44 protein-coding genes (1 of these 44 running past the window's edge) are annotated in these 57,671 nt (G+C 72.9%); 18 read left to right on the top strand and 26 right to left on the bottom strand.

Annotated elements, in window-relative coordinates; genetic code table 11:
- Nucleotides 1-114, top strand: the final stretch of a protein-coding gene (locus V1634_RS26265) for a glycosyltransferase (protein ID WP_331210569.1). 1,137 nt of this gene lie to the left of the window's left edge; only the last 114 of its 1,251 coding nucleotides appear in the window; its start codon lies beyond the left edge, outside the window; the stop codon is at nt 112-114.
- 135 nt (nt 115-249) lie between these two features.
- Here the strand turns inward: V1634_RS26265 and V1634_RS26260 are convergent, their stop codons facing one another.
- Complete coding sequence (locus V1634_RS26260; RefSeq protein WP_331210568.1) at nt 250-1,104, bottom strand: MBL fold metallo-hydrolase; 855 nt, start codon at nt 1,102-1,104, stop codon at nt 250-252.
- A 272-nt stretch (nt 1,105-1,376) separates the two neighbouring features.
- Between V1634_RS26260 and V1634_RS26255 the strand changes: the two genes are divergently transcribed.
- The 5 genes from V1634_RS26255 to V1634_RS26235 all read left to right on the top strand — a co-directional run bounded on the left by V1634_RS26255 (nt 1,377) and on the right by V1634_RS26235 (nt 7,740).
- A complete protein-coding gene (locus V1634_RS26255; RefSeq protein ID WP_331210567.1) occupies nt 1,377-2,363 on the top strand; it encodes a radical SAM protein in 987 nt (328 codons plus the stop codon).
- A 222-nt stretch (nt 2,364-2,585) separates the two neighbouring features.
- Nucleotides 2,586-5,084, top strand: coding sequence for a molybdopterin oxidoreductase family protein (locus V1634_RS26250; RefSeq protein ID WP_331210566.1), 2,499 nt, complete (start codon nt 2,586-2,588; stop codon nt 5,082-5,084).
- Nucleotides 5,081-5,566, top strand: a complete 486-nt coding sequence (locus V1634_RS26245) for a hypothetical protein (protein WP_331210565.1) — start codon at nt 5,081-5,083, stop codon at nt 5,564-5,566. The genes V1634_RS26250 and V1634_RS26245 overlap by 4 nt, the downstream gene beginning before the upstream one ends.
- A 149-nt stretch (nt 5,567-5,715) precedes the next feature.
- Nucleotides 5,716-6,774 (top strand): glycosyltransferase family 2 protein, encoded by a 1,059-nt coding sequence (locus V1634_RS26240; protein ID WP_331210564.1) that lies wholly within the window; start codon nt 5,716-5,718, stop codon nt 6,772-6,774.
- A gap of 252 nt (nt 6,775-7,026) precedes the next feature.
- A complete protein-coding gene (locus tag V1634_RS26235) occupies nt 7,027-7,740 on the top strand; it encodes a GAF and ANTAR domain-containing protein (protein ID WP_331210563.1) in 714 nt (237 codons plus the stop codon).
- 154 nt (nt 7,741-7,894) lie between these two features.
- Here V1634_RS26235 and V1634_RS26230 read toward each other — a convergent pair whose 3' ends face one another.
- The 4 genes from V1634_RS26230 to V1634_RS26215 all read right to left on the bottom strand — a co-directional run bounded on the left by V1634_RS26230 (nt 7,895) and on the right by V1634_RS26215 (nt 11,626).
- Complete coding sequence (locus V1634_RS26230) at nt 7,895-8,470, bottom strand: hemerythrin domain-containing protein (RefSeq protein WP_331210562.1); 576 nt, start codon at nt 8,468-8,470, stop codon at nt 7,895-7,897.
- 154 nt (nt 8,471-8,624) lie between these two features.
- Nucleotides 8,625-9,827 carry a putative manganese transporter gene (locus V1634_RS26225; protein WP_331210561.1) on the bottom strand — a complete coding sequence of 401 codons (1,203 nt, stop codon included), beginning with the start codon at nt 9,825-9,827 and terminating at the stop codon, nt 8,625-8,627.
- Between the two features lie 105 nt (nt 9,828-9,932).
- Nucleotides 9,933-10,766: a manganese catalase family protein gene (locus V1634_RS26220; protein ID WP_331210560.1), complete on the bottom strand. Its 834-nt coding sequence runs from the start codon at nt 10,764-10,766 to the stop codon at nt 9,933-9,935.
- An 83-nt stretch (nt 10,767-10,849) separates the two neighbouring features.
- Nucleotides 10,850-11,626, bottom strand: coding sequence for a sensor histidine kinase (locus V1634_RS26215; RefSeq protein WP_331210559.1), 777 nt, complete (start codon nt 11,624-11,626; stop codon nt 10,850-10,852).
- A 30-nt stretch (nt 11,627-11,656) separates the two neighbouring features.
- Here V1634_RS26215 and V1634_RS26210 point away from each other — a divergent pair, with 30 nt between their 5' ends.
- The 6 genes from V1634_RS26210 (at nt 11,657) to V1634_RS26185 (ending at nt 17,406) form a co-directional block, all read left to right on the top strand.
- Nucleotides 11,657-12,301 (top strand): response regulator transcription factor, encoded by a 645-nt coding sequence (locus tag V1634_RS26210; RefSeq protein WP_331210558.1) that lies wholly within the window; start codon nt 11,657-11,659, stop codon nt 12,299-12,301.
- Between the two features lie 158 nt (nt 12,302-12,459).
- Nucleotides 12,460-13,086 (top strand): cyclase, encoded by a 627-nt coding sequence (locus V1634_RS26205; RefSeq protein WP_331210557.1) that lies wholly within the window; start codon nt 12,460-12,462, stop codon nt 13,084-13,086.
- Nucleotides 13,083-14,261, top strand: a complete 1,179-nt coding sequence (locus V1634_RS26200) for a zinc-dependent alcohol dehydrogenase (RefSeq protein WP_331210556.1) — start codon at nt 13,083-13,085, stop codon at nt 14,259-14,261. The genes V1634_RS26205 and V1634_RS26200 overlap by 4 nt, the downstream gene beginning before the upstream one ends.
- A gap of 369 nt (nt 14,262-14,630) precedes the next feature.
- Nucleotides 14,631-15,386 (top strand): SDR family oxidoreductase, encoded by a 756-nt coding sequence (locus V1634_RS26195; protein WP_331210555.1) that lies wholly within the window; start codon nt 14,631-14,633, stop codon nt 15,384-15,386.
- A gap of 197 nt (nt 15,387-15,583) precedes the next feature.
- Nucleotides 15,584-16,480 carry an RNA polymerase sigma-70 factor gene (locus V1634_RS26190; RefSeq protein WP_331210554.1) on the top strand — a complete coding sequence of 299 codons (897 nt, stop codon included), beginning with the start codon at nt 15,584-15,586 and terminating at the stop codon, nt 16,478-16,480.
- Between the two features lie 104 nt (nt 16,481-16,584).
- The gene (locus V1634_RS26185; protein ID WP_331210553.1) at nt 16,585-17,406 is read left to right on the top strand and encodes an alpha/beta fold hydrolase; all 822 of its coding nucleotides are present in this window, start codon (nt 16,585-16,587) and stop codon (nt 17,404-17,406) included.
- A gap of 40 nt (nt 17,407-17,446) precedes the next feature.
- Here V1634_RS26185 and V1634_RS26180 read toward each other — a convergent pair whose 3' ends face one another.
- Nucleotides 17,447-18,304 carry a helix-turn-helix transcriptional regulator gene (locus V1634_RS26180; RefSeq protein WP_331210552.1) on the bottom strand — a complete coding sequence of 286 codons (858 nt, stop codon included), beginning with the start codon at nt 18,302-18,304 and terminating at the stop codon, nt 17,447-17,449.
- Nucleotides 18,305-18,473: 169 nt separating this feature from the next.
- Between V1634_RS26180 and V1634_RS26175 the strand changes: the two genes are divergently transcribed.
- Entirely contained in the window at nt 18,474-19,901 is a 1,428-nt protein-coding gene (locus V1634_RS26175; RefSeq protein ID WP_331210551.1) for an aldehyde dehydrogenase family protein, read from the top strand.
- Nucleotides 19,902-19,959: 58 nt separating this feature from the next.
- Here the strand turns inward: V1634_RS26175 and V1634_RS26170 are convergent, their stop codons facing one another.
- From V1634_RS26170 to V1634_RS26120, 11 genes are all read right to left on the bottom strand, one after another.
- Nucleotides 19,960-20,211 carry a phosphopantetheine-binding protein gene (locus V1634_RS26170; protein WP_331210550.1) on the bottom strand — a complete coding sequence of 84 codons (252 nt, stop codon included), beginning with the start codon at nt 20,209-20,211 and terminating at the stop codon, nt 19,960-19,962.
- Nucleotides 20,212-20,249: 38 nt separating this feature from the next.
- Nucleotides 20,250-23,249 (bottom strand): non-ribosomal peptide synthetase, encoded by a 3,000-nt coding sequence (locus V1634_RS26165; RefSeq protein ID WP_331210549.1) that lies wholly within the window; start codon nt 23,247-23,249, stop codon nt 20,250-20,252.
- A gap of 131 nt (nt 23,250-23,380) precedes the next feature.
- Entirely contained in the window at nt 23,381-25,039 is a 1,659-nt protein-coding gene (locus V1634_RS26160; protein ID WP_331210548.1) for a class I adenylate-forming enzyme family protein, read from the bottom strand.
- Nucleotides 25,036-30,705, bottom strand: a complete 5,670-nt coding sequence (locus V1634_RS26155) for a non-ribosomal peptide synthetase/MFS transporter (protein ID WP_331210547.1) — start codon at nt 30,703-30,705, stop codon at nt 25,036-25,038. Before V1634_RS26155 ends, V1634_RS26160 begins: the two co-directional genes overlap by 4 nt.
- Nucleotides 30,702-33,788, bottom strand: coding sequence for a condensation domain-containing protein (locus V1634_RS26150; protein WP_331210546.1), 3,087 nt, complete (start codon nt 33,786-33,788; stop codon nt 30,702-30,704). The genes V1634_RS26155 and V1634_RS26150 overlap by 4 nt, the downstream gene beginning before the upstream one ends.
- Complete coding sequence (locus V1634_RS26145; RefSeq protein WP_331210545.1) at nt 33,781-34,581, bottom strand: HAD family hydrolase; 801 nt, start codon at nt 34,579-34,581, stop codon at nt 33,781-33,783. Before V1634_RS26145 ends, V1634_RS26150 begins: the two co-directional genes overlap by 8 nt.
- Nucleotides 34,578-35,936, bottom strand: a complete 1,359-nt coding sequence (locus V1634_RS26140) for a glycosyltransferase family 2 protein (protein ID WP_331210544.1) — start codon at nt 35,934-35,936, stop codon at nt 34,578-34,580. The genes V1634_RS26145 and V1634_RS26140 overlap by 4 nt, the downstream gene beginning before the upstream one ends.
- A 1-nt stretch (nt 35,937) precedes the next feature.
- Nucleotides 35,938-37,350 (bottom strand): condensation domain-containing protein, encoded by a 1,413-nt coding sequence (locus V1634_RS26135; protein ID WP_331210543.1) that lies wholly within the window; start codon nt 37,348-37,350, stop codon nt 35,938-35,940.
- 20 nt (nt 37,351-37,370) lie between these two features.
- Complete coding sequence (locus V1634_RS26130; protein WP_331210542.1) at nt 37,371-38,432, bottom strand: putative sugar O-methyltransferase; 1,062 nt, start codon at nt 38,430-38,432, stop codon at nt 37,371-37,373.
- Nucleotides 38,413-39,123 (bottom strand): D-sedoheptulose-7-phosphate isomerase, encoded by a 711-nt coding sequence (locus V1634_RS26125; RefSeq protein ID WP_331210541.1) that lies wholly within the window; start codon nt 39,121-39,123, stop codon nt 38,413-38,415. The genes V1634_RS26130 and V1634_RS26125 overlap by 20 nt, the downstream gene beginning before the upstream one ends.
- A 552-nt stretch (nt 39,124-39,675) precedes the next feature.
- The gene (locus V1634_RS26120) at nt 39,676-41,226 is read right to left on the bottom strand and encodes a golvesin C-terminal-like domain-containing protein (RefSeq protein WP_331210540.1); all 1,551 of its coding nucleotides are present in this window, start codon (nt 41,224-41,226) and stop codon (nt 39,676-39,678) included.
- Nucleotides 41,227-41,374: 148 nt separating this feature from the next.
- On the opposite strand from V1634_RS26120, the gene V1634_RS26115 reads away from it, so the two are divergent.
- Nucleotides 41,375-42,121 (top strand): GNAT family N-acetyltransferase, encoded by a 747-nt coding sequence (locus V1634_RS26115; RefSeq protein ID WP_331210539.1) that lies wholly within the window; start codon nt 41,375-41,377, stop codon nt 42,119-42,121.
- Here the strand turns inward: V1634_RS26115 and V1634_RS35525 are convergent.
- The gene (locus V1634_RS35525) at nt 42,003-42,596 is read right to left on the bottom strand and encodes an SRPBCC family protein (protein WP_407951856.1); all 594 of its coding nucleotides are present in this window, start codon (nt 42,594-42,596) and stop codon (nt 42,003-42,005) included. The two genes, V1634_RS26115 and V1634_RS35525, sit on opposite strands and share 119 nt — an antisense overlap.
- Nucleotides 42,597-43,012: 416 nt before the next feature.
- On the opposite strand from V1634_RS35525, the gene V1634_RS26105 reads away from it, so the two are divergent.
- From V1634_RS26105 to V1634_RS26095, 3 genes are all read left to right on the top strand, one after another.
- Nucleotides 43,013-43,789, top strand: coding sequence for a copper resistance CopC family protein (locus V1634_RS26105; protein WP_331210537.1), 777 nt, complete (start codon nt 43,013-43,015; stop codon nt 43,787-43,789).
- A 158-nt stretch (nt 43,790-43,947) separates the two neighbouring features.
- Nucleotides 43,948-44,322 (top strand): cupredoxin domain-containing protein, encoded by a 375-nt coding sequence (locus V1634_RS26100; RefSeq protein ID WP_331210536.1) that lies wholly within the window; start codon nt 43,948-43,950, stop codon nt 44,320-44,322.
- 6 nt (nt 44,323-44,328) lie between these two features.
- The gene (locus V1634_RS26095; protein WP_331210535.1) at nt 44,329-45,642 is read left to right on the top strand and encodes a hypothetical protein; all 1,314 of its coding nucleotides are present in this window, start codon (nt 44,329-44,331) and stop codon (nt 45,640-45,642) included.
- A gap of 55 nt (nt 45,643-45,697) precedes the next feature.
- On the opposite strand, the gene V1634_RS26090 is transcribed toward V1634_RS26095, so the two are convergent.
- Nucleotides 45,698-46,627 (bottom strand): diacylglycerol/lipid kinase family protein, encoded by a 930-nt coding sequence (locus V1634_RS26090; protein WP_331210534.1) that lies wholly within the window; start codon nt 46,625-46,627, stop codon nt 45,698-45,700.
- 73 nt (nt 46,628-46,700) lie between these two features.
- Nucleotides 46,701-47,795, bottom strand: a complete 1,095-nt coding sequence (locus tag V1634_RS26085) for a PIN domain-containing protein (RefSeq protein ID WP_331210533.1) — start codon at nt 47,793-47,795, stop codon at nt 46,701-46,703.
- Between the two features lie 137 nt (nt 47,796-47,932).
- On the opposite strand from V1634_RS26085, the gene V1634_RS26080 reads away from it, so the two are divergent.
- Nucleotides 47,933-48,997 (top strand): serine hydrolase, encoded by a 1,065-nt coding sequence (locus V1634_RS26080; RefSeq protein WP_331210532.1) that lies wholly within the window; start codon nt 47,933-47,935, stop codon nt 48,995-48,997.
- A gap of 79 nt (nt 48,998-49,076) precedes the next feature.
- On the opposite strand, the gene V1634_RS26075 is transcribed toward V1634_RS26080, so the two are convergent.
- From V1634_RS26075 to V1634_RS26050, 6 genes are all read right to left on the bottom strand, one after another.
- Nucleotides 49,077-50,063 carry an NAD(P)-dependent alcohol dehydrogenase gene (locus V1634_RS26075; RefSeq protein ID WP_331210531.1) on the bottom strand — a complete coding sequence of 329 codons (987 nt, stop codon included), beginning with the start codon at nt 50,061-50,063 and terminating at the stop codon, nt 49,077-49,079.
- A 182-nt stretch (nt 50,064-50,245) separates the two neighbouring features.
- Entirely contained in the window at nt 50,246-50,941 is a 696-nt protein-coding gene (locus V1634_RS26070) for a TetR/AcrR family transcriptional regulator C-terminal domain-containing protein (protein WP_331210530.1), read from the bottom strand.
- Between the two features lie 112 nt (nt 50,942-51,053).
- Nucleotides 51,054-53,183: an alpha-glucuronidase gene (locus tag V1634_RS26065; protein WP_331210529.1), complete on the bottom strand. Its 2,130-nt coding sequence runs from the start codon at nt 53,181-53,183 to the stop codon at nt 51,054-51,056.
- Between the two features lie 34 nt (nt 53,184-53,217).
- On the bottom strand, nt 53,218-55,269 hold the full coding sequence (locus V1634_RS26060) for a beta-galactosidase (protein ID WP_331210528.1): 2,052 nt from the start codon (nt 55,267-55,269) through the stop codon (nt 53,218-53,220).
- Entirely contained in the window at nt 55,266-55,955 is a 690-nt protein-coding gene (locus V1634_RS26055; RefSeq protein ID WP_331210527.1) for a hypothetical protein, read from the bottom strand. Before V1634_RS26055 ends, V1634_RS26060 begins: the two co-directional genes overlap by 4 nt.
- Entirely contained in the window at nt 55,952-57,496 is a 1,545-nt protein-coding gene (locus tag V1634_RS26050) for a GH39 family glycosyl hydrolase (RefSeq protein ID WP_331210526.1), read from the bottom strand. Before V1634_RS26050 ends, V1634_RS26055 begins: the two co-directional genes overlap by 4 nt.
- Nucleotides 57,497-57,671 lie beyond the last annotated feature (175 nt).

The following is a 57,671-nucleotide window of genomic DNA, read 5'->3' as shown; positions in this document are numbered from 1 at the left end:
GCGGAACTCGACGGCCTCGGCCGCGCCGCCGACATCGCGGAAGAGGCGTTCCGGACGGGACGACCGGTGCTCCGGCGTACGTCCTCCAGCGTCGCCGACGGCGGCACCCTGTGACTCGGCCCGGACCCGTCGCAGCCGCTCCCCGCCGAGGTCGGTGCGCTCTCCGTCTCCGCACCGCCTCGACCAACCGGGAGCCGACCGAAGGGGTCGACCGGGCGTCCACGACCGGACCGTGAGGCGCTGCGATCGTCAGGGGCGGTCCGAGCGCTCCGGGGTCCCGGTCGTGCCGCCTGGGCCGGGTTCGAGCAGTGGCACGGTTTCGCCGCGGTGGATGGCCCGGACGCCCGGTTCGAGGCCCTGCCGCCGGGCGAGGTCGAGGAAGTCCCGCAGCGGGGACCGGAAGACGGGATAGTCGTCGTAGTGGATGGGCAGGGTCAGCCTCGGCCGGACGAGCTGGACCAGGTCGACGCCCTGCCGGTCGTCCATGGTGAGGAGTACGCCGAGGAGCCTGGTCCCGCCCAGGTGGATCAGCATGGCGTCGATGTCGGGAAAGCGTCGCGGGATCTCGGCCAGCGCCGCGTGGTTGAGGGTGTCCCCGGTGACGTAGAGCCGGAGGCGGCGCTGCCCGTGCTCTTCGAGATCGAGAATGCTGCCCATCACCGGGGGTAGGGCGCGGGCCAGCAGGCCCGGCCCGTGCTTGCCGGGTACCGCGGTGATCCGTACGAGGTGGTCGCCCCGACTGATCTCGTGACTCTGCCAGGTGGTCAGGGCGGTGGCCGAGCCGAATCCCCAGCGGTCCAGTCGAGCCTGGGCCTGTGGCGTCGTGATGATGGGAAGGGTCCTCGGCAGGTTCCTCCGGGCGACCCGGTCGAAGTGGTCGCCGTGCAGATGCGAGAGGACGATCCCGTCCAGGGGTGGAAGTTCCCCGATCCGCACGGCGGGGTCGGTACGCCGCCGGGTCCACAGCCCGTAGCCGAGGTAGGCGCGCTGACCGGCGTGCAGGAAGTTGGGATCGGTCAGCAGGGTGATGTCGCCAAGTCTCAGCAGGGTGGTTGCCGTACCGACGAACGTGACGGTGGCCTGCGGCCGGGGCTGGGCAACCATGGTCTCTCCTTCTCCGAATCGTGGAGGGGGATCCGTCGCGACACCGGATCGGCGGTCACCCATAGGCCCACCTCTGAACCGCAGAGCACCGTACCCAGGAGTCCGGGAAGTACACCTGCGCCAGCCGGGGATGCGGCCGCACGGCTGACCTCCGGTGCCACCCGTCGACGACTTCAACCCGGCCCGACCCCGACGGCCGGCCGCGGGACAGGTTTGGGCCACCCGGGTATCGGGCATGGGGGGACATGCCGGGCGACGATCCGCATCCACCGTTGCCGCCACATCTGCAACTCGAGATCACCTCGGCCTGCAATCTGCGCTGCGTGATGTGCCTGGTGCGCTACCGGCCACCGGTGAACAAACTCGCCGGTGCCATGCGACCGGAGCTGTTCCGCCGGGTCCTCGACGAGGTGCCCACGCTGAACCGGTTGACGCTCCAGGGGCTCGGCGAGCCCCTGCTGTCGCCGTACCTGATGGAGATGATCACGGCGGCGGTCGACCGGCGGATCACCGTCGGGTTCAACACCAACGCCACCCTGCTCAACCGCCGCCGGGCCGAGGAGCTGGTGCGGAGCCGGGTCGACTGGCTGCACGTGTCGCTCGACGGCGCCAGCGCGGCCGGGTACGCGGCGGTCCGCGAGGGTGCCGACTTCGAGGCCGTCGTGTCGAACCTCGCCGGTCTGGTCGAGGTCAAGCGGGCGGCCGGCAGCGCCACCCCGTGGATCCGGGTGGTCTTCGTCGCGATGCGCGACAACGTCGCCGAGCTGCCCGAACTGGTACGCCTGCTCGCCCGTCTCGGGGTGGACGAGTTGCACGTGCAGAACCTGTCGCACAGCTTCTCCGACACCGACCCCGCCGGGCGCTACGACGACATCCGACGGTTCACCTCCGACCAGGCGCTGTGGACCGGGGAGGACGCGGGCCGGGCCGCTGCCGTCTTCGACGACGCCCGGCGGGTGGCCCGGAAGCATGGGATCCGGCTCCGGCTGCCGTACCCCGGCGTTCCGGCCAGGACCAGTGCGGGCGACGGTCGGGGCTGCTCCTGGCCCTGGGAGGCGGCCTACGTCACCAGTACCGGCGTGGTGCAGCCGTGCTGCATGGTGATGGGGGACGACCGGGTGTCGCTCGGGCGGCTGGCCGAGCAGAGCTTCCCGCAGATCTGGTACGGCGAGCCGTACCGGCAGTTCCGCCGGCGCCTCTCGGGTGACGACCCGCCGGACGTGTGCCGGGGATGCTCGCTGTACCGGCACGCCTTCTGAGGCGGGCGCCGCGACCGCGCGCCGGCCCGCCCGCCCCGCGCCAGGACGGCCCTGCGGAGAGCGGACCATGCGGCGGCAGGGGCAGCAGCGACCGATCCGACCCGGCCGAGTCGGGCGTTCGAGGTGCGAGCGGTCGCGCTCGGTGCCAGGGTCGGAAGTGCAGGGCCGGGCTGACCCGGTGCGGTGCGATCCGACGGATCGGAGCGGGCGGAGGAGGACGCGATGGGCACCGTTGACCGGATCGCGCAACCGTGGGGGAGCCGGACGCCGTACGGGCCGGGGGAGTCGTGGCCGGTCCGGGTGGACACGTTCCTGGCCGACGGGGTACGCCCGGAGGACGTCGACCGGTGGGTGCAGTCCGCCTCGATCCTGCACTCGAACGGCGACGGCCTCGACATCGCGGTCGCCGACGGCCGGATCGTCGGGGTGCGGGGCCGGGCGGTCGACCGGGTGAACCACGGCCGGCTCGGCCCGAAGGACCTCTTCGGGTGGCAGGCCAACGCCTCCCCCGACCGGCTGACCCGACCACTGGTCCGCCGGGACGGGCGCCTGGTGGAGACCGACTGGGACACCGCGATGGGTCTGGTGGTCGACCGGACCCGGGAACTGCTCGACGAGCAGGGGGCGAGCGCGATCGGCTTCTACACCACGGGGCAGCTGTTCCTGGAGGAGTACTACACCCTCGCGTTGATCGCGCACGGCGGGATCGGCACCAACCACGTCGACGGCAACACCCGGCTCTGTACGGCCACCGCCGCCGAGGCGCTGAAGGAGTCCTTCGGCTCCGACGGCCAGCCCGGCTCGTACGCCGACATCGACCACGCCGACGTGATCGTGCTGTACGGCCACAACATGGCCGAGACCCAGACGGTGACCTGGAGCCGGGTGCTGGACCGGCTGGCCGGCCCGAATCCGCCGGCGGTGGTCTGCGTCGACCCCCGCCAGACGCCGGTGGCCCGGGCCGCCACCATGCACCTGGCGCCCCGGCCGAGCACCAACGTGGTGCTGATGAACGCGCTGCTGCACGAGATCATCGCCAACGGCTGGGTCGACCAGGAGTACGTCGCCGCGCACGCGGTCGGCTTCGAGGAACTGCGGCAACGGGTCGAGGAGTATCCGCCGGAGCGGGCGGCCCGGGTCTGCGACGTACCGGTGGAGCGGATCCGCGAGGCGGCCCGGCTGATCGGTACCGCGCAGCGGCTCCTCTCCACGGTGTTGCAGGGCTTCTACCAGTCACACCAGGCAACCGCCGCCGCCGTGCAGGTGAACAACATCCACATCGTGCGCGGCATGCTGGGCCGGCCGGGCTGCGGCCTGCTACAGATGAACGGCCAGCCGACCGCGCAGAACACCCGGGAGTGCGGCGCCGACGGCGACCTGCCGGCCTTCCGGAACTGGACCAACGAGAAGCACATCAGGGAGTTGGCCCGGATCTGGAACATCGACCCGATGCGGATCCCGCACTACTCGCCGCCGACGAACCTGATGCAGATGATGCGGTACGCCGAGGAAGGGTCGATCCGGTTCCTCTGGGTGAGCTGTACGAATCCGGCGGTGTCACTGCCGGAGCTGGCCCGGATCCGGGACATCCTCCGCCAGGAGCGGCTCTTCCTGGTGGTGCAGGACATCTTCCTCTCCGAGACCGCGCAGCTCGCCGACGTGGTGCTGCCCGCCGCGACCTGGGGCGAGAAGACCGGCACCTTCACCAACGCCGACCGGACGGTGCACCTGTCGGAGAAGGCGGTCGACCCGCCCGGCGAGGCCCGGCCCGACCTGGACATCTTCGTCGACTACGCGCGACGGCTGGATCTGCGCGACGACGACGGGCAGCCGCTGGTGCGCTGGACCGACCCGGAGGGCGCGTTCAGGGCGTGGCAGGAGTGCAGCGCCGGGCGGCCGTGCGACTACACCGGGCTGAGCTACGCCAAGCTGCGCGGCGGCACCGGGATCCAGTGGCCCTGCGACGCCGAGCACCCGGACGGTACCGAGCGCCTCTACGCCGACGGGAAGTTCTGGGCCGCACCGGACTACTGCGAGAGCTACGGCCGGGACCTGGTCACCGGGGCGCCGCTGGAGCCGACCGAGTACGCGGCGCTGAATCCCTCGGGCAAGGCGGTGATCAAGGCGGCCGAGTACCTTCCCCCGCACGAGCTGCCGAGCGAGGAGTACCCGTTCCAGCTGATCACCGGTCGTACCCTGTACCACTTCCACACCCGGACCAAGACGGCGCGGGCGCCGCAGTTGCAGGCGGCGGCGCCGGAGGTCTGGGTGGAGATGGCGGCCACCGACGCGGCGGACCAGGGCTTCGCCGAGGGCGACCTGCTGGAGGTCGCCACCCCGCGCGGTTCGGTGCGGGCCCGGCTGCGGGTCAGCGGCATCCGGCGGGACGTGCTCTTCCTCCCGTTCCACTACGGCTACTGGGACGCACCGGGCGGGGCCGGGCCGGACGGCCGGGAGCAGGGCCGGGCGGCCAACGAGTTGACGATCACCGACTGGGACCCGGTGTCGAAGCAGCCGCTGTTCAAGTCCGCGGTGGCCCGGGTGACCCGGGTCGGCGGCGGCGACGGGGCACCGGCGGCGCCGACGACCACCGGGTCCCGACCCGTGGCGGCCGGGGTCCCGGAGACGGCGGGCGGCTCCGCCGCGCTGGCCGACGAGCGGTTGCCGGAGGCTCCCCGAACGGTCGGGGCCACCGCTCCGGCGGTCGGAGGCGACCGATGAACAAGATCGATATGGTCATCCGGGAGCTGCACCGGTCGGAGAACAAACTCGCCGTCGACCTGCTGCGGATGGCGGACCGGCACAAGGCCGACCACGAGGTACACCACGTGGCACGTGACCTGTCCCGCTGGTCCCGGCAGCACGTCACCGAACTCGCCCGGGTCGGCCGCGACTACGGGCTGCGCCTCGACGAGGAGGCGCGGGACGAGTCGGGGGTGCTCGCCACGGTCGAGCAGAAGGCGTCCGAGATGCTCGGCCGGCACCGCGAGCCCGGACTGCTCCTCCTCGCCGACCTGCGCCACCTCTACCGGGACGCCTCCGGCGTCTCGCTGGACTGGGAGATCCTCGCCCAGGTCGCCCAGGCCACCCGGGACCTGGAACTGCTCGGACTCGCCAAGCGCTGCCACCCGCAGACCCTGCGGCAGGCCCGGTGGGCCAACGCGAAGCTCAAGGAGACCTCCGCGCAGGCCCTGGTGAGCTGACGGACGACCGCGACCCGGGAGCATCTGGCCGTCACCCGGATCGCTCTCCGATGGCCCGGGACGCTCTCCCGGACCGCGCGGCCAGGGGATGCGGAATCGTGAACCGGTGACCGACATCAGCGGGTCGGGGTAGGGGTACCAGCCTGATCATGTCTGATGTGACCGTGGTGGTGGCGACCCGTAACCGGCGGGAACAGCTCCTGGCATCGTTGGCCCGGCACGCGGCTCCGGTGATCGTGGTGGACAACGCCTCCACCGACGGGACTCCGGAGGCGGTGGCGAGATGCTTTCCCGAGATAGAGGTCGTCCGGCTCGACCACAACGCCGGTGCCGCGGCCCGCAACGTCGGCGTCGAGCTGGCCCGCACCGCGTACGTCGCCTTCGCCGACGACGACTCCTACTGGGCGCCCGGCGCGCTGGAGCAGGCGGCCCGACTCTTCCGGGCCCATCCCCGCGCCGGCCTGCTGACCGGGCAGGTGCGGGTCGGTCCGCAGCGGCGCCTCGATCCGGTGTCGGCGTCGATGGCCGAGCAGCCGCTCGGAACACCGCCGGACCTGCCCGGCCCGGCGGTACTCGGTTTCCTGGCCTGCGCGACCGTTCTCCGCCGCCGGGCCTTCCGCCAGGTGGGCGGCTTCAATCCCAGGTTGCACGTGTACGGCGAGGAGGCGCTGCTGGCGCTGGACCTCGCGGCGGCGGGCTGGGGACTGGCCTACGCCCCCGAACTCGTCGCGTACCACCTGCCGGGTGCCGCCGGTCGGGACCAGCGTGCGCGGCACCGTATGGAGGTGCGCAACCGGGTCCTCACCGCCGTCCTCCGGCGCCCTGTGCCGGTGGTCCTGCGCACCATCGCCGAGGCCCGGCGCACGCCGCACGGCCGGCGTGGTCTCGTCGACGCCGGCCGCGAGCTGGGCTGGGCGCTGCGACACCGTCGTCGGGTGCCCACCGACGTCGAGGCGGCACGGAACCTGCTCGACCGGCTCGACAGGGGTACGCGGCCGGGGCCGGAGGGTGCCCGCGACCGGGCCGCCGGGCGGGTGCCCGTGCCAGTCCGCAGCGACGGTGGTGGGTCGGGACGACTCGGGGTACGAGGACCGTACGCCGGCCGGCCCGATCCGGGTTCCGGGGTTTCTCGACGGGGTGGACCACCCGCCGGGCAGCAGGCGCCGTCGCAACAGCAGGGGGCGAAGGGTGACCCCGGAGCAGTCTAGCGGGGCGGCGGCCCGCCACCGGTGAACGATCCGGGCCAGATGCACCGCCGAGGATTCCGACGGGACGGCGTATGGTGGAAAATCTGTGGCCGATGCCCACTTCGAGGGATTGGCGAACCGGCGTCGAACGCACGGCCCGGCCTCCGGATCCAGCCTCCGCTGATCTGCGCAGCGGTCCACGACCGTGGGCTGCCACTGCCCCCTTGCCGCACGTGATGACGGTCGGGGCGCCGTTATCGAGGACTTCTGCGCATGTCTGACACTCCTCTGGACCCCACCGACGCGTTCGCCCAGCTCGGGCGGATCCGGCTCAACGAGATGGACCTCGACGGTGTGCTGGACCAGATCGCCCGGCTGGCCAGGCGGACCATTCCCAAGGCGGAAGAGGTGTCCGTGACGCTGTTGCGGGGCAACGAGGCACAGACCGCCGCGTTCACCAGCCGGCTCGCGCTGGCCCTTGACGAGTGGCAGTACCAGCGCGGGCACGGTCCGTGCCTGGACGCCGCCCAAGCCGGCGCCACCCTCTCCCTGCCGGACATGGCCACCGAAAGCCGCTGGCCGGACTGGGCCGCCCAGGCCAGGTCGAAGGGGGTGTCCAGTTCCCTGTCGATCGGGTTGCCGGTCCAGGAGCAGGTCTTCGGGGCGCTCAACGTCTACAGCACCGAGCCAGGGGCCTTCGACGACGACGCCGTCACCTCCGCCGAGACCTTCGCCGGCTACGCCGCCGTCGCCCTGGCCAACGCCCACCTCTACGACACCACCGCCACCCTGGCCCAGCAGATGGGGATGGCGATGCAGAGCCGAGCCGTCATCGAGCAGGCCAAGGGCATCATCATGGGCGAACGTCGCTGCACCGCCGACGAGGCGTTCGCGATCCTGACGAAGGTCTCCCAGGACTCGAATCGCAAACTCCGGGACGTCGCCGCCGCGCTCGTCGACCGCGCCTCGGGGCGTACCCAGGGGTGACAGGTTCGTCACCACGGCGGACAGGGACCGCCGCCCGGGGACGTGTCCGGGGCTTCCGGTTCGAGGCAGATCGGCAGGGCCAGCTCGAAGAGGGATCCACCCTGCCTCGACTCCTCGCCGAGATCGTGGCGCACCCGCCGTACGGCGGGACGTGTCAGTCCTGGCCGCGCTGTGACTCGCGCCAGTCGCGTACGGCGTCGCGCATCCGGTCGAAGATTGCCAGGGGTGGGCCGACCATCAGATTCGCCGAGGCGGACTCGCCGGCGTGCGGGTGCGGACGCGTCGGGGCCATCGCCTCGGCCGCACGCAGTGCCCCGGCCATCCGGCCGAGTTGGGCCGAGGAGAGGCTGCGGCGCAGCGACGGAAACTCCTCCGTCTCCTCCCGGGTCGCGTGCGCGATCACCGCTTCGGAGAATCTCACCAGCCGCCGGTCGAAGTCGGGGTGCTCGACACCGAGATCGTAGAGGGCGGCGAGTTCCTTCTTGGCCTCGTCCTCCTCGTGCCGGAGCTGCCCGGTGACGGTGTCACCCCGTTCGATCTTCCGCTGGGCGCTCGGGTGCACGACGATCTCCTCCGCGCTCTCGTGCACGGCGAGCAGACGCACCAGGTCCTGGAACAGCTCCCGCTTCTGACTTCCCTCGGCACGACCGAGCTGCCCGAACAGCGTCTTGATCTGCTTGTGCTGCTCGATCAGCAGGTCCAGGACGTCCTGCTTCACACCTGCGGTCACGTTCGTCACCCTCCTCCGGTCGACGTCAGCGCCACGGTTTCCCGGCACCGCGACTTCCATGTGTCCCGGCGCCGGGTCGCTGCCGGCAGGCCGCAGCACCTCCGGCACCCAGCCCACCGCAGCGCCGGAACCGGGGCGAGCAGCTCCGGTCCGCTCAGCCCAGCAGTACCAGGAGCGCCATTCCGACCAGGATGGCCGGAATGGTGGTGATCACCGTTGCGGTCGCGGCGGCGCGGCGGCGCAGTGCCGCGAGTGGGATCAGGGCGTCCCCGTCCTGGCTGATCGCATTGGCCACCAGGGTCGTCACCGGCAGGCCGCCGCTGACGAAGATGCCGGTGAAGACGATCTGTACGGCGCAGCCCGGCACGAGTCCGATCAGCGCCCCGACGAGCACTCCGGCGATTCCGGCGAAGGCAAGTTCGGAACCGTCGAACCCGGTGGTGCCGCTGAGAACCTGCCAACCGACGTAGGCCACCGCGACCCAGACGGTGATGAACGAGGCCTCGTGCGCGCTGTGTCGCATCGCCTCCCGCCGGCTCGACGGGGAGGCGGTGGCGACGGTGTCGTCGGCGAACCGGCCCCGTCCGGCGGCGAAGATGAGCACCGCGATCAGGGTTCCGCAGCAGCCGAGCGCGAGATAGGGGTCGACGCCGCCGAGCGCGGCCGTGAGGCGTCGCGGATCGACGGCGTGGAACACCACCGGTACCGACACCAGGAAGGCCGGCATGGTGAGTCCCCAGAACACCAGGGACATCCGGATCGGGCGTACCGGCCCGGCGCCCGGGACCATCGCCACGGCCAGGGTCGCCGAGCCCGGATAGCTGCCGAGCACCGCCGGCCGGCAGTCTGCGCCGGCCCGGGCCACGGGCCCCGGCTCCGGGACGCCGGTCGGCAGGCCGGCTCCGGCCGCGGTGGCGGCGGCGTGACGCCGGGGCAGCCACCACCTCCGGGACCGGACGGTCCGGGCCGGGTCGATGCCGAGCAGGTCGACGGCGTACCCGGTGGCCAGCCCGACGGCGAAGAGCAGAGCGTGGATTTTGATCGCGAACTCGGGGTTCGCGGCGATGACCACCCAGGACGAGTCACCCATGGTCGCCGCGAGGGCGGCCACGACGGTACCGAAGGAGACCTTGCCGCGCGCGTAGAGCGGCATCAGGATGATGGCGCCGCCGCAGCCGGGGCTGACACCCAGCAGCGCGCCGACCAGGGGACCGAGCCTCGGGCGATGGGTCAGGTGGTCGGTGACCCGGTCGCCGTACCGCCAGCGCAGCCAGCCGAAGAGCGCGACCATCACCGCGACGTAGACCCCCACCTGCATGAACGCGTCCGCCAACGGGCGGGCCAGGAATTCGATCATGGCTTCCGTCTTCCGGGTGAGGCCGCGCCGACCCGCCGCCGTGGCGACGGATCGGCGCGGCGGGACGGCGCGGCGGAACGGGACAGGCCGATGCTGTGCTGCCGGTCAGGTGGCGGACGGCGGCGTACCGTGCAGACGCGGGTCGCCCGGCGGCAGCGCGGGCGCGTCCGCGTACGAGGTCGGGTTCGCCTGATAGCTGAACTGTCCCTTGCCGTCCGGGCTGGGGCCGCTGGCCCACCGCCCCTCGGCCGCCTCCTCGCCCGCCGAGAAGTTGATGTACTGGTAGGCGAACTCGTTCTCCTGCTCGGCGTCGGGGAACGCCTCCGGGACCGGCATCTCCTCGAGGCCGTCCTCCTTGAGTTGCTCGATCGCCGCGAGCCACATGTTCTGGTGCATGGTGTCGCGGGCCAGCAGGAACCGCAGCATCTGCTTGACGCCCGGATCGTCGGTCATGTGGAACAACCGGGCGACCTGGAGCCGGCCCTGCGCCTCGGCGGTCACGTTGAGGTGGAAGTCGGCGAGCAGGTTGCCGCTGGCGGTGATGAAGGCGCCGTTCCACGGCACCCCGTTGCTGTCGGTCGGCAGCGGCCCACCGCCGGAGTGGATGAAGTGCGCCGGGTTCGACCCGGCGTAGATCGCGGACAGCATGGGGTTGTCCTCGGCCGCCGCCTCCTGGAGCGACAGTGGAGAACTGTCCAGCAGGTGGGCGATCATCGTGCAGATCATCTCGACGTGCCCCATCTCCTCGGTGCCGACGTCGAGCAGCAGGTCCTTGTACTTGCCGGGCAGTCGGCAGCTCCAGCCCTGGAAGAGGTACTGGTTGGCGACCGTCATCTCTCCCCACTTGCCGCCGAGCACCTCCTGTAGGCGCCGGGCGAAGGCGGCGTCGGGAGCATCGGGCTTGGCGTGGAACTGCAGGTCCTTGACGTGGCTGAACACGGTGTCCTCCTGTTGGAAGTGGCAGACCGTGCCCGGCTACCCGTTCCGCTGGCCCGCCGGGGTCACCGGGTGGCCCGCAGGGGTCAGCCCGTCCTGGCGCTTCCGGCGAGGCATCGTGGGGCGGGCAGGCTCACCCGGACCGCCGTTCCGTCCGTGGTGCGGTACGCCGTGATCGTGCCGCCCTCGGCGGCGACCAGGTGTCGCACGATCCACAGCCCGAGTCCGGAGACGCCGGGCGGCGGTGCGGTCCGGTCCAGCGCAGTCAGCAGGGGGCGGCAGGACCGGCCCTCGTCGGCCACGACCAGGACCAGCGCTCCGGCGCGTACCGAGGCGGAGACCCGGACGCGACCTTCCGGCGGGCCGTGACGCAGGGCGTTGTCCACCAGGTTGGCGAGGATCTGACGGATCCGGTGGGCGTGCACCAGCCGACCACCGGCACCCCGGGACAGCCGTACCGTCAGCCGGTGCGGCGGCGCCTGGGCCGCGACCGCGGTCGGCAGCACCTGGCGGAGCGGGACCGGCCGGTCGACCGGCTCGGCCAGGCTCTGCGTCACCGACATCGCCTGCCGCCACAGGACCGCCAGGTGTGCCGCCTGTTCCTGGGCCAGCGCGACCAGGCCACGTCGTTGCGCGGGGCCCAGCGCCGACGTCTCCTGGGCGAGGGCTCGGGTCAGTGAACGCAGCGATTCGATCGGTGAGCGCAGTTCGTGGCAGAACATCCGCAACAGCAGCGTCTGGCTTCCGGGAGCGGGGGAGTGGGTGGCCTCCGGCGGTGCGTCCCCGGAGCCGGCGGCCGCAGGTTCCCGGCTCCGTCGGGCCCGGATATCGGCGCGATGACCGGTCTCGGTCCGGCCGGGCATGATCGGGCCCAGATCGGGAAACGCCGCCGCGTGTCCGGATCCGCAACCCTGCGCCTCGTACTGGTCGATGACCACCCTCTCTTCGTCCGGGGCCTCGAACTGCTGCTTCCGGCCAGCACTCAGGGGCGGGCCCGGATCGTCGGCTCCACCGGTGACGCTGCCGCGGCGGCCGCCACGGTCCGCCGGTGCGTACCCGATCTGGCCCTGGTCGACCTGCACATGCCGTTACCGGGCGGGATCCGGGCCATCACCGCCATCCGGCGGACCGCACCACGGGTACGGGTCGTCGCGATCTCGGGTCTGGAGGACACCGATCTGATGGTGCAGGCCCTGCGGGCCGGCGCCGAGGGTTACCTGCCGAAGAGCAGTGAACCCGAGGAACTGCTGCCGCCGCTGATGGCGATCCTGGACGGGTGGGCGGTGCTCCCTGCCGGCCTGCTCGCCGCGCTGCTCCGCCCGGCGTACAACGGGTTACCGGTGACGGCCATCCTCGACGACGAGGAACGCCGGCTTCTGCAGCTTATTGCGAAAGGTTGTCGCACGGTGGAAATCGCCGAAGAGCTGAACTTCTCCGAACGTACGGTGAAGCGACTGACGGCGTCGCTGCTGCGGAAGCTGCGGGTGTCGAACCGGACGGAGGCCGCCGCCGTGGCCGGAAACGCCGGTCTGCTCTGACCCTGGCAGTTCCGCCTCGGACGGCACGGCCGAGGCGTTTGTCCCGTCGCCCGCCGGGTACGCCATCGCTGGGCGGCGACGGTCCCCATGGGAGTTTCGAGCCGCCGGTAGTAGGCCGGGTCGGTAACGGCCGCCGGCTTCGGGTTGGGAGGAGCGGCATGGTTGGCAGGGTCGGTGGATGGTTGGCGGTGACGGTGGCGGCCGGCGTGGGAGTGGGGCTGCTCGCGCGGCGGCGCCGGGAGTCGCTGCCGGCGCGTCAGGACGACGGCTACCGGACCGTCCGCGCGGTGACCGTCGACCGTTCGGCGGAGTCCATCGTGGAGTTCTGCGGACAGTCGGGGCAGCTCTCGGTGATGCTGGACCGGCCGGTCGAGGTGCGCGCGGGTGACGGCGGGCGGCGCCACATCGTGCCCGGCGGGCCCGGGACTGCCGAGCGGGCCGTCGAGGTCCGCGCCGACTCCGCGACCGGCCCGTTCCACTGGCACGTCGAGGACGGGCCGACGCCGCACGAGGGCCGGCTCGAACTGGTTTCCGCGCCGGGTGCCCGGGGCACCGAGGTGCGGGTCGAGCTGCGCTACCCGGAGAGCCGGGTCGGACACCAGGCGGCGGTGTTCCGGGGACGCGACCTCGACCAGGTGCTCCGTACGGTGCTGCGGCGGGCCAAGTCCCTGATCGAGGCCGGGGAGGTGGTCTCCACCATGTCCGAGCCGTCCGGCCGGGCCGGCATCACGGAGCGGACCACCCGGGTCGTCCGGGAGAAGCTGTCGGCGGGAGGGCGGGCGTGAAGGCACTGTGCTGGGAGGGTGTCGGGAAGCTGCGCGTGCGGGAGGTTCCCGACCCGACGATCCAGGGCCCGGGTGACGTGATCGTCCGGGTGCGGGCGAGCAGCGTGTGCGGCTCCGACCTGCACCTGATCAACGGCTACCTGCCGGCGATGCGCGAGGGTGACATCCTCGGCCACGAGTTCATGGGCGAGGTGGTCGAGGTCGGACCGGAAGTCGGGAAGCTCAAGGTCGGTGACCGGGTGGTCGTCGGATCGGTACTCGCCTGCGGCGGCTGCTGGTACTGCCGCACCGGCCAGTACTCGCTCTGCGACAACTCCAATCCGCAGCCGAACCTCACCGAGACACTGTGGGGGCACGCGCCGGCGGGAATCATCGGCTATTCGCACGCCGCCGGTGGTTTCGCCGGCAGCCACGCCGAGTACGTCCGGGTGCCGTTCGCCGACGTCGGCGCGTTCCCGGTCCCGGAGGGGGTCCCCGACGACGCCGTGGTGTTCGCCTCCGACGCCATGCCGACCGGCTGGATGGCCGCCGACTTCTGCGACCTCCGTGGCGGTGAGGTGGTCGCGGTCTGGGGTGCCGGCGGCGTGGGTCAGATGGCCGCCCGCTCCGCCCAACTGCTCGGTGCCGAGCGGGTGATCGTGATCGACCGGCTGCCCGAACGGCTCCGCGTGGCGCAGGAGCGGATCGGCGTGGAGACCATCGACTACAGCCGGGTCGACGTGCTCGCCGCGTTGCGGGAGCTGACCGGGGGCCGGGGGCCGGACGCCTGCATCGAGGCGGTCGGGATGGAGGCCCACGACGTCGGTCCGGGGTACCGGTACGACCGGATCAAGCAGGCCGTGCGGTTGCAGAGCGACCGGCCGACGGCGGTACGGCAGGCGATCATGGCTTGCCGCAAGGGCGGTACGGTGAGCATCGTCGGGGTCTTCGGCGGCTTCGTGGACAAGTTCCCGCTCGGGGCCGCGATGAACAAGGCGCTGGTGCTGCGGATGGGCCAGATGCACGCCCAGCGTTACATCCCGATGCTCCTGGAACGGCTGGCCAACGGTGAGATCGATCCCGGCTACCTCGCCACCCATCCGCTGCCGCTGACCGACGGCGTGCGCGGCTACGAGCTGTTCGAGAAGAAGCAGGACGGCTGCCTGCGCTCGGTGCTGCACCCGACACCGGCCTGAGCTGGCGGCCGGCCGGGGCACCGGAGACCGACGGCAGGCCGACCGGGGCTACCGCGCGACGTCGACCGATCCGCGACCGTAGGCGTCGAGCCGGTCCCACCGACCAAGGATGTCGAGCAGCTGTCGGTTGCTGCCCGCAGACTCGGACATTCCGGTCTGGACAGGGCGGCCGGGTCGCTACCGGTCGGCCGGGGCGTGATCCGGATCGGGATCGTCCGGATCGGTTCCGCGAGGTGTCGCGGAGGCTCACCGGGGGAGACCAGAAACGGCGGGTGACCGGCCGCTGTCACGAATCACCGTCCCGCCCGGTCGTTGTGGGTGACAGGGCGCCTCCGGCGCCACGGAACAGACCGAACCAGAGGAACCAAGATGAAGATCGTCGTTGTCGGCGGCAGCGGACTCATCGGCAGCAAGGTCGTGGAGCTGCTCGCCGCCCGGGACCACCAGGCGGTGGCCGCGTCCCCGAAGACCGGCGTGAACGCGGTGACCGGCGAGGGGCTGGCCGAGGCGCTCGACGGGGCCGACGTCGTGGTGGACGTGTCGAACTCGCCGTCCTTCGAGCCGGCCGCGGCGCGGGAGTTCTTCGAGACCTCCACCCGCAACCTGCTCGCGGCCGAGGCGGCGGCCGGGGTGGGCCACCACGTGGCGCTCTCGGTCGTCGGCGCGGACCGGATGCCGAACATCGGGTACATGGGGGCGAAGGTGGCGCAGGAGGGGGTGATCGCGGCGGGGCCGGTGCCGTACTCGATCGTGCGGGCGACGCAGTTCTTCGAGTTCCTCGGCGCCATCGCCGACATCGGAACCGACGGCGACACCGTACGCCTGGGACCGGTGCTCTTCCAGCCGATCGCCGCCGACGACGTGGCGGCCGCGGTGGCGGACGTCGCGCTCGGTGCCCCGGTCGGCGGCATCGTCGAGGTGGCCGGCCCCGAGCGGTCCCGCCTCGACGAGGTGATCCGGTCGGTGCTGCGCGCGCAGCAGGACCCTCGACAGGTGGTGGCCGACCCGGCCGCCGGGTACTACGGCGCCGAGGTGGCCGAGGACGCGCTGGTTCCGCTCGGTGAGGCCCGGACAGGGAGCATCCGGCTGGCGGAGCGGCGTGCGGTGGACGGGGGCGGGCGGTAGCCGTCGACGCGGCACGTTGTCTGCCCGGCCTGCGGCCGGCCCGCCACGCTGGCCGGAGGCCGGGCCCACACCGCGCTGAGCCCGCTGGGTCGGCCGCCGAACCGCCCGGGGTCCACCGATCCCCCGGTCGCCGGTCGGGCGCCGACGGTACTTTGCCACCAGCCCCCGAGCGCGTGGACGATGGCGTGGTGCAGCCCGTGACCGACGGAGAGACGGAACAGTCCGGACAGACCAACGACCTGGCGGACTTCCAGGCGATCCGGGGACGATTGTTCGGCATCGCCTACCGGATGCTCGGCAGTGTCGGGGACGCCGAGGACGTCGTGCAGGACGCCTGGCTCCGCTGGCAGGGGGCGGATCGCCGGAGCGTCCGGAACCCCGCGGCGTTCCTCACCACCACGACGACCCGGTTGGCGATCAACGCGGTGACGGCGGCCCGGGCGCGCCGGGAGACGTACGTCGGGCCGTGGCTGCCGGAGCCGGTGGACACCTCGGCCGATCCGGCGCTCGGCGCCGAGCGGGCGGAGGGGCTGGAGTTGGGGGTCCTGCTGCTGCTGGAGAAGCTCGCCCCGGCGGAGCGGGCGGCGTACGTGCTGCGGGAGGCGTTCGACTACGCCCACCGGCAGGTCGCCGAGGTGCTGGGTACGACCGAGGCGAACGCCCGGCAGCTGTCCAGCCGGGCCCGCCGGCACCTCGCCTCGGCGCGCTCGACACCCGTCGGCCGGGCCGAACACCGGCGGCTGGTCGAGGCGTTCCGGGCGGCGGCCCGGAGTGGCGACCTGGCCGCGCTGGAGCGGCTGCTCGCGGCCGACGTGATCGCCAGTTCCGACGGCGGGGGACGGGTGCACGCCTCCCGGAAGGACCTGTACGGCGTGGCCCGGGTGACGACGCTGCTCGACAACGTGCTGCGGAAGTACTGGAGCGAGTCGGTGCTCCGGACGGTGCTGGCCAACGGCACGGAGAGCCTGCTCGTGGCGGCCGCCGACGGGACCCCGGAGGCGCTGCTCGCCCTGGCGGCCACCGACCGGGGCGTCGAGCGCCTCTTCCTCGTGCTGAATCCGGACAAGCTGCGTCAGTTCGCCGCTCGGAGCTGACGGCCACGGCCGGGCGGATTCCGGCAAACCGCCCTACACCAGGCCCGACCTGTGTCTAAATCGGGTACGTCGGCGCTCGACCGATCGCGACGTACGGGGGAGTCATGGGCTTCGTCACCGCCAAGGACGGCACGGAGATCTACTACAAGGACTGGGGCTCCGGCCCGGTCGTGACCTTCTCACACGGCTGGCCGTTGAGTGCGGACGCCTGGGACGGCCAGTTGCTGTTCCTGGTGCAGCATGGTTTCCGGGTGGTCGCGCACGACCGTCGGGGGCACGGCAGGTCCGGTCAGGCCTCGACCCGCAACGACATGGACGGCTACGCCGACGACCTCGCCGCCGTACTGGAGGCGCTGGACCTGACCGACGTGACGCTGGTCGGCCACTCGACGGGCGGCGGTGAGGTGGCCCGCTACATCGGCCGGTACGGCACCGGCCGGGTCGCCAGGGCGGTGCTCATCTCCGCCGTGCCGCCGATCATGGTGCAGACTCCGGACAACCCCGAGGGGCTGCCGATCGACGTTTTCGACGAACTGCGGGCCAAGCTCTTCGCCGACCGGTCGCAGTTCTACCAGGACCTGGCGCAGATGTTCTACGGCGCGAACCGGCCCGGGGCGAAGGTCTCCAAGGGCATCCTCGACCAGTTCTGGCTCTGGAGCATGCAGGCCGGCATGAAGAACGCGTACGAGAGCATCAGGGCCTTCTCCGAGACGGACTTCCGGGACGACCTCGCCAGGTTCGACGTACCGACCCTGGTGATGCACGGCGAGGACGACCAGATCGTCCCGGTGAAGGATTCGGCCCGGAAGACCGCCCAGTTGATCGCCAACGCCCAGGAGATCTACTACCGGGGCGCGCCGCACGGGCTGACCGCCACCCTCCAGGACCAGGTCAACAACGACCTGCTCGCCTTCCTCAAGAGCTGACGCCCAGGAACCGGCCTGGGACAGTCCGGCCTGGGACAGTTCAGAACTCCTGGCCGGCGACGACCGACAGAAGTCGCAGCTTCTCCGCGCTCTCGCTGCCGGGGGTGGCGGTGAAGACCAGCAGCGACTGGGACTGGTCCGGATCGAGCAGGACCTGGCAGTGCAGCTCGAGGAGCCCGAACCGGGGATGCCGGATCCGCTTCGCCGCACAGTACGGGCCGGTGACCGGGTGCTCGCGCCACAGCTCGGCGAACTCCGGGCTGCGGCTGAGCAGCCCGTCGACGATCTCACCGGCCCGGGAGTCCCGACCGGCCCGGGTGTACGCCCGGTGCAGGTCGGCGACGAGCAGCCGGCTGTGTCCGGGATGGTCGTCCTCGGGGTGGATGCGCCGGCTGTCCGGTTCGGTGAACCAGCGGTAGTGCAGGCTGCGGGCCAACCCGGCGTGCCGGGTCTCGTCGCCGAGCAGCGCGGTGGCGAGCAGGGTCTGCCGCAACGTCTCGCCGAGGTCGCTGACCACTTGGGCGGCCGCGTCGCCGAGCCCGTCGAAGATGCGCATCATGCCCGGGTTGATGTGGTCGGCCCGGCGTACCCGCCCCGGCGTCGGATATCCGCCGAGCCGGAACAGGTGGTCCCGTTCCTCCAACGACAGGCGCAGGCCACGGGCGATCGCCGCGAGCATCTGCTCGGACGGGCGCGGGCCGCGCTGCTGCTCGATCCGGCTGTAGTAGTCGGTCGACATGTCGCTGAGCGCGGCGACCTCCTCCCGGCGCAGCCCGCCGGTACGCCGCCGCCGCTGTCCCCGGGGCAGCCCGACATCCTCCGGTTGCAGCGCCTCGCGCCGGCTCCGGAGGAACTCGGCCAGCCGGACCCGGTCCACGGCGTCCTCCTCCTCGTCCATGCCCGCCGGCCGCCCGCCGACCGTTCGACTTCGGCAACAATCCCCGGACCTGCGGGAATTCCTCCGAGGTGCCGATCGTCGCACCGTGGCGGGCGGCCGACCAGGTGACCGGGATCCACGGATCGGCTGTACCTGGCTGGGCCAGAACCCCGGGCCAAGACTCGGCACCATGACTGGACCAACACAGAGCGCACCCGGACACTGGATCGACGGCGAGTGGACCTCAGCGGAATCGCCGGAGACCATCCCGGTGCTGAACCCGGCGAACGGCGAAATGGTCGCCGAGGTGCCGGCCGGTACCGTCGCCGACCTGGACCGGGCGGTCGCCGCCGCCCGGGCCGCCTTCCCCGGCTGGGCCGCGACCCCACCCGCCGAGCGGGCCGCCGTGGTGCGGCGGATCGGCGAGGGCCTGGGTACCCGTGCCGAGGAGATCGCCGCCGCGATCACCGCCGAGATGGGTTCCCCGCTCGGCCTGTCCCGGACCGCCCAGGTCGGCTTCCCGGTCGCCGTGGCCGAGTCCTTCGCCACCCTGGCCGCCGACTTCGCCTGGACCGAGGAGATCGGCAACTCACTGATCGTGCGCGAGCCGATCGGCGTGGTCGGGGCGATCACCCCGTGGAACTTCCCGCTCCAGCAGATCGTGTCGAAGCTGGCGCCGGCCCTGGTCGCCGGGAACACCATGGTCTTCAAGCCCTCCGAGATCGCGCCGCTGACCGCGCGGATCCTCGCCGAGGTCACCGCCGGGGCGGGGCTGCCGGCCGGGGTCTTCAACGTCGTCTACGGCACCGGACCGGTCGTCGGCGAGGCGATCTCCGCCCACCCGGAGATCGACATGATCTCGTTCACCGGCTCCACCCGGGCCGGCCGGCGGATCTCCGCCGTCGCCGCCGGGACAGTAAAGCGGGTCGCGCTGGAACTCGGCGGCAAGGGCGCGAACGTGATCCTCGACGACGCCGACCTGCCGACGGCGGTTCAGGCCGGCCTGGCGATGGCGTTCACCAACGGCGGTCAGGTCTGTGGCGCCTGGCCACGGATGCTGGTACCGGCATCGCGGCAGGACGAGGCCGTGGCCCTGGCTGTCGCCGCCGCCCGAGAGTACGTCGTCGGCGAGCCGACCGACGAGGCGACCCGGATCGGCCCGATGGCCTCCGAGGCGCACCGCGAGAAGGTGCACGGCTACATCGAGCGGGGCATCGCCGACGGCGCGACGCTGGTCTTCGGCGGTACCGGCCGGCCGGAGGGGCTGGCCGAGGGCGCCTACCTCCGACCGACGATCTTCGCCGACGTCGACCCGTACTCGGTGGTCGCCCAGGAGGAGATCTTCGGTCCGGTCCTGACGATCATCCCGTACGCGGACGAGGACGAGGCGGTCGCCATCGCCAACGGCACCGTGTACGGCCTCACCGCCGGAGTCTTCGGCGAGCCCGCGCACGCCCTCGCGGTGGCCCGGCGGCTGCGCGCCGGTCAGGTCGACGTCAACGGCGGCCACTGGAACCCGCTCGCCCCGTTCGGCGGCTACAAGCAGTCCGGCAACGGCCGCGAGTTCGGCCGGGCGGGGCTGGAGGAGTTCCTGGAGACCAAGTCCATCCAGCGCTGAACCGCCGGGCCGGGCAGCCGGGCAGACCGGGTCCCGGCGGCGGTGCCGGGGTCCGCCGTCAGACCCCTCGCTGGTGCAGGTAGTCCGCCAGCGCGGGCACGGTGTCCAGCGCGGAGACGTCGTCGTCGGGCTCCACCACGACGCCGTAGCGGTGCTCGACGGCCTGGATCAGCCGCACGTGGCCGAGTGAGGTGAGGCCGAGCAGCCCGAGCGACTCGGGCTCGGCCAGGGCGTCCGCCGCACTGATCTGGCCGTCGCTGGCCTCGACGACCAGGCCGGCGAGCTCGTGGTGCAGCCCGGGAACGGTCACGTCGGCTCCTCCGGTCACCACTCCTGCTTCTCCGGTCGTCACTCCTGCTCCTCCTGTCGCAACTCCTCGACGGCACTGACCACCCCGTCGACGGTCGGGGTGTCGAAGAAGACGTCGAACGGCACCTCGACGCCGAGAGCCTGCCGGATCCGGGCGGTGATCTGCATGATCGTCAGCGAGTGGCCGCCCAGGTCGAAGAGGCTGTCGTCCGGGCCGATCTCGTCGACCCGCAACACCTCCTGCCAGATGCCGGCCACGACCCGGGTCAGGGCCACACTCTCCGCCGGGCCGGCAGCCTCGACCTCGGCGGCCGGCGGCGTGACCTGGCCGCGCTCCGGGGTCGGCAGGGCGGCCCGGTCGAGCTTGCCTCCCGGCGTACGCGGCAACCCGTCCAGCCAGCGGAGATCCCTCGGGATCATGTACCGGGGCAGCGTACCGGCGACATGCGCGCGGATCGGCGCCAGCTCGCCCGCGCCGACCAGATAGGCCACCAGCTCGCCGTCCCGGACCGCCACCGCCGCCTCGGCGACCCCTGGCGCGTCGAGCAACGCCCGCTCGACCTCGCCCAGCTCGATCCGGTGACCGCGCAGCTTGATCTGGTTGTCGGCCCGGCCGAGGAACTCGACAGTTCCGTCCGCACCGAGCCGTACCCGGTCACCGGTGCGGTAGTGCCGCCGGCCGGTACCGTCCGGCACGAACCGCTCGGCGGTGAGTTCCGGCCGCCCCCGGTAGCCCCGGGCCAGCCCGGCGCCGCCGATGCAGAGTTCACCGGGTACCCCGACCGGCACCGGACGCAGCCGGGCGTCCAGGACGTGCAGCGTGGTGTTGGCGATCGGCCCGCCGATGGTGACCCGGGACGGGTCGGCCGGTATCTCGGCGGCGGTGGACCAGATGGTGGTCTCCGTCGGGCCGTAGACGTTGACCAGACGGTCGACGAGCGGGCGCAGCCGCCGGGCGAGGGGGAGCGGCAGCGCCTCACCGCCGCTGAGCGCGGTGATCGGCGCCCCGGCCCAGCCCGCGTCGAGCAGCAGTTGCCAGCTCGACGGGGTCGCCTGCACGTGGGTGATCCCGGCGTCCCGGACGAGTCGGCCCAGCGCGCTGCCGTCCCGGGCGGTCGCGTCGGCGGCCACCACCACCCGGCCGCCGGTGCAGAGCGGCGCGAAGAGTTCCAGTCCGCTGATGTCGAAGGAGATGGTGGTCTGGTGCAGCCAGCGGTCCGCCGGGCCGGCACCGAGCAGCTCGGTCATCGCGGTGACGAGGTTGAGCAACGCCGGGTGGGCGATCTCGACGCCCTTCGGGCGGCCCGTCGAGCCGGAGGTGTAGATGACGTAGGCGAGCCCGTCCGGGTCGGTGGCGGTGGGCGGTGTCTCCGGCTCGGCGGCGAAGGCGGCCAGACCGTCGAGCGGCAGCAGCTCGACGGGTACCCCGCCGAGCGCGGCGGTCGCCTCGACGTGCCCGAGGACCAGCTTCACCCCGGCGTCGCCGAGGATGAACTCCAGCCTGCTCGCCGGATAGCCCGGGTCCAGCGGGAGGTAGCCGGCCCCGACGGCGAGGATGCCCAGCACACCGGCGACGAGTTCGACGCCCCGGCGGGGGCAGAGTCCTACCAGGTCACCGGCGCCGACGCCGTGCCGGCGCAGCCCGTGGCCGATCCGGTGCGCGGCGGCGACCAGCTCCCGGTAGGTCAGGGCGCCGTCGTCGGCGTGCACCGCCACCGCGTCCGGGCTGGCCTCGGCGGCCGCCCGGATCAGGTCCAGCACGGTGCTGGCGGGGCGCGGGCGCGCGGTGGCGTTCAACCGGTCGAGCAGCGCCAGCTCCGCCGGGACGAGCAGGTCCAGGTCGCCGACCGGGCGGTCGGGCTCGGCCAGTGCCGCGCCGAGCAGGGTACGCAGGTGTCCGGCGATCCGCTCGGCGTCGGCGACCGGCAGCAGCCGGGCCGGTACGAGCATCCGCCCGGTCAGCCCGGCCGGGGTGTCGACCAGGTGCAGGTGCAGGGCGCTGCGTACCGTCGCCGGGACGAGCAGCCAGTCCACACCGGACGGACTCTCGGTCGGCCGTCGGTAGCTGACCGAGACCGGCGCCATCGCCGGGCGCGGTGGCAGGCCGGGCAGGGCACGTCCGAGCGGTACCTCGCGGTGCCGGTATACGGCCCGGGCCTCGGCGCGTACCGCCCGGACCAGCTCGGCGAAGGGAGCCGCCAGGTCGATGCCGACGGTGACGGGCAGTTCGTTGACCCACATCCCGAGTTCGGGTGCGGTCTCCGGGGACCGGGTGGAGAGGTCGACGGCGACCGAGGCGGTGCCGTTGCCGTAGCGGGCGAGTACCACGTGCACGGCGGTGAGCAGCACCTCGAACCGGGTCACCCCGAGCGCCGCCGCCCCGGCGGTCAGCGCGGCGTCCAGTTCCCCGCCCCAGGCGAGGTCGAGTCGGGTGGCGGGCTCGGCGGCGCTCGGCGTACCGGTCAGTCCGGGCAGCAGCACCTCGTCGGCCGGGGCCGGGCGGGCGGACCAGAAGTCGCGGGCCGCCGGGAGCGCCTCGGCGATCCGGCCGGCCTGTGCCCGTACGGCGGCGCCCAGCCGGGTGGGCGATCCGGCGTCGAGCGGCCGGCCGGCGAGCGCCTCGGCCAGGTCGGCGACGAGTACGTCCTTGCCGCCGCCGTCGAGCACCAGATGGTGGGCGACGACCAGCAGCACCGTGCGGCCGTCGTCGACCCGCAGCGCCAGGCAGCGGGCGAGCGGGCCGGCGGTGAGGTCGAAGCCGACGGCGAGTTCGGCGGCGACGGCGGAGTCGAGCGCGTCCGCTTCGACCGCCCGGTGCGCGACCGGCATCGGGTCGGTGGGGGTCAGCAGCGGTGCGCCGTCCGCCTCGGCCACGGTCGCGGCGAGCAGCGGATGCCGGCCGGTCAGCGCGGCCCACGCCCGGTCCAGCACCGCCGGTGCGACCGGCTCCGGCACGGTCAGCGCCACCGCCAGCAGGTACGTCGTCGACGCCCCGCCGGCCCGCTCGGTGAACCAGACGCCCTGCTGGGTCAGGGTCATCGGGACTCCGACCGGTGGACCGGCCGCCGGGCCACCTCCGTCGGGTCCGGTGCCGACGACCGGGGCGCGCGCACCGGGCGGCTCGGGTGACAGGAGGTTCGGTGCCTGGGTCATGGCCTCGCCGTTCTCTCTCATGCTGCCTCCGGTGGGCGGCTGCTCGGATCCCCCGGAGTCGGGTCGGGCTGGTCGAAGAGGGCCCGCAGGCGGTGCTTGACCACCTTGCCGCCCGCGTTGCGGGGCAGTTCGTCGACGTGGACGATCCGGCTGGGCTGCTCGTGCCCGGCCAGCCGGCTGGCGAGGAACCCGCGTACCTCGGCGAGGCGCAGCGGGCGGGTGGTCACCAGCGCGGCCACCGGGGTGGTCCCGAGTACCGGATCGGGCAGGCCGAAGACGGCGGCCTCGACGATCTCGGGGTGCTCGTGCAGGGCCGCCTCGACCGCGACCGTGGAGACCTTGTCCGCACCGCTCTTGATGACGTCGCTCTCCCGGTCGACGAGGTAGAGGTAGCCGTCGCCGTCGAGATAGCCGATGTCACCCATCCGGGTCCAGCCGTCCCGGAACACCTGCCGGGTGGCCGCCGGATCGTCGTGATAGGACCGGGCGGTACCCGCGCAGCGCAGCCACACCTCGCCGGTCACCCCGGCCGGGCAGGGCCGGCCGTCCTCGTCGCGGACCTGGAGCGCCCCACCGGCGACCACCCTGCCCAGCGCGGCCGGGCGATCGGGCCCGAAGACCACGCTGGTCTGGGTCGGCGCCGCCTCCGTCGAGGTGTAGTAGTTGACGATCGTGGCGCCGGGCAGCGCGGCCGCCAGCCCGGTCGCCACGGCGGGCGGCAGGACGGCGGCGGTCGAGCCGAGCAGCACCACGCTGCTCAGGTCGTACCGCTCCAGCGCGCCCGAGCGGAGCAGTTCGATCGCCATCGCCGGCACCACGAAGACGCTCCCCACCCCGTGCCGCTCGATCAGCCGGGCGAAGTGGTCCGGGCCGAACCGGGCCGTCACCAGCATCCCGGCGTGTGCGTCGAGCGCGTTGAACAGCATGGTCTGGCCGGCGTTGGTGCCGATCGGAAAGGCGTGCAGGAACTGCCGGGAGTGGGCCAGCGCCCGCAGCGGCGGGTCGAGCCGGCAGCCGTGGGTCAGGTTGGCGTGTGTCGCGGTGACCCCCTTGGGTCGACCGGTCGTGCCGGAGGTGTAGAGGATCTGCGCCGGGTCACCGGGCCGCGGTCCGGCCGTCGGCTCCGCCCCGGGCAGCGTCGCCCCGGGCAGCGTCGCCCCGGGCAGCTCCGCCCCGGGCAGCGCCGCCACGTCGTCGGGGCCCCAGCGGAACCGGACCGGCACGTCGGGCAGCTTCGCGGTCGGCCCGTGCAGCAGCGCCGCCGCTCCACTGTGCCCCAGCATGTACGCCAGTTCCGCCGGGGCGCTGCGGGTGGAGAGCGGCACGGCCACCGCGGCGGCGGCGAGCACCCCGGTGTAGGAGCAGGCGTACCCGATCCAGTCCTGGGCGCCGTAGAGCAGCCCGACCCGGTCGCCGGGGCGTACCCCGGCCGCCCGCAGCCCGGCGGCGATCGCCTGGGTCCGGGCCTGCCAGGTGCCCAGGTCGAGGCTGCCCGCGCCCTGGCTGACGGCGACGTGCGACGGTTCGGTGCCGGCCCGGGCGGCGAGCAGTTGCGGCACGGTCAGGGCGACCCGGCCGGTTCCACCCAGCCGGCGGCCGAGGGCCGGCCGCGCCCCGCCGCCGGTAGCGACGCCGCGTCCCGCACCGGCGGCGCCCCCGGCCGAGGTGCCGCTCATCGGGCTGCCACCCGCTCGGCGGCCGGCCGCTGCGCCCCGGACTGCGCCCCGGACTGCGCTCCGGCGGGCTGGGCGGAGGCGGCGCGGCGGCGCAACGCCTCCACCCCGACCTGGTCGTCGGGCTGGGCGTCCGGGACCTCGTCGTCGAAGCGGGCGATCCGGGGCAGCCGCATCGCCACCAGCGCCACCGCCGCGATGGCGACCGCGAGCAGCAGGTAGAGCAGGCCGATGCCCCGGCCGTGCCCGACCCCGATGACCCGGCCGACCGTGCCGGCGAGCAGCCCGTCCGGGGCCATCAGCGGTTCGAGGAGGCGGGAACCGACCGGGCCGACCAGGGTCCAGCCGACCGGCAGGGTCGACCAGGCGATGACGGTGTTGATCGCGAAGACCCGGCCGTGGAACCGCTGTGGGATCTTGACCTGCACGATCGTGGTGTAGACGCCGTTGAGCAGTACCAGCCACATCGAGATGCCGAACGCGCCGACCGCGATCACCCACAGCGTCGGCCGCAGGCCGATGACGAGGCAGAAGCCGGCCAGCACCAGCGTGCAGCAGAGCACGGTGAAGAGCCGGCGATGCCGGGGCCCGCCCCAGATGCTCATCGCCAAGCCGCCGAGGAACGCCCCGACGCCGCCCGCGACCGAGACCTGGGCGACCTGGTCGATGCCGGCGAACGCCAGCACCAGTGGAGTGAGCATCATGAACAGCGGCGACAGGAACACGTTGAGGCTCATGAAGAACAGCAGCAGCGACCGGAAGCCCCGATGTCCCCAGGAGAGCCGCAGCCCCTCGCGGATCTCGGCGGTCAGGCTCTCCCGGCGCCGCCACGCCAGCGTCCGGGGGAACCGCACCAGCAGCACGATGACGATCGCGGCGGCGTAGCTGAGCACGTCGATGACGAGGATGCCGCCGAGGTCGATCACGGCGAGCAACGCCACCGAGAGCAGCGGCATCATGATGGTGGCGACGCCGGTCACCATCTGTACGACGCCGTTGGCGTGCCCGAGGTACTGCTTCGGCACCAGCTGCGCGATGGCCGAGTTGTAGGCGAGGCGCTGGAAGGTGAGCGACACCGACAGCAACGCGATCAGCGGATAGATGTGCCACACCTGGAGCGACCCGGTCCAGAGCAGGAGGCCGAGCAGCAGCTGGGTGCCGCCCGCGCCGACGTCGCCGCAGAGGATCACGGCACGTCTGCTGTACCGGTCGACGACGGCTCCGGCCACCGGCAGCACCAGCAGCCCGGGGACGAGCCCGGCGACGGCGAGCAGCGCGAAGTTCAGCAGCGACCCGGTCTCCTTGAGCACCCAGAGCGGCAGGGCCACGTCGGTGAGGGTCGAACCGAGGATGGAGACGAGCTGGGCGAGCGCGACGACCAGGAAACGCCCCATGCTGGGCTGCGGCCCGGCGGTGGCGACCCGGCCGGCCGACCGGGAGGTGTCGTGCAGCCACCAGGTCGGCGCCGCGCCGCGCGCCGGCCGGGTCAGCGGCCCGGTCCGCTCCGCCAGCACGGCGGGGCCGACGGTGGTGACGATCTCGGCCAGCTCCTCGGCCCGCCACCTGAGGAAGAAGTGTCCGGCCTCGTCGAGTACTACGACCGCGGCGCGGTCGGTCAGGAAGTGCCACTCGGTGAACCGTTCGGCGTAGAACTCGGTCGCCGGGTCCCGCTCGCCCGCCACCGTGACGACAGGCGCGCGGAGCCGTTCGGTGCCGGAGTGCATCAGCCTCGTGAAGTACGCCTCGGCGCTGTCGGAGTCCCGGCGCATGTTCCGGATGATTTGCCGGGCCTGGCCCGGCTCGATGTCGCTCATGTCGACGCCCATCGAGGTCAACCAGTTGGCGTACGCCTTGTCGGAGCGGATCGACTCCATCCGGGTCAGCCGGGACAGTGCGGTCCAGACCCGGCTGCGTGGCCGGGCGAACGGAAAGATCGCTCCGATGTAGACGATTTCGAGTTCCCGCCCGCGCTGCTCCAGACGGCGGGCGATCTCGACGGTGAGCGCGGAGCCGACCCCGCAGTGACCGTAGAGCGCCAGTGGCCCGTCGACCTTGGCCAGGATCTCCTCGGTGCAGCGCTCGGCCAGCTCGTCGAAGGGGAGCGCGGCCTCGTCCAGGCCGATGTCGTGGCCGGGGATGGCGACGGAGAAGAGTCGGTGCCCGGCCGGCAGCGCGTCGGCGAGCGGCTGGTAGACCACGGCGCTGCCGCCGCCGTACGGCACGCAGACCAGGGTGCGTACCCGCTGGGCGGTGGGCACCGGCCGGGTCAGCTCGTGCACCAGGTCCCGGGGACCGCGCTGCTCCGGCGGGGCGGCGACGAGCCGGGCCAGCTCGCGTACGGTGCGGTTGGTGAAGAGGTCCAGCACGGAGACGCCGGCACCGGCGGCCCGGCGCAGCCGCGCGACGACCTGGACGGCGAGCAGCGAGTGCCCGCCGAGATCGAAGAAGTCGTCGTCGAGACCGACCCTCGGCACGTCGAGCACCTCGGCCCAGACCTCGGCGACCAGGATCTCGGTGGCCGTCTCCGGCGCGAGGTACGGTGCGTCGAGGTCGCGTACCCGGGGCGGGGCCGGCAACCGCCGCCGGTCCAGTTTGCCGTTCGGGCTCAGCGGTAGCTCGGGCAGCTCGACGAAGGTCGCCGGCACCATGTAGTCGGGCAGCCGCCGCTTGAGGGCGAGCCGGAGCGCGGCGGTGTCCACCGGGGCGGACCCGACCAGGTACGCCGCCAGCCGCCGGTCTCCCGGGCTGTCCTCGCGGACGACGACGGCGGCGTCGCGTACCCCGGGCTCGTCGCGCAGCGCCACCTCGATCTCGCCCAGCTCGATCCGCAGGCCGCGCAGCTTCACCTGCCCGTCGATCCGGCCGAGGAAGTCGAGCGTCCCGTCCGGCCGCCACCGGGCCAGGTCGCCGGTGCGGTAGCGGCGTTCACCGTCCGGGCCGGTGCGGAATCTCTCGGCGGTCAGTTCGGGGCGGTTGAGATAGCCGTGCGCCAGCCCCACGCCGGCCAGGTGCAGTTCGCCCGGTACGCCGACCGGCACCGGCTCGCCCCGCTCGTCGAGCACGTACACCCGGATGTTGTCGATCGGTGCGCCGATCGGCACCCGGGCCGCGCCGGTCAGCTTCTCGGCGATGCAGTGGTACGCGGTCACGTCGATGGCGGCCTCGGTCGGCCCGTACAGGTTGTGCAGCTCTGCGCCGGGCAGCGCGGCGAGGGTACGCAGCGCCAGGTCCACCGGGAGTTCCTCGCCGCTACAGATGATCCGCCGCAGCGACCGGCACCGTCCGATCCCCTCCTCGGCCAGGAACACCGCCAGCATCGACGGCACGAAGTGCACCGTGCTGACCTGCTCGGCCGCGATCAGGTCGCGCAGGTAGCCGGCGTCCCGGTGCCCGTCCGGCCGGGCCAGCACCAGCCGCGCTCCGGCCAGCAGCGGCCAGAAGAACTCCCAGACGGAGACGTCGAAACCGGCCGGCGTCTTCTGTAGCACGGTCTCCGTTGCGGTGAGTCCGTAGCGGCGCTGCATCCAGTGCAGCCGGTTGACGACGCCGCGATGGCCGTTCGGCACCCCCTTGGGCTGCCCGGTCGAGCCGGAGGTGTAGATCACGTAGGCGGGGTCGTCCGGCCCGGCCAGCGGTTCGGGGGCGGTGCTGGCGGCGCCCGCCCAGCCGGCCGGGTCGTCGAGGGCCAGCACCGGTCGGTCGGTCGGCGGCAACGCGGTCGCAGCCGTCCCGGCGGTGAGTACGGCCACCGGGTCGGCGTCGGCGAGCACGAAGCCGAGCCGTTCGGCCGGGTGGTCCGGATCCAGCGGCAGGTACGCCGCACCCGAGACGAGTACGCCGAGCAGGGCGACGACCAGCTCCGGGCTGCGGTGTGCGCAGACCGCGACGAGCCGTCCCGGCCCGGCGCCGTGTTCGCGGAGCCGGTGGGCGACCTGGTTCGCCCGCTCGGCCAGCTCCCGGTAGCTCAGCGTGGTCCCCTCGAAGGTGACGGCCGGTGCCTCCGGGGTGGCGGCGACGCTGGCCTGGACCAGCTCGTGCAGGGTCGCGTCCGCCGGAAAGTCGGCGGCGGTGTCGTTCCAGCCGACCAGCACCTGTTCCCGGGCCGCCCCGCCGAGGGTGAGCAGGCGGTGCAGCGGCCGGTCCGGGTCGCGGGCGACCTCGTGCACGAGCTCGACGAAGGTGTCGGCGATCCGTTCGACCGTCTCGGCGTCGAACAGGTCGCGGCGGTAGACGAACGCGCCGGAGAGCGTCTCCCCGGCCACCAGGTCCAGCTCCAGGTCGAACCGGGTCGCCACCGCCTCGACGACGAAGGGCGCCACCGCCAGCCGCTCGTCCGCGCCGCCCGGGGAGGGCGAAGAGGCCGGCGGCGGCGCGGCGGGAGTGCGCATCGAGAGCGCGACCTGGAAGATCGGGGAACGGCCGACGTCGCGCGGCAGGTCCAGCTCGGTGACCAGCTCCTCGAACGGCAGCTCCTGGTGGGCGTACCCGTCCAGCACGGTGTCCCGGACCCGGGCGACCAGCTCCGCGAAGGTCGGGTCGCCGGTGGCGTCGACCCGGGTGACCAGCATGTTGACGAACATGCCGATCATCGGCTCCAGCTCGGCGTGGCTGCGCCCGGCCTGCGGTGACCCGACGGCGAAGTCGTGCTGCCGGGCGTACCGGGCCAGCACCGCCGCGTAGGCGGCGAGCACCACCATGAAGAGGGTGGCGCCGTGCTCGAGCGCCAGCCGGCGCAGTGCCGCCGTCGACCCGGCGTCCAGGTGCACGCCGACCGGCGCGCCCCGGAAGGCCGGCTCCGCGGGGCGCGGCCGGTCGGTGGGCAGTTCCAGCGGAGGTACTCCGGCCAGCCGGTCCCGCCAGTAGGCGACGTCGCGGTCCTGGGTACCGTCGGCGAGCCGCTGTCGCTGCCGTTCCCGCTGCCAGAGCGCGTAGTCGCCGTACTGCCGGCGAAGCGGTGGGAGGGGATCGGTCGGGGTGCCCGGCCCGGCGCCACCGGCGGCGGCGAGCAGGGTGAGGACCTCGCCGACGAGCAACTCGGCCGACCAGCCGTCGCAGACGATGTGGTGCACGGTGAGCGCGAGCACGTGGTCGTCGGGGGCGAGGCCGTAGAGGGCGGCCCGCAGCAGCGGACCCCGGGCCAGGTCGAACGGTTCGGCCAGCCGGGCCTGGACGGCGGTACGCACCCACGCCTCCCGGGCCGTCAGCTCGGCACCGGCCGCCTCGACGACCTCGAGCCGGATCGACACCGTGTCGTCGATGTGCAGCACCGGTCGGCCGTCGACGGTGGCGTCGAAGCGCATCCGCAGGCTCTCGTGCCGGGCCGCGACGGTCCGGAGAGCGGCTTCCAGTGCGGTCGCGTCGAGCGTCCCGCGCAGCCGCAGCACCACCGGGACGGTGTACGCGGCCGTACCGGGCGCGTACTGCTCCATGAACCAGAGCCGCTCCTGGGCGAGCGAGAGCGGCACCGTGGTCCCCGGCGGCCGGGCCGGGACGACCTCGGCCGGCGCGGCGGCCGGCCTGAGCCGGGCGGCGAGCAGCGAGCGTTTGGTGGCGGAGAGCTGGCCGGCAACGGCGGTCACGGCGGTGCCCGGCGCGGCGGTCTCCGCCCGGCGCCGGGTCGCGGTGTCGTGCTCCGGTGCGGCCGGGTGCGGCGGGATGCGGCCGGTCATGGTGCCCCCGTCCGGGCGGCGGCGAGTTGCGCCGCCGCCTCGTCCTCGGTGAGCCGGTCGATCTCGGCGACGAGTGCCGCCTCGACCGCGCGGGCGAAGCCGGCGACGGTGGGCTGCTGGAAGAGCAGCCGTACCGGCAGGTCCAGGCTGACGGCCGCCCGCAGCCGGGCGATCACCCGGACGGCGAGCAGCGAGTGCCCGCCGAGGGCGAAGAAGTCGTCGGCCACGCCCATCCGGTCGACCGGGAGCAGCTCGGCGAAGATCCCGGCGACCAGTTCCTCCGCGTCGGTCCGGGGCGCCTCGAATTCGGCCCGGGACTCGTCGGCGATCGAGGGCAGCGGCAGCGCCGCGGTGTCGACCTTGCCGTGCGGGGTCAGCGGCAGCGCGGCCAGCGGCACCACCACGCTCGGCACCAGCGGCGCGGGCAGCCGGTCGGCGGCGTGGGCGCGGACGTCGGCAACGGCGGCGGTGCCGGTCACGTACGCGACCAGCGTCTCGCCGAGGGCGGTGACCACGGCCTGGCCCACCTCGGGATGCCCGGTCAGCACCGCCTCGACCTCACCCGGCTCGACCCGTACCCCGCGGATCTTGAACTGCCGGTCGAGGCGGCCGAGGAATTCGAGTACGGCTTCGTCCCGGCGCCAGCGGGCCCGGTCACCGGTGCGGTAGAGCCGACCGCCGCCGTACGGGTCGGGGCGGAACCGCTCGGCGGTCAGGTCGGGCCGGCCGAGGTAGCCGTCGGCGAGCCCGGCACCGGCCAGGCAGAGTTCGCCGACCGCCCCGCGTGGCACCAGCCGCCCGGCCTCGTCGAGCAGGTACGCCCGGACCCCGCCGATCGGCCGCCCGATCGGTGGCCGGCGAGCGGTGTCGGCGGCCCCGAGGTCGACCGCCGTGGCGATGATCGTCGCCTCGGTCGGCCCGTACGTGTTGGTCAGCCGGATCCGGTCGCCGTGCCGGTCGCGCCAGCGGGCGACCGAGGTCGCGTCCACCTGTTCACCACCGAGGATCACCAGCCGCAGCGCGGCCGGCCAGGCCGGCACGAGGCCCAGCAGCTCCTGCCAGTACGCGGTCGGCAGGTCGAGGACCGTGATCGCCGGGTCGGCGGCGAGCAGTTCCGGCAGCGACTGCGGACCGTCGGGGAGCAGCACCAGGGTGGCACCGGCGGCCAGGGTGGGCCAGATCTCCTCGGCATGGGTGTCGAAGCTCAGTTCGGCGAACTGCACGACCCGGTCGGTGCCGGTCAGTCGGTACGCGTCGACCATCCAGCCGACGCGTGCCGCCAGGGCGGCGCGGCCGACGAGCACCGGTTTCGGGGTACCCGTCGAACCGGAGGTGAAGAGGACGTAGCCGGGGTCGGGCACGCAGGTCGGTGCGGTCGAGCCGGGCCGGAGACCCTCGACGGTGAGTACGGCGGCGACGGCGGCCTGCCCGACCAGCGCGGCGCGGCGCCGGGGCGGCAGTCCCGGGTCGACCGGCAGGTAGCCGGCGCCGGCCCGCCAGGTCGCCAGCAGGGCGACGACCAGATCGGGACCGCGCGGCAGGCTCACCCCGACGAGCTGCCCGGGCCGGACTCCGGCGGCCCGCAGCGCGTCGGCCAGCTCCCCGGCACGTGCCCAGAGTTCCCGGTAGCTGACCTGTTCGGCGCCGCCGACCAGGGCGATCGCCTCGGGTGCGGCGTCGACCGCCCCGGCGATGCGGGCGAGCAGCGGCGGGCCGTCGGCGAGGACCGGCCCGGTGCCGATCCGGGTCAGCTCGGCCCGGGCCGCCTCGTCGACGAGCGGTAGCGCCCGCACCGGGGTGTCCGGGTCGGCGAGGACGGCGCGCAGCACGGCGGTGAACCGGTCGGCGAGGCCGTCGGCGGTGGCCGGTGCGAACAGGTCGGCGCTACAGGTGAGCAGGATGTCCATCCGGACGTCGTCGGACCGGGTGTTGATCGCCGTCGAGCTGACGAAGACGTCCATGGCGACGTCGGTGACGGTGCGCCGCGATCCCTCCCCGAACGCCTCGACGGCCAGCCCCTCGAATCCCTCGAAGCCGGTCGCCGAGACGTCCATCGTGGAGTGCAGGGTGAAGGCGGCCTGGAAGAGTGGGTTGCGGCTCGGGTCGCGCGGCAGGTCGAGGTCGGCGACGAGCTGCTCGAACGGGATCTCCTGGTGGGCGAAGGCGGCCAGGCAGTTCGCCCGGGTCCGCAGCACCAGGTCGCGCAGCGTCACGTCGCCGGAGAGGTCGCCGCGCAGCACCAGCATCCGGGTGAAGTAGCCGAAGACCGACTCCGCCGCCACGTCGTCGCGGCCGGCGACCGGGGTACCGACACAGATGTCCTGCTGACCGCTGGCCTGCGCCAGGGTCAGTTGGTAGACCGTCATCAGCAGCATGAACGGGGTGCAACGCAGTTGCCGCGCCGTGTGCTGTACCGAGGTCCACAGCTCGGCGCCGAACTCGCGGACCACCGACACGCCCGCCGAGGTGCGTACCGCCGGGCGTGGCCGGTCCAGCGGCAGTTCGAGTACCGGCGGCCGGGCCAGCGCCGTCCGCCAGTACCCGAGTGCCGCCTCGTCGACGCCCTGCCGGGAGCGGGCGTGGTCGAGGTAGCGCAGGCCGGGCGCGGCCGGCTCGACGCCCCGGTACGCCTCGGCGACCTGCCGGTAGAGCAGGTTCATCGACCAGCCGTCGCCGACGATGTGGTGCACGGCGGTGCAGAGCACGTGGGTCCGCGCGTCGAGGCGCAGCAGCCCGACCCGGATCAGGTGCCCCTCGGCCAGGTCGAAGGGGCGGCCGATCAGCTCCTCGACGGCCCGCCGGGCCTCGTCCTCGCTGGAGACGTCGGCCCGGTACACCGGCGTCGCCCGTGGCGCCAGCACCTCCTGCGCCGGTACGCCGCCGGACTCGACGAACCGGGTCCGCAGGCTCTCGTGCCGGGCGGTCACGGTGTCGAGGGCGCCGAGCAGCCGTTCGACGTCGAGGTCGCCCCGGAGCAGCACGGTGGTGGAGATGGTGTACGCGGCGTCGCCCGGGTCGAGCCGGTCGAGGAACCAGAGGCGCCGCTGTGCCGGGGTCAGCGGGCCGCGGTCGTGTTCAGCCATGGCGTGCCCGCCCTCCGTGGGACGGCTCCGGGACGCCGGGTCCCAGCAGCCGGTCGAGCAGTCGCGGCAGCTCCGGGTGCCGCCAGTCCGGGAAGACGGCTGTCGCTCCGGCCGCGCCGACCGACGCCAGGTAACCCCGGTCCGGCACGGTCGGCATCGCCACCACCGGACTGCCGGCCGACCGGGCGGCGGTGATGCCGGTGACCGAGTCCTCGAAGACCAGTTGGCCCGCCGGGGGGACGCCGAGCCGTCGCGCGGTTTCCCGGTAGACGTGCGGCGCCGGCTTCAGCTCCGCTACGTCCCGTGCCGTCACCACCCGGTCGGCGCCGAAGAGCGGGAGCAGCCCCGCCCGGCGCAGGATGCCGAGCGCGGTCCCGCGTTCGGTGACGGTGCCGACGGCCATCGGGACACCCCGGTCGGCCAGCCGGTGCAGGATCTCGGCCGCACCGGTACGCGGCACGATCTCGTCGACGGCACCGACCAGCGAGGCGAAGCACCGGCGTTTCGCGGTGAGCACCTCGGCCGGCGAGACCCCGGTGCCGGCCAGCGCCGCGACCTCCGCCGCCAGCCGTGCGTCGGGGCCGCCGACGAAGTGCGGGAGCCGGCGCAGCGCCTCGTCCCACCTGAGCGCGACCCCGACCTCCCGGGCGGCCCGCAGCAGGGCGTCGTGGTGAAACCGTTCCAGGTCCACCAGGGTCCCGTCGAGGTCGAAGGCGACGGCGGACGGGCGAGCGGGGTGCTGCTGCGGGCCTACCAGCTGAGGCTGACCCGCTACCGGCCGGTTGCCGGTCACCGCCGTCCACCGCCTGGCGCGGATCCGAGGTCGGGTGGTGCCACCGTCGCCGACCCGGGGCGGGTCAGGCTGACGACGGCCATCTCGTCGTCCTCGTGGGAGATGACGGCGGAGTATCGGGGAGTGAGCATCGCGAGGAGGTAGTCCAGGTCGTCGATCATCCCGATCCCGTCGGCCGGATCGCGGCGGAGCCCCTTCGACAGCACCAGCAGCGCCACCTCGGCGATGCGGAGGCTGTCCAGGATCAGCGCGGAGAGGTCGATCGGGGTGAGCATGCGCCACAGGTCGAGGTGCACGGCGTAGTCGAAGGAGCCGTCCGGGTACGGCGTCCGGACGCCGAACAGGTGCGGATTGTCCGGCCCGTACGCGACGGCGTGGTCGATGCTCGTGCCACGGCCCGCCGACGCCGCCGTGCCGACGTCGTACCCGATCCAGAGACTGCTCGCCGCGTCCGGCAGGCCGACGGCCTTGCGTACGGCGTCGCCGGTGACCCGGGCCGGGTGGTCGCGGACGAACTCCCGGCACTCCTCGTAGAACGGCAGCGTCCGGGCGACCCGGCGGTGGTTGTCCGACGGGTGGGTGAAGAACTCGACGTCGTAGTGCCGGAACTTGTCGACGAGGTACGGCAGGACAGGCTTGGTGTTCTCCCACTCCGTCGCCCAGTCCCGGAAGTGCGGGGTGTGGTAGCAGACGGCGCCCGGGTCGTAGCGGAAGCGGCTGCTGTCCCGACCGAAGTGCCGGTAGATCCGGTAGGTGAAGTCGGTGTCCTCGTATCCCCACCGGACGAACGCCTCGTCGAAGCCACCGACCTGGAGGTAGAGCTCGCGGGGGAGCGAGAGGTTGTGCGTGAAGCCGAACATCCAGCCGGTACGCCGGTAGACGTCGAAGCCGCCGTCGGCCCGTCCCGGCAGGTCGCGGTGGTCGCCCTCCATCGGCAGCAGGTCGGCCTCGTCGGGTATCGCCTGCCGCAACCGGGTGAACGTTCCCCAGCTCGGCTCGATCCGCCGGCCGTAGACGACCTCGGCGTCCGGCCCGCCGGCCCGGCGCAGGTGCCGTTGCACGAGGTCCGGGGCGGCGTAGGAGTCCGCGTCCATCAGGAGCAGCAGGTCGGCCCGGGACCGGGCGACCCCGGAGTTCCGGGCCGCCGACCGCCCCCGGTTGGTGTCGTGCCGGACGTACCGCAGTCGCAGGTCGGCCTCGTGCCGACGGACCACCGCACGGACGTCCTGGGCCGAGGCGTCGTCGACGACGATCACCTCGAACCCGTCCCGGTCGGCGGTCTGCCGGACGAGGGACCCGAGGGTCAGGTCCAGGCAGGTGACCTGGTTGTAGGTCGGCATGATCACGGAGAGCACGTCAGGCCCCCCGGTCCGCGTGCAGGGCCGGCGTGGCGATCCCGACGAGGTCGGCCACCCGGTCGAGGTCGAGGTCCCCGACGTCGAGCAGCTCGATCAGGACGAGTTCCAGCCCGGCGAGCAGCTTGCCGGCGTCGGCGGCCGGCAGGTGGCGGCTGTCGGAGAAGAGTTCGAGGACCGCGCGGGAGCGCAGCGACTTGACGTGCACGTACAACGTCAGCCGCTCGCTGTCCCGGCCCGCCAGCTCGGTGACCCGGGTGGCGGCGGTCAGCTCGCGCAGCTCGGCGACGCCGAGGGGTGCCGGAGGCGGCCCCGCGACGCCGGGTTCGGGTACCACGTTGACGGTGCTCGCCAGGTCGATGTCGACACCCCGCCGGGTCTGCACCTCCGCCAGCAACCGCGCGACGTCCCGGGGGTCGCTCTGGCCCCGCAGGTACGCCAGCGTCGACGCCCGGTGCGCGTTGCGGATGGTGCCGGCCAGCGACCCGCCGTCCAACCGGATCAGCGCCGGTGCTCCCTGGTAGAAGGTTCCCACCGAGGCGGCGTCGCCGGGGGTGAACCGGTTGCCTCCGGCGAGGAAGAGCGGGACCTCCCGGGTAGCGGTCCGGACGCCGATGACCGTCGCCAGCGCGCCGAGCAGGACGGCGGCCGGCCCGACCCGGTGTCGTACCGAGACGGCCTGTACGGCCGCCGCCAGCGCCACCGAGTGCAGGCCGACGCCGGGGAAGAGCGGGGTCCCGCCCGGCCCCGGCGGGGTGGGGAAGGCGGTCGACGGCATGGTCTCCAGCATCCGGCGCCAGTACGCCAGTGCGAGGTCGTTGGCCCGGCGACCCGGCGCCGACGCCTCGTAACCGGCCCGGGCCAGCGGCTGCCAACCTGCGGCCGGCTCGGCGTGGTCGTCCCGGAGCAGTTCGAGGAACTCCCGGCGGAGCACGAAGCAGCCCCAGGAGTCGGCGGCGAGATGGGAGAGGACGAAGACGACCTGCCGGGGGCGGCCACCGGCCACGACGAGGCTCACCCGCAGCGGCCACTGGGCGTCGTGCCGGAACGGCTCCCGCCAGAGCCGTTCCTCGTCCTGGTCGGCGACCCGGCGTACCCGGCCGGGCTCGGTTTCGCAGATCTCCACCGGCAGGTCGCCCGCCCGGTCGCAGTGCTGCCGGGGCTCGCCGTCCGGGCCGACGGTGAACCGGGTCCGCAGCGCCTGGTGGCGGCGGACGAGGGTGTGCAGCGCGGCCAGCACCCGCTCCCGGGTGGCGTCGCCCGGCAGGTGCACCCGGAACCGGATGTTGAGGTAGTGGTTGGCCGGGGCCAGCGACTCCAGGATGTCCCAGACGAAGCGCTGCCCCCAGGTCAGCTCGGCGCTGCCCCCGTCCAGCCCGGTGAACTCCAGCGTCGACCGCTCGCGTCGCGGCACGTCGGGTATCCCGCCGCCGGTCATGACGCCTCGGCGGCCGGGTCGGTGCCGGCACGGCGGTAGAGCAGGAACCAGTCACCGGCGCCGACGAGGTCCCGTACGTCGGGGTCGGCGATGGTGGGTTCGCGGGCCGCCAGGACGTAGCCGTGGCGCTCGAGCACCGGGGCGAAGTCCCGCCGGAGGTAGTCGTCCTCCAGGCTGAGCAGCCGGTCGCCCTCGTTCGGCACGATCAGCAGCGCGGGTACGCCGCACCGGGCCAGCAGGGCGATCCAGGACTCGATAACCGCGATCGGCATCTCCGAGAAGCTGTGCACGTTGACGGCCAGGTCGGGCCGCTCGGCCGCCAGCCGCTCCGCCATCTCGTCGAGCCGCAGGACCACCGCCTTCTGCTCGACCCCGCGGTGTCGCAGGTAGTGCTCGCTGAGGAAGGTCGACTCCGGGATCGCGTCGACGCAGAGGTAGCGCTTCAGGCCGGGAACGCTCTCCACCATCCGGTGGGCGAGGCGGCCGTAGCCGGCGCCGATGTCGACCACGGTGAAGTCGGTCCGGGAGAGCAGCCCCCAGTGCCGGTCCAGGAAGTAGATCTCGTTGATCGAGTCGAGCAGGTCCCGGCTGGCCGTCGGCAGGCTCTCGAAGTCGAACGTCCAGCAGCCGAACGCGCCGTCCTCGCTGGTCCGGTCGAGCAGCTTGTGGGTGTCGAGCGAGCTGACGTAGCGCGCGAAGAGGAAGAACTTCAGCCGGGCGTTGTCGCCGAGCTGGCGTAGCTGCCAGACGTAGGCGTTGTCGCCACGGAAGTATTTCAGGTCGAGGTCGCGCAGCCGCCGGCTCCGCCGCCAGAACCGGCCGGGTCGGAACGGCGAGGCCAGCTCCCGGTAGCGCCGCCGGAGCTGCACCAGGTCCGGGTTCCGGTCGTGCAGCAGCGCGGCCAGTTCGGCGGGGAGCGGCCGGGAGTCGTCGTACCGCCCGTGGCCGGCGTGGATCCGATAGCTGGAGAGTTCGGTGGAGGTTCGGGTCAGGGTCAGCCCGAAGAGGCCGACGAGGTAGCGAATGGTGAGGAAGAGCCTAGAACTGAAGTGGTTCACCGAACTCGCCAACCTTCTCGCGTTGCGCCCCGGCACCGGCCGGCTCGTCGTCGGCCGCAGCCGTGCTGAATCGGCAGGCGTCGCCGCCGCGCAGCACGCGTACCGCCATGTGCCCGAGGGCGACGTGCAGGTCCTCGGTCAGGCCGTAGTCCGCCTGCCCGAAGACGACGAGCCGGTCCGCGAGCCGCGCCACCTCGCCGGCGTTGCCGAGCGCCGCCAGCACGGTCATCCCGAGGTCACGGCCGACCCGGGCCGCCCGGACCAGGTTGGTCGAGTGACCGCTGACGCTCAGCAGCAGCAGCGCGTCGCGCGGCCTGCCCCAGCCGGTCAGTTGCCGGGAGAAGATCTCGTCGTAGGAGTGGTCGTTGGCGATCGCGGTGATCCGGGCGATGTTCTCGGTCAGCGCCACGACCTGGGAGGCACCGCCGAGCGTGCCCGCCGCCGCCATCAGGTCGCTGGCGATGTGGATCGCCGCCGTGCTGCTGCCGCCGTTGCCGGCCACGAAGACCCGGCGGCCCGAGTGCAGGGTGAGGACCAGTGACTCCAGCAGGTCGGTCACCGAGCCGGTCTCGAGCTGGGCCAGAGCCAGGGTCAGGTCGTCGACGTACTGCTTGACCACCGTTTCGGCGCCGGTGGGTGCGGGGACCGGCCCGGCTGCCGGATCGAGCTGCTCGCCCGGGTGGACGGTCATCGGTATTCGGCGGACGGGGGGCGCCCGAATTGAGCCGGCGCACCATATTCGGTATGGCTTTCGAAAAACCGCCGGAGACCCCGTTTCGGGGTGTGCGGCACAATTATGGTCGCCGATAGTCCGACCAACGCAGGCTCCTCCTCGACACGTTGTGCGAGGACGGTGACAGACCGCAGCGCTGCGCCAGGTCGCCGTTCCCCCGTGACCCGTGTGGAAGATAACAATCATCGATGAGTACGGCAACCCCGCGATTGTGCCTGCCCGGGCCGGCCTGGGCATCTTTCATCGTGCTACCAGCGGGCCGGCGACGGCGGATTATCGAGATTGGACGATTCCAGCCCGCTCGGTCCCGAAATGGACCGGTGCCCACCGTGCGGTGCCGGAATGCGCCGCAAGTTTGGGCACGGCACCGCCACCGGACCGATCCGGATTCGCCGCCTGCGGCACATTGCTGAATGGCCGTCAGGATCCTTCCGCCCGATGGTCCGGGCGGTTACGACGTGGTGGGATTTTCGATAGGAGGACAGAACCGGTGGCACCGGGCACCGGCGTTCACACCCGGGTGATCCGGACTGCGTCGGCGACCACGTAGCCGGTGCCCGAGGTCCACCGGCTCACCCCCACCCTGTTCGCGTCCCCCGCCGGCAGCGTGAACACCCCGAGCGACACCCACCGGCCCCCGTTCACCCGCTGGTTCACCCGTACGGTCTGGTTGCCGCCGGTGGTGGCCACGATGAACGGCGTCGAGTCGTTGTACCCGGGGTCGGCCGGATACCAGACCGCCACCGCGTAGCTGGCGGTCTCCGGGACGTTCACCCGGTACCAGGCGACGTCGCTGGACAGGACCGGGTCGGCGAACCGGTAGTCGGCCCCGAACCTGGAGCTGGAGTAGCTCGAGGTACCCCAGTTCGCACTCGCGGTGAACCGGCCGGCCGTGCCGTTGTCGACCGTGCTGCTCCACGCCTGTGCGGTCGAGACGAAGCCGAGCCCGTTCGGCACCGGTCGTTGCGCGCCGTCCGACGGGGTGTTGCGGACCGATACCGAGGACGCTCCCGGCATCCGGGCGACCATGGTGCTGGAGCCTCCGCCGTCCAGGTTGATCGCGTCGTCGGCGCCGAGCGACTTCATGTAGTTGGCGAGTTCGACGTAGGTCATCCCGACGCTCGCGCTGGTCCGCCCGTCGACGACGACCATCCACATGGTGAGGCCGTCGGCCGAGAAACCGACAGCGGTACGGGGATTCCGCGGGTGCGCCACGGTGGTGGCCACCCCGTCCCTGACCAGTACGAGGTTGCCGCCGATCGCGACCTGCGCGGCTCCGGCCGCACCACGCGGCGAGTAGTTGACGGTGACCGGGTCGCCGACCGCGATCGCGGCCAGGGCGTCGGCACCGGCGTTCACGCCGAGCAGTACGACGGAGTTCGCCGGTACCTTGCCGCCGGCGGTGGTGCTGACCCGGCTGACCCGGCCACCGGTTATCTCGACCTCCCGGCTACGGGTGGCGCCGTCGAGCGCCTGACTGCGTGGCTCGTCGCCCCAGAGCGCGTTGTAGACGCCGATGCCGTCGGCCGCGATGTTCGGCGAGTTGAGGTTGGTGGCGGTGAGCTGGCCGCCGCCGGGGAGGGTGATCCTCGCGTCGAGGAAGATCTGGGCCAGGCCGCCCCGGGTGCCGGTGCCGTCGGCGTAGAGCGCGGCCACGTTGTTCCAGCCGGCGGCGGGGGCGTGCAGCAGCGTGCCGTCGTCCAGCCCCACCCCCCGGGGTGCCCCGGTGGCGCCGATGTCGAAGAAGTCTCCGTTCACGGCGGCGACCGCACCGACGCGGTTCGCCTGGGTGGTCAGGGTGGCGGTGGCGCCGACGGTTCCGGGGCTGAGGTATTTCGGCTTCAGGGTGGGCTCGGACAGGTTCGCGGTGAGCACGTTGATCTGGTTCGGACCGCTGGTCGAGGCGGTGCTCAGGGAGAGGCCGGGGGCCAGCGCGGTGCTGGCGAGCGTACCGATGCCGGGGCCGGCGGTGACCGCGACCGCCGGGACGGGGGTCGCGGCACCGACGCCGACGAAGGCGACCAGTGCGGCGAGCGGGACGGCGAGGGCTGATCGTCGCATGGCGTCTCCCGTGCGGGCAGGGGTGAGACCGGAGACCGGTGGGACCGGACCGGGACGGCGCGAAACTTATTGTCATATCCGGATGTCTGAATGGCAAGAAGCGCCGACCGACCGGGCGGGCGGGCGAGGCGTTGCTAGGCTGCTGCGGATGATCGGACCGGACGCCTACGTGGAGAATGCCGCCGCGATGTGGGGTGCGGTCGCCCTCGACACACGCCGGGACCAGGACTGCTTCCGCGCGGACCTGCCCCGGGCGACCCGCCTGATCTTGCGCGCGCCGATGTCGACCGAGGGCGTGTCGCGCCTGCTCGGCTCCGCGCCGCTAGCCAAGAACGCGGTACTGGAGGACATCTTCGGTGGCGGTGACGCCGAGCCGGTCGACCCGGCGGTGCGGATCCTGCGCATGCCGGTGATGGTGCGTCCGGCGGGGACGGTGGCGACGGCGGGGACCGCCTCCGACGGGGACGTCCGCATCGTGCGCGTCTCCGATCCGGAGGAACTGGCCGTGGCGGAGCGGATCATGGTGGAGGGGTTCCCGCTGCCGGCGTTCCTGCCGTGGCGCAGCGGCGAGGCGCTTCCCGCCGGTGTGCTGGCGGTGCCCGGCTGGAGTGTCCGGCTGGCGTACCGGCGGGGCGAGCCCGCCGCCGCCACCTACACCTACGACGACGGCCGGGTGGTGGGCCTGTACTGGCTCGTCACGTCACCCGCGCACCGCTCGGCCGGACTGGGGCGGACGCTGTTGACCCAGGCCATCGAGGCGCACCCGGACCGGCCGTTCACCCTGGTGGCCACGGAGGCCGGGCGGCCGCTGTACGAGTCGCTCGGGTTCCGTACGGTGGCGACGACCGGTTGGTACCTGCGGTCGCCCGTGCCGGTGCCTGACGCGCACCGGTGACCACGGGCGGGTCAGCCTCGGGATCTCCGGTCGAATTTGCCCGGCACCGCGTGCTCGGTGTCGGTGACGAGCCCCGTCTCCAGCACCTGCTTGAGCCGGCGGAGGTTCGCGGCCAGTTCCTCGGCGGGCGGCTTGCCGGCAGGGTCAGCACGGTGTGGCCCAGATCGCCCAACGGCATGGTCAGCACCTCGCGTACCGCCGTACCGCCCTGGTCGGGTGCGGGCGTGAAGTGCACCGTCCAGTGTGTCCGCAGCCAGGGTGGGGCGGTGGTCTCGTAGCGGATCAACGCGTCGGTGCGTACCTCGGTCAGCCTCACCGTCGACCGCAGGCGGATGCCGAGCGGGCCCTGGATCGTCCACCGGTACCCCGCCCGACCGACCCGTTCCACGGAGATCACGTCACCCAGGAAGCGGGCCCGGTTCTCGAGGTCGCGGTAGAAGGCGAAGACCTCCGGGACCGGCCGCCGGATGGTCACGGTCGCCTCGACCGACCTGGCGCGGAGGCGAGGTAGGAAGTGTGGCACTGCTGTCTCCGGCGGGGTGTCTGGGCAGAGGTTTTCCGCTGCGACCCGGCTCCGGCTCTGATCCGGCTCTGATCCGGCTCGGCTTCGCGGCGGCTTCGGCTCGGCTTCGGGCCGTGGACGAGGCGGGCCGGTCACGGCGAACCCGTCGCGGTTGCCCCGCCTCCCGCCGGATAAACCTGGTGTGCCGGGCGAGCCGGGTGCCGAGTCGATCCCTTCCGGGCGCGGGCAGGACTCGGCGGCACAGCATGGCCCGTGCGCCGGTAACCGATGGTCGAGCCGAAGTTTCGTCCAGACATCCGAAAGTCTGTTCAGATCAAACGAAAGCGGTTAACCTCGCGGCAGGTTTCTACCGAGAGCCGAGGTACGCGATGGGTCGTGCGGCGCCGCGTCTGCTCGCTGCCGTTCTGCTCGGCCTGCTCACCGTCCCGCTGGGAGCCGTGGATCCCCGTCCGGCGTACGCCCACGGCCAGCTCGCCGTCTCCACTCCGGCCGACGGGGCCACCCTGACCGCACCCGTCGAGTCGGTGTCGCTGGCCTTCACCGAACAACCCGCGCCGTTCGCGTACTTCACCGTCACGGCGCCGAACGGCAGCCGGGTCGACCGGCGCTGGTCGACCGGCACCCCGATCCGGCTCGACGAGCCGGTACGCGAGTACCAGTTGGTCAACGGTGCGTGGGAGCCGCGACTGTTCCACGTCGGGTTCACCGTGCAGGTGCCGGTGGCGTACTGGCCGGAGCAGGGCCGGTACGTGGTGCGTTACCAGACGGTCGCCTCCGACGGCGAGGAGGTCGACGGCGAGGTCAGGTTCAGCTACACCGGCGCCAGTACGCCGGCCCCGGCGGGTTGGCAGGCCCCGACCGACCAGCCCAGCCCGGAACTGGCCGCGGCAGCCGGGCACGGCCGACCCACCGCCCCGGCCTCGGCACCCCCGTCGGCACCGCCGTCGGCGCCGGCCGCGCCCACGGCGGCGGAGCGCGGACCGGGCGTGTCGGTCTGGCTGGTGCCCGCCGTGCTGGTGATCGGGGCCGCCGTCCTGGTCGCCGGGGTCGCCCGCCGCCCGGCCCGCCCGGCCCGCCCGGCCCACTCGGCAGGCAGCCGCCGGGCCGGTCCCACCCCGACCCCGAATCGCCGCAGGAGCCGCTAGGCGCCCGTCCACGGCACCACCCACCTCGCGAGCCGTCCCGTCCCGCCGATCCGTCGCCCGTCCCGCTCATCCGGCACCGCGTACCGCCGCCAGCGTCACCACCGTCCCCACGAATCGCGCGTCCCCCGAACCGCCACCGACCGTCCTGGAGACCCCCCATGCCGCCCCACCCCCGGCGACACCGGTCGACGCATGCCGCCGTCGCGCTGCTCGCCCTGCTCCTGATCGGACCGACCGCGTGCGGCGACGGCGAGCCGGCCGCCACCGACACGGTCGAGACCGTCACGGTCACCGTCGCCGGGGGCACCGTCTCACCCGCCCCGGGCCGGGTCGAGGTGGCCCGGGGCCAGACCGTCCGGATCACCACCACCAGCGACGTCGCGGACATGGTGCACGTGCACGGGTACGACAGGTCGGTGACCCTGCAACCCGGGGTCGCCGGCACGGTCGAGTTCGTGGCCGACCGCGACGGGCTCTTCGAGGTGGAGACCCACGGCCAGGACCTGCAACTGTTCCAGCTCGTCGTCAGGTAGCCGGCCGTGTGGCTCGCACACGGCGTCGGCGGGCGCCAGGACCTGCCCATCCCGTTCGGACTCGCCCTGACCGGCGCGCTGGTCGCCCTGCTGGTCTCGTTCGTGGCACTGGGCGCGCTCTGGCGGGAGCCCCGGCTGGGCAACGACGCCGGGCCGTCACGACCGCTGCCCGGACCGGTCCAGCGGGTACTGACCACCCGGGCCTGGTCGTGGCTGTGCCGGCTGGCCGGGTTGGTCGTCGCGGCGTACCTCGGGCTGGGTCTCGCCGGCCCGGACACGGCCGACAACCCGACCGCCGGAGTCGTGTACGTCCTGTTCTGGGTCGGCCTGCTGCCGCTGTCGCTGCTGTTCGGACCGGTCTGGCGGAGCCTGAACCCGCTGCGGACCCTGCACCTGCTGGCCTGCCTGGCGCTGCGCCGGGACCCGGTACGCGGGCTGCGTGATCTCCCGTCCGAATTCGGCTACTGGCCGGCGGCGGCCGGGCTGTTCGCCTTCGTCTGGCTGGAGCTGGTGGCGCCGCACCGGGTGAGCCTGCCGGTCATCGGCGGCTGGCTCGGCGGGTACGCCGTCGCCATGCTCGCCGGGTCGGTCGTCTACGGTTCCCGGTGGTTCGACCGGGGCGACGCGTTCGAGGTCTACAGTGCCCTCGTCGGGCGGCTGGCGGTGCTGGCCCGGCGCCGCGACGGTACGCTGGTCTGGCGGCACCCGTTCGACGGGATCGCCGGGCTGCGACCGGCTCCCGGCCTGGTGGCCTTCGTGGTGGTACTGCTCGGTTCCACCATGTACGACAGCCTCTCCAACGCCCCGTTCTGGGTCCGGCTCTCCCAGTCGGGCGTGGCGCCGCCCCCGCTGGTCGGTACGGCCGGGCTCGCCGTGGTGGTCGCGCTGGTTCTCGCCGCCTACCTGGCGGCGACCGGGTTGGCCGCCCGGCTCGGCGGCCGGTCGGTGCGGGACTGCGCCGGGGAGCTGGCCCATTCGGTCGTGCCGATCGCCGTCGGTTACCTGGTCGCCCACTACTTCACGCTGTTCGTGCTGGAGGGGCAGCGCACCCTGGCCCTGCTCTCCGATCCACTCGGGATCGGAGCGGACTGGCTGGGCACCGGGTCGTGGCCGGTACGGGGGTTCGGCACCTCGCCGGCCGGTACGGCGACCCTCCAGGTGACTGTGATCGTCCTCGGTCACGTCTTCGGCACGGTGCTCGCGCACGACCGGGCGTTACGGCTCTTCGACCGGCGAACGGCGGTCGCCGGTCAACTGCCGCTGCTGGTGCTGATGGTGGGTTACACGACGGCCGGGCTGCTGCTCCTCTTCGCCGCCTGAGCAAGGCTGTGCCGGCACGTGCACCCGCACGCGACGGGAGAGCGGGGACAGGGCGTCAGCGGTCGGGGGCGTCGGCGGGGGCCATCACCCGCAGCGCGTTGGCGTCGAGCCCGATCCGGATCGGGGTGCGGCCGCGTACCTCGCCGTCGACCTCGACCGGGGCCGGGCGGTCGGTGCGGAGCAGGATCTCACCGGCGGTCAGGAAGGGTTCGTCGTCGAGGGTGCGGCGATGCCCGGTCGCCGCGTTGCGCGCCGTCGCGCGCAACAGGTCGCGGCGGGTCGGACCACCCACCGGGTACGCGACCAGCAGCCGGTCGTCGGCGTTCGCGTCCGCGGTGATCGGCCGGCCGGCGTGGAAGCCGCCGTTGGCCACGAAGAGCTGGTGGGTCACGTACTCCCGGGACCGCCCGTCGGCCTGCACGGTGATCCGCATCGGACGGTTTCCGGTGAGCAGCGCCAGGGCGGTGGCCGGGTACGCCAGCCGGCCGACCACCCGCTTGAGCCGGGCCGGTGCCCGGGCCATCACGTCGGCGGAGAGCCCGACGCCGACGTGGTTGGCGAACGGCATCCCGTCGGCGGTCCCGAGGTCGACGTCGATCACCTTGCCGTCGGCCAGGGTCGCGACGGCCGCGTCCAGGTCGAGCGGGATGCCGACGGTCCGGGCGAAGTTGTTGGTGGTGCCGAGCGGCAGCAGCCCGAGCGCGATGTCGCGGTGGGCGAGCAGCCGGGCGGCGGCCCCGATCGTGCCGTCGCCGCCGCCCACGGCCAGCAGGTCCGGGGCCAGGCCGGCGGCGGCGGCCAGGCTCGCCTCCAGTTCACCCGGCCGGTCCGCCGGGTAGGTGCCGAGCAGGGTGAAACCGGCCGCGAGCAAGCGGGTCCGGGCCGCCTCGTAGAGCCGGCGGCCCCGGCGGGAGCGGGCGTTGACCACCAGCGCCGCCCGGCGCTCCCGCCGGATGGCGGCGTCCAGCTCCCGCTTCGACCGCATGCGCCAAGACCCTATCGCCCGCAGCCGGGTCGCCCCCCGGCGGTGCGGGACCGGCGGGCCGCGGGTTGCGGGGTCACCCGGGGCGGGCGGTGAGCAGGTAGTCGTCGGTCTCCGGGCTCCACCGCAGCTCGACCGCACCACTGGTGGCGGCCGCCTTGCAGAACTGGAGGAAGCTGCGGTAGCCGAGCTTCTTCTCGCTGAAGTCGGGCCGCGCGCGGCGAAGCTGGTTCTTCAGCCCGGAGAGCGCCACCGAGCCGTCCGCACCGGCCAGGTCGAGGAGCACGGTACGGAGCAGTCCGAACGCCACCTCCCGGTCGCCGTGTTCGGGCAGGGACACCCCGGGGTCGCCCTTGGCCGGGCCCTCGGTCAGCTCGACCACGTTGTGCTCGGCGAGGTGGCGGAGCAGCTCCCCGAAGGCCCGGAACCCGTAGTCGGACTCGCTGAAGGTCGGGTCCTTGCGCAGCAGGGTGCGCTTGAGCGTGGAGGCGGTGACCTCCCCGCTGGAGCTGCCCTGCAACCCCGCCACGGTCTGCGCGACCACCTCGGCGAGGGTGTCGACGTCGCGTACCGGCTCCTCGGTGCCCTGCGTGGGCTCGGGTACCGGCTCCGCCTGCTGGTCCGGGCCGGCCTGCGCCGCCTCCGGGCCGGTGGACCGGACCGGTCGGCCCCGCCGGGGACGGCTGGGGGCGATGTCCACCCCCTCCAGCCGGTCGTAGTAGAGGAACTCGTCACAGGCGGGTGGCAGCAGCGCCGAGGTGGACTTCTCCACGCCGACGCCGATCACCCGCTTGTTGAGTTCGCGCAGCTTGTGCACGAGCGGGGTGAAGTCGCTGTCCCCGGTGCAGATCACGAAGGTGGAGATGTATCCGCGTTCGAAGGCGAGTTCCACCGCGTCGACCGCCATCTTGATGTCGGCGGCGTTCTTGCGGCTGGCTCCCATCCGCTGCGGGATCTCGATCAACTCGACGTGTGACCGGGTGAGCATCCGGCGGTCCTCGTCGAAGTACGACCAGTCGGCGTACGCCCGGCGGACCACCACCCGGCCGCGCTCGGCCAGCGCGTCGGCGATCGGGCGGAAGTCGAAGGCCAGGCCGCCGAGGTGGTCCCGCGCACCGAGCGCGAGGTTCTCGTAGTCGAGGAAGAGGGCGATCCGGTCTTCTTGATCCACGTCGCTCAGCCTACGCCGGACGGGCCGCTCCGGGCGGCGGCCCGCCCCGGCGGGTCCGGCCTGCTCCGGGTTGTTGCCCGATATCGCCGCTCGGTACGCTCCCCGCGACAATTGTCGATGACCACGGGGGAGGAACAGTGCCGGAGCATGTCAGTCGCCGGGCGGCGATCGGGATGGGAGCGGCGGCGGCCGCGCTGGTGGCGACCGGACGGCCCGCTGCCGCCGCGCCCGCCACGACGGTGGCGGTCGGGCGGGCACCGGTCCCCGGGCCGGGCGTACCGGGCGGCCCGCTGGGCGCGACCGGCACCGCGCAGACGTCGATCCGGCAGGCGTACGACACGCAGAAGGCCCGGGCCGGTGGGGTGTGGCACTCGCACATCGCGATGGTCAACGCCGCCGGCACCCTGGAGACCGTGGTGGCGGACGACGCCGACAAGGTGACCCACGGCTACAGCGTGCAGAAGCTGGCGGTCGCGGTGGCGGTGATGGACAAGATCGACCGTGGCCAGCTCCGGCTCGACCAGAAGCTCGACCTCACCGCCGACATCATCCTCGGCGGCACCGGGATCTACTTCCTGCACACCGTCTGGGGCGACGACATCACGGTCGCCAACTTCCTCACCGCGATGCTGCTGGTCTCGGACAACACGGCGGTCCGGATGTGCGGCCGGGTGGTACCGGCGTTGGAGATCAACCAGATCCTCGCCAGCAAGGGCTTCACGCACACCCGGGTCGAGCCGGTCGCCAACCCGAACCGGTTCTTCCTCGGCGTGACCACGCCGCGGGAGACCCACGACCTGCTGTGGCGACTGGCCAACAAGACCATCGTGACGCCGAGGTCCGCCGACTTCCTGCTCGGCATCCTGCGGTGGATCAACGGGTACCACGACGGGGTCCGCCGTAACATGTCGTCGGCCGAGCGCAGCCGGGTGGCCACCAAGTACGGTGCGGACTACGACGAGTTGGGTGCGGCCCGGCACGAGGCCGGCATCATGTTCGACGCGGCGGGAGCGCCGACGCTGACGTACGCGATGTTCGCCGACTCCCTCGGCGACCGGGACAACTACGGTGCGACGCACCCGGCGGTGCAGGCGCACGCGGTCCTCGGCCGGAGCATGTTCGACGCGATCGCGACGGTCACCAACCGGACGGCGAAGGCCCGGCACACGGTCGACCCGTTCCGTCCGGTCAGCGGCGGCTGACCGGCTCCGATTCCCGGTACGTCGGCCGGGGCGAGCGGGTTCTCCGGCTCGCCCCGGCAGCGGGTCGCCGCCCGGGTGCTCAGAGCGTCACGACCACCTTTCCCGGGCTGTGTCCCTCCTCCTGGTAGCGGACCGCCTCCCGGATCTCGGCGAACGGATAGCGCCGGTCGACGACCGGGGTGACGCTGCCCTCCTCGATGAGTCCGGTCAGCAGCCGTAGGCACTGCTTCTTGTCGGGGCAGCGGACGGTGTCGGCGAGCGTGATCCGCTGGGACACCAGCGGGCTCGCCGCGAGCGCCGCGAAGACCCGGCCGACGGGCTGTAGCCAGCGACCGCCCGGGCCACCGACGACGACGAGCGTGCCGTCGCGGGTCAGCGCCCGCCGGTACGCCGCCACGGAGCGGCTTCCCGCGTTGTCCAGCAGCAGGTCGTAGCGGCGCCCGCGCCGGGTGAAGTCCTCGGTGGTGTAGTCGACGACCTCGTCCGCGCCGAGCGACCGGACCAGTTCGACGTTCCGGCCGCTGCACACGCCGGTGACGGTGGCGCCGAACGCGCGGGCGAGCTGCACGGCGAAGGTGCCGACCCCGCCCGAGGCGCCGTTGACGAGTACCTGCTGACCGGGCTGGAGCCGGCCCGCGTCGCGGAGTCCCACCAGGGCGGTGACGGCGGCCATCGGCACCGCTGCCGCCTGCTCGTACGACAGGTTCGCCGGTTTGGGGGCCAGCAGGTCCTCCCGGACGCTGACGTACTCGCCGAAGCCGCCCTCCGGAAGCAGGGCGTAGACGTCGTCGCCGGGGCGGAACTCGGTGACGTTCCGGCCGACCGCCTCGACCTGACCGGCCATGTCGCAGCCGGGGATCCCGATGGCCGGGGTACGCAGCCGGGGGCCGTCCGGCATCAGGCGGGCGACCAGCGGCTCGCCGCGGATGTGGTGCCAGTCGTACGGGTTGACGGAGGTGGCCCGGACCCGGACCAGCACCTCGTCGTCGCCGGGGGTGGGCCGCTGGACCTCGGTGAGTTCCAGCGCTTCGGGTGGGCCGTACGAACGCAGGACTGCCGCCTTCATCGTCGTCTCCTTCGGCTCGGCTCGACCGTGGGGGCGGACGGGTGTCCCGAGTGGAGCCGCAGCCGCCCTTACGTTGTAAGTCTTACGTCGTAAGGTACTCGTACGGCGTAAGGTTGTCGAGGGTGCGGATCGATCGAGATCGCGGGGCTGTGCTCGGAACCGTCCGGCGGGGGTGGGCGGACTCAGGCCCGTTCGCGGAGCCGGTCCAGGCCGTCCAGGATCAGGTCGAGTCCGAACTCGAACTCGGCCTGGTCGTCGCACCAGCCCAGCGTCGAGTCGGGGTCGTCGTGCGCGATCTCCGAGAGCATCCCGACCAGGTGCGGAAGCTGCCCGGCCAGCTCGGCCAGCCCGGCCGCCGGGTCACCGTCGCCGCCGCTGTTCGGGTCGAAGAGTTCCTGGCTGAACCCCAATGCCCTGCTGCCCAGCGCGTGCATCGCGTGGTGCGCCAGATCGTACGAGAAGCCGCCCTCGCGCATCAGACCGAGCAGGGCGTCGTAGTAACGCAGCACCGCCATGCTGGTGGTGGTGCGCGTCTCGAAGACCCCGGGCGCCCACCGGTGCCGGAGCAGCACCTCGCGGGCGGCCAGGATGCGCTGGCGTACCGCCTTCTTCCAGTCGGCGCCCCCGGCCGGTACGTCGATCCGGTCGACGACCTCGTTGATCTCCGTCGCGATCAGGTCCACGACGCCGTCGAGCACGTCTTCCTTGTTGGTCACGTGGTAGTAGAGCGACATCGCCTCGGCCCCGAGATGCTCGGCGAGCCGACGCATCGTCAGCGACTCGATGCCGCCGGAGTCGGCAACGCTGACCGCGGCCCGCAGCACCCGCTCGCGACTCAACGGGATCCGGGGCTCGACGGACTCGGCTTGGCTGGCCACCTACCTCAACTCTCCTCCGGGACGACATCGTACAAGGCAGGTCGGGCCCGGACCGCCAGGTGACAGGTGGCCCGGCGGACGCGCCACCCGGAGCCGGCCCCGTCCGGCGGCTTCAGTAGATCCGTCGGCCGTGCGCGTCCGGTACCCCGGACTTGCGGAGGAAGTAGGTGTTGACCTTGTCGCGCCACTCCTCGGCGGAGCGCAGCTGCTCGGCGAGCCGCTCCGTCACCCGGGCGTGCAACGCCGGGTCGACCAGTCCGGCCGGGCCGATCCGCTCCCACCGGCGCACCATCGCCACCACCTGCTCGACCCCGGCGAAACGGGTGTCGTAGATGTGCTGGATCACCGTCGACCCGGAGTGCAGTACGTGCTGGTAGGGCACGTGGTGGAAGAAGAGCAGCAACTCGTCCGGACAGGTGTCGAGGAACTCGTACCGGTCCGCCCAGGGCTGCGGGTACTGGCCGGTGAAGCCGGTCCCGGAGGCCCGGGTGCGGTCCACCCCGACGCCGTACCGGTCGGCGAAGTGGTAGGTGCCCCAGCGCGAGTACTCGTAGCCGTCCACGTCGGGGCCGTAGTGGTCGCCCGGCGCGACCATGAAGCCGACCCCGAGCGGCGCCGTGTACCGCTCGTAGGTGCGCCACGAGTCGTCCAGCAGCGCGTGCAGCGTCCCGCGCAGCAGGTCGGGATCGGCGGTCGCCGACGGCGTGAAGGTCAGCTCGATCCACTCGTCGAGTACGGCCACCGGGTCAAGATCGGGTGCCCAGGCGAGCTGGCCCGCGACATACAGGTTGGCCTGGGCGAGCGGGTGCCCGGTCCAGTACCGGTCGTCGCCCACGTTGGAGACGACCACCAGGCCACCACCCGCCGACGCCCCGCCGGCACCGCCACCCGCCGAGCCGGCGACCACCGAGGCGACCGTCGGCCCGCCCGGGCCCCAGGGCGCGAACCGCAGCACCTCGCTCCAGCACGGGCCGAGATAGCAGACGTGCCGCTGCTGCCCGGTGTACTCCTGGGTCGCCTGGAACTCCACCGCGAGCCGGGTGTTCGGCATCGCCGCCAGTACCGGCGAGACGGGCTCGCGCACCTGGAAGTCCATCGGACCGTGCTTCACCTGGAGGACCACGTTTTCCCGGAACCGGCCGTCCAGGGGCGTGAAGTGGTCGTACGCCGCCCTGGCCCGGTCGGTCGACCGGTCGCGCCAGTCCTGGCGGTGGTTGTAGACGAAGGCACGCCAGTGCACGATCCCGCCGAACGGCGCCAGCGCGTCGGCGAGCATGTTGGCGCCGTCCGCGTGACTGCGCCCGTACCTGAACGGGCCCGGCTGCCCCTCGGAGTCCGCCTTCACCATGAACCCGCCGAAGTCGGGTATCCGCTCGTAGACCTGTCTGGCGGCCTTGCACCACCAGGCCCGCACGTCGTCGTCGAGCGGGTCGGCGGAGGGCAGCTCGCCGAGGACGAACGGCGCGGCGAAGTTGACCGACAGATGCACCCGGATCCCGTACGGGCGGACCAGGTCCGCGATCGCGGCGACGTCGTCGAGCCGGTCGGTCAACAACTGGGTCGCCGTACCGCGCACGTTGACGTTGTTGACCGTCAGCGCGTTCATCCCACAGGCGGCGAGCAGCCGCGCGTAGTCGCGTACCCGATCCGGGTCCTGGCGGGGCGCACCGTCGCGCCAGAAGATCGACCCGCCCGCGTAGCCGCGCTCGACCTGCCCCATCACCGGATGCACGTCGACGTTGTCCCAGTGGCTGACCAGCCGCAGCCGCATCGCCGGCCGGTGCCGCCGCACCGGGATGTCGGCGCCGAACGCCGCCGGGCCGAGCCGGACGACGTGGAACAGCCCGTAGAGCAGCCCGGCCGGCTCGTCGGCCAGCACCACCGAGACGCCGTCCCGGCGGGCCACCGCGAAACCCTCCGGCCCGAGGCCGCCCGGATCCGACCCGCGCCCGATCTCGGCCGCGAGCGCCGCCGCGCCGGCCGGCAGCGGCCCGGCCGCGCCGAGCGCGAACACCAGGTCGTACGGTCCGCCGGGCGCGCCGGTGAGCTGCTCGCCCGCCGCCTCGGCCGGCAGGTGGGTGACCGTGCCGCCGAAGCGGGTGCAGGCCCGGGCGACCTCGTCGCGCACCGTGTCCACGAGGACGCCGCTACCGCGGACCAGCGTCCGGCGCGACCCGATCGCCCGGAACGCCTCCGGCGGCAACCAGGCCGGATGGATGGACGCGGGCTCGCCGGTGGTCATCGGGTCCCTCCCGGGCACGCTGCCGGAACCGTCATCACTCCGCCTCCGGGACGTCCTCGCGCAGCACCAGTACCCCCTTCGGGTCCAGCCGGATCGACTGGCCCGCCTCCACCCGGCCCCCGCCGAGCAGATCGGTACCGGCGGTGTGTGCGGTCGTCTCGACCGGGTCCACGCCGTGGTTGAGCAGGAACCGCAGCCGCGTCCCGTCCGGGGCGACCCGCACCGTCGACTCCAGTTCGGGCAGGTCCGAATACGGGCCGACGAGATCGTGCCGCTCCAGCACCCGACGGACCACCCAGTTCACGCCGGGCTGGTCGAGACCGGCGGCGACATACCAGCCGTGGCCGGCACCGTAGCTGTTCCGGGTGACCGCCGGGGTACCGGCGTAGAAGTCCGCCCGGTAGCTGCCGACCACCTCGGCACCCTGCGGTATCACCAGCTCGAAGAGGAGCCGCGACTCGACCTCGATCTCGTCGTCCGGGCCGGCGCCGTGCAGCCGTACCGGATTGACCACCTCGGGCGGACGGGCGTCCCACTCGTCGATCCGGATGCCCATCAGCGGCCCGAGCGGACCGGGAACGTCCGTCAGGAACGCCTTGTCGTCCTCGTCGACCCGTCCGGAGAGGAAGGTGGTCAGCACCGAACCGCCGCGCTGCGCCACCGCCGCCAGCCGCTGCGCCAGGTCGCCCTTGAGCATGTGCAGCGCCGGTGCGACCACCACCTGGTAGCCGCCGAGGTCGGCGGTCACCGGCAGCACGTCGACGTCGGCCCCGGCCTCCCAGAGCGCGCGGTAGTAGGCGTGCACGATCTGCTGGTAGCGCAGCAGCCGGGACGGGCCGTCGGAGATCTCCAGCGCCCACCAGCTGTCCCAGTCGAAGAGCAGGGCGACCCGGGCCGGCGTCCTAGCGCCCAACGTCGCCGGGCCGAGCCGGTCCAACTCGGCGCCGAGTCCGGCCACCTCCCGGAAGACCCGGGTGTCCTCCCGCCCGGCGTGCCCGATGACCGCGCCGTGGTATTTCTCGCAGGCACCCCGGGAGGCGCGCATCTGGAAGAAGAGCACCGCGTCCGCGCCGTGCGCCACCGCCTGCCAGCTCCACAGCCGCATCACCCCGGGCCGCTTGAGCGGGTTGACGTCCCGGGACGCGGTGTAGCTCGGAGTCTGCTCCATCAACCAGAACGGCTGGCCGTCCTTGAGCCCACGCATCAGGTCGTGGGCCAGCGCCATCCAGGCCGGCGAGTTGTCGTCGGGCGGGTAGTTGTCCCAGGAGGCGAAGTCGAGGTGCGGGGCCCAGCGGTGGTAGTCGATCGGCCGGTACATCCCCATGAAGTTCGTGGTGACCGGGACGTCGGGACTCGATTCCCGGATCGCCGACTTCTCGTCGCAGAAGTTGGCCAGCATCGCGTCCGACATGAAGCGCAGGTAGTCGAGGGTGATGCCCTGGAAGGCGGTGTGGTTCGGCCCGCGCCAGTGCTCGGTCAGCGCCGACGGCGGCTCGATCTCGGCCCAGTCGGTGAAGGTGTGCGACCAGAAGGTGGTGTACCAGGCGTTGTTGAGCGCGTCGAGGCTGCCGTACCGGTCACGCAGCCAGTCCCGGAAGCCGGCGGCGCAGAGGTCGCAGTAGCAGGCGCCGCCGTACTCGTTGCCGACGTGCCAGGCGACGACCGCCGGGTTGCCGGCGTACCGGCGGGCGACCCGCCGGGCCAGTTCGGTGGAGAGTCGACGGAAGACGGGGGAACTGGGGCAGGAGTTGTGCCGCTGCCCGTACCGGTGCTTGCGCCCCTCGAAGTCCGTCCGGGTCACCTCCGGATGGGCCCGGGCCAGCCAGGCCGGGTGCGCGCCGGTGCCGGTGGCCAGGCAGACCTGCCGCCCCTCGGCGGTGGCCCGCTCGACGATCCGGTCCAGCAGGCTGAAGTCGTAGACGTCCGGCGCCGGCTGGGTCAGCGCCCAGTCGAAGACGCCGAGCGTGACGGTGTCGATCCGGGCGGCGTCGAAGAGCCGGTAGTCCTCCTTCCAGACCTCCTCCGGCCACTGCTCGGGGTTGTAGTCCCCGCCGAAGGCAATCTTGGGGGTGACCGGCAGGCTCACGCGGTGAACTCCTTTTCGACCTTCGCGATCAGTGGGCGGCAGTTGCGGAGCAGGGCCAGCGTCAGCACCGAACCGAGGAGCCCGAGAACCGCCTCGGAGGAGACCCAGACGACTCCGGCCATCACCACCAGCAGGCAGAGGTTGCCGAGGGTCACCCCGGGGGTGTGCCCGAGGAAGTGCATCGCCAGCCGGGCGACGTCCCGGACCCGGAAGCTGAACAGCGACGTGATCACCAGGGCGTTGACGCCCCAGAGGGTGACGCCGAGCGCGACCAGGAGCAGCGGCACCCGCCACCAGCCGGGCACCCCGGCGGCGCCGAAATAGCTGAGGTTGAGCGCGACGATGGTGAGCCAGGCCAGCCACGGCACCCAGATCGCGAGTACGCCCCGGGCGTTGGCCCGGTAGCCGCGCCAGAACAGGGTCGCCGGCGCCAGCTCGGTCAGGTCCGGACGGTGGTGGCGCAGCGCGTACAGCGCGGCGGAGACGGCCGGCCCGAGCGGCAGCGCGCAGAGCGCGACCAGCGGAAGGTTGCTGACGTGCCGCTCCAGCAGGAAGAGCGGGACCAGGCCGGGCAGGGTGGTCAGCACCAGCAGCAGCTCCACCACCAGCAGGCTGTAGACCAGCGCCATGGCCCGGGAGAGCGGTCCGGTGCCGAACCGGCCGCCGGCCTCCGTGGTCTCGGTCATTCCTGCTCCCTCCCGGGGGTACTCTCCGGCGGGGTCAGGCCGAGCAGCCTGCCCTCGTCCCACCACGGCGGGGTCTCGTCGACCACCGGCGTGATCTCCGCCAGGGTCACCTCGTGCCGGGCCAGGGTCAGCGCGAGTTCGACCCGGCCGGCCACGACCGGCAGACTCCGGTGGGTGCGGGCCGGTTCGGCCGCCTCGCGCAGCGCGTCGAGCTGGCCGGGGCGCGGCGAGCGGGGCCGGCCCATCTCGGACCAGGCCGTCCAGGCGTTGCCCAGCTCCTCGTTGACCGTCGAACGGAGCAGGAAGGCGGAGGTGGTCTCCGGCGTTCCGACCGGGATGGAGAGCGCCACGCAGTGCCGGTCCACCGGTGCTGCCCCGGTGACGTCCACGGGTGCCCAGGCGAGCACCGCGATCCGGCCGGCGGGGTCCCGGGTCACCAGGTGGTCGTCCCCGCGCGCCAGCACCTGGTCACCGAGCCGGGCCAGGAAGGCGTACAGGTGGTAGGTGGGTTTCTTGACCTGGCAGTGGGTGAGCAGGCCGAAACCGCCGTGGAAGAGCGAGGTCGGGATGCCGACCTCCTCGAACATGTCGCTGAAGGTCCAGTACGAGAAGGAGTCGACCAGGTCACCGCCGGCCACCAGCACCGGGGCCAGGTACGCGGCGTGGAACGCGGTGTCGTGGATCGGGTTGTCCGGCCGGTACGAGGAGTTGAACTCGGTGATGTGCACCGGCAGCCCGGCCAGGGCGGTGTCCCGGAGCAGCTCCCTCGGCGAGCCGAACTGCTCCAGCAGCCGGGACGCCGGAGCCAGCGTCTGGTGTACGCCGAACGGCACGTGCTGGGCCGGCCCGGAGGTGTACGCGTGCTTGCTGACGAAGTCGATCGGCACGTCGCGGGCCGCGACGAAGTCGGCGAAGCGCGGCAGCCACTCGTCGGCGCCGGGGGAGATGGCCGGTCCACCCACCTGGAGGCCGGCGTCCACCTCCTTGACGGCGTGCGCGGTCACCTCGTAGAGGCGGTGGTAGGCGGACTCGTCGGCGCCCTGCCAGAACTGTTCGAGGTTCGGCTCGTTCCACACCTCGATCGGCCAGCGGCGCACCTCGGCCAGGCCGTACCGGTCGACCAGGTGCCCGACCGTGGCCTTGACCAGGTCGGCCCACTCCGACTCCGAGCGGGGCGGGGTGACGTTCCCCTGCCACCAGAAGACCGTCTGGTCGCCGGAGGCGAGCGCGGCGGGCATGAAGCCCAGCTCGACGAAGGGCCGGATGCCGAGTTCCAGATAGGCGTCGACCACCTGGTCGACGTAGCCGAAGTTGTGCCGGACCTGGCGCGAACCCTGGTGTTCGTAGGGCCGGTAGACACCGACACCGTCGCTGAGCAGCCCGTGCCCGCGGATGTGCCGGAAGCCGATCTCCCGCTGGACCAGCGCGAGGGAGTCCTGGTAGTCACGGCGCAGCGCCAGTTCGAAGCGGCCCGTGCCGACGCAGGTCCGCCAGGCGTCGGTCAGCCGCCCGGTCGGCTGCTCCGGTACGGGGATGTGCATGGTGTTCCTCTGTTCCGTGTCGCGCGGTTCCCGCCCGCGCCGGTGGTGGTGGTGCGGGCGGGGCCGCTGCGCCGACGTCCGGCCCGGTCGTGCCCGTCGCGGGGCACGACCGGACCGGGGGGTCAGCCCGGTTGCTTGTGGTACCCCTCGTACGCCTCCTGCCCCTTCTCCCTGT

The sequence above is a fragment of the Plantactinospora veratri genome, assembly GCF_036421995.1.
In the GTDB taxonomy this organism is placed as follows: Bacteria; Actinomycetota; Actinomycetes; order Mycobacteriales; family Micromonosporaceae; genus Plantactinospora; species Plantactinospora veratri.
This window is presented reverse-complemented; position numbering and strand designations above follow the sequence as displayed.

Bases quoted from the DNA above. Each gene is read 5' to 3' on its own strand.
- V1634_RS26260 (WP_331210568.1), bottom strand. From the start codon at position 1,104: ATGGTTGCCCAGCCCCGGCCGCAGGCCACCGTCACGTTCGTCGGTACG.
- V1634_RS26250 (WP_331210566.1), top strand. From the start codon at position 2,586: ATGGGCACCGTTGACCGGATCGCGCAACCGTGGGGGAGCCGGACGCCG.
- V1634_RS26245 (WP_331210565.1), top strand. From the start codon at position 5,081: ATGAACAAGATCGATATGGTCATCCGGGAGCTGCACCGGTCGGAGAAC.
- V1634_RS26240 (WP_331210564.1), top strand. From the start codon at position 5,716: ATGTCTGATGTGACCGTGGTGGTGGCGACCCGTAACCGGCGGGAACAG.
- V1634_RS26235 (WP_331210563.1), top strand. From the start codon at position 7,027: ATGTCTGACACTCCTCTGGACCCCACCGACGCGTTCGCCCAGCTCGGG.
- V1634_RS26225 (WP_331210561.1), bottom strand. From the start codon at position 9,827: ATGATCGAATTCCTGGCCCGCCCGTTGGCGGACGCGTTCATGCAGGTG.
- V1634_RS26215 (WP_331210559.1), bottom strand. From the start codon at position 11,626: ATGCCCGGCCGGACCGAGACCGGTCATCGCGCCGATATCCGGGCCCGA.
- V1634_RS26205 (WP_331210557.1), top strand. From the start codon at position 12,460: ATGGTTGGCAGGGTCGGTGGATGGTTGGCGGTGACGGTGGCGGCCGGC.
- V1634_RS26195 (WP_331210555.1), top strand. From the start codon at position 14,631: ATGAAGATCGTCGTTGTCGGCGGCAGCGGACTCATCGGCAGCAAGGTC.
- V1634_RS26185 (WP_331210553.1), top strand. From the start codon at position 16,585: ATGGGCTTCGTCACCGCCAAGGACGGCACGGAGATCTACTACAAGGAC.
- V1634_RS26180 (WP_331210552.1), bottom strand. From the start codon at position 18,304: ATGGACGAGGAGGAGGACGCCGTGGACCGGGTCCGGCTGGCCGAGTTC.
- V1634_RS26175 (WP_331210551.1), top strand. From the start codon at position 18,474: ATGACTGGACCAACACAGAGCGCACCCGGACACTGGATCGACGGCGAG.
- V1634_RS26165 (WP_331210549.1), bottom strand. From the start codon at position 23,249: ATGACCCTGACCCAGCAGGGCGTCTGGTTCACCGAGCGGGCCGGCGGG.
- V1634_RS26160 (WP_331210548.1), bottom strand. From the start codon at position 25,039: ATGAGCGGCACCTCGGCCGGGGGCGCCGCCGGTGCGGGACGCGGCGTC.
- V1634_RS26155 (WP_331210547.1), bottom strand. From the start codon at position 30,705: ATGACCGGCCGCATCCCGCCGCACCCGGCCGCACCGGAGCACGACACC.
- V1634_RS26150 (WP_331210546.1), bottom strand. From the start codon at position 33,788: ATGGCTGAACACGACCGCGGCCCGCTGACCCCGGCACAGCGGCGCCTC.
- V1634_RS26125 (WP_331210541.1), bottom strand. From the start codon at position 39,123: ATGACCGTCCACCCGGGCGAGCAGCTCGATCCGGCAGCCGGGCCGGTC.
- V1634_RS26120 (WP_331210540.1), bottom strand. From the start codon at position 41,226: ATGCGACGATCAGCCCTCGCCGTCCCGCTCGCCGCACTGGTCGCCTTC.
- V1634_RS26115 (WP_331210539.1), top strand. From the start codon at position 41,375: ATGATCGGACCGGACGCCTACGTGGAGAATGCCGCCGCGATGTGGGGT.
- V1634_RS26105 (WP_331210537.1), top strand. From the start codon at position 43,013: ATGGGTCGTGCGGCGCCGCGTCTGCTCGCTGCCGTTCTGCTCGGCCTG.
- V1634_RS26100 (WP_331210536.1), top strand. From the start codon at position 43,948: ATGCCGCCCCACCCCCGGCGACACCGGTCGACGCATGCCGCCGTCGCG.
- V1634_RS26090 (WP_331210534.1), bottom strand. From the start codon at position 46,627: ATGCGGTCGAAGCGGGAGCTGGACGCCGCCATCCGGCGGGAGCGCCGG.
- V1634_RS26075 (WP_331210531.1), bottom strand. From the start codon at position 50,063: ATGAAGGCGGCAGTCCTGCGTTCGTACGGCCCACCCGAAGCGCTGGAA.
- V1634_RS26065 (WP_331210529.1), bottom strand. From the start codon at position 53,183: ATGACCACCGGCGAGCCCGCGTCCATCCATCCGGCCTGGTTGCCGCCG.
- V1634_RS26055 (WP_331210527.1), bottom strand. From the start codon at position 55,955: ATGACCGAGACCACGGAGGCCGGCGGCCGGTTCGGCACCGGACCGCTC.
- V1634_RS26050 (WP_331210526.1), bottom strand. From the start codon at position 57,496: ATGCACATCCCCGTACCGGAGCAGCCGACCGGGCGGCTGACCGACGCC.